Here is a 57,671-nt window from a genome sequence, read left to right on the forward strand (position 1 = left end):
TTATGTGCTCTGAAATAAAACAGTTTTCTTTAATAAAGTAGGGACTAGCAGTCGTATAAGAGTGACAGTTTCTACAAAAATATTTCTGTTTCTTCAGTTTCATCACTGTGGGCATGTGATGGTAGTTTTCCAACCGAATCATAGAAGTTTTAGTCCCATTTTTAACCACCCTATAATTCCCTTCATGGTCGATTTGACTTGAACCACATACTCGGCAAGCTTTAGGAGCAGGTAAATAATCAGCTTCAATAATAAGTATTTGCTTACTTTGATAGCGTTCTTGGGAAACAGCTAAAATATTTAAGGCTGGGTCTACAATTCTTAGTAATTTTTTGATATCATGGGTCATGGCATATAGTTCTCCTTACTTTTTAGGTTTAGACGCTTTAATAGTAACAGAAGAACTATATGTTTTTTTATTTAATACAAGAAAATAGGGCTGATGAACCAATTTTTGATTCATCAGTCCCATAAATTATAGAGCCGAAATAGATATTCTGACCAGATTTTTTTTGTTATTTTATTTTAATAAGGTAATTCATTAAAAAAATTTCCAACCACGTATTTTTAAAGGCTTTAATATGGGCATTTTTGGCGTATATTTTGCCATTAGAGTAAGGTTAACATTAAAATATTGCGGATACCTTCCTCATAATTCAAGAGATTTTGAAGCTTTTTTAGAAAGTTCTCATCCAAATCTTTAGGTAATTCTTGAAGCCGCATAAAAAATTCATGATTCTCTAATCCTCTCTCCGATGGAAAGCATCGGCCAACAGATGAAAGACATCACAGGCTTTATTTAATGGCTCTGAGTAGCCTAATAGTTAATCAATGAGCATGGCGTCGGTCATCAAAGAATAGCGGTGTGTCCCAAACTGCTGCCACCGATTATATTCACTAATATCAACGGTTTGTCTGTTTTTCAATTAGCATGGTAAATGCCCCCATTAATTTTCCGGATTTTTCCTCATGATGACTGACTTTCCAGTGTTTTATTTCTTTTACACGTAAGTGATTGAAAGCATCCTTTAAATGTTTGATTACATGGAAGCAATCGATAATCAGTGTAGCTTTAGGCAACCCCTCTTTAGTGAGTGCGTTCTAAGGGGCGTTCATATTAGTGACTAAAAAAGCCACCTTTTCTCTCACAGCTAAGGGATAACGAGCTAACATCTTGGTTAAGTAATTTTTTCCAACTTGGAAAAATGTCGACAAGCTCTCGAGTTTTGTTGTCACCGAAAATGAAGTTCATGGCTTCTTCCCTTACCGTATGGGAACGGAATTCATACTCCATCAATATTTTTGGTAAATAATTGATGGAACGTTTGATGACATAAGATTTTAAGATTTTAAGGATGCGGATCGCGGTAGTGATGGACACTTGCGTGAGTTTCGCAATGCAGGTCAATGATATTTTTCGTTTGAGTAAATCAATTGTTTTAAACACGACATGTTTGGTGATAGAACATGTCGGTGCAATAAAATAGCTTTTAACTGTATGATGAACTGACAATTACGATAATGATAACGTTGTTTGGCAAATTTTATCACAGTTGGTAATTGTTGATAGGCTTCCAATTCGGGATTTAGTTTGGTATAGATGACCAAGGTATTCTGATGATGAACTTTTTCCTGAGAAAATTACGAAATAATGAAATGAGGGTCTACAATTCTGAGCATTATTTTGATATGATGGGACAAAGCATATCATCCTTTCTTGTGGCTATTTGTCGTGATTTTATCTTACCAGAAAGATAATATGTTTTTGTTTTTTTATTATTCAATGAAAAAAAGACGAGGCTGACCCATAAGTCCTCATTTAAAACAAAAAAGGAATGAAATCTTTTTATGATTTTGTTCCTTTTTTTAGCGATAAAAATAGCACTTCCTTGTATAATTAAAGTACCAACCATAACCAAAAGGGAGTGCTATCTATGTACAAAGATTATAACATGAATCAGGTCACCTTATCATTAGATTTAGAGATTTATTTGGGAAAAGACGACCTTGCTTTTGCGATTAATAATCTTGTGGAAAGCATACCAGAAAAAGCCTTCGCTGCTTTTGAGCACCAGATGGGAGCAACCTCTTATCATCCTAAAATGATGTTGAAGTTGATACTGTGCGGTTACACACAGTCTATTTTTTCTAGCAGAAGAATTGAAGCTCTAGCTAAAGACAGCATTCGTGCTCGATGGCTGACACAATCACATCAACCCAATTTCAGAACGATTGATCGTTTTCGTGTGCATCCTCATGTACAAGTTTTATTAGAAGTGATCCTATGTCAAGATTTAGGACAAGTTAAACTGAGAAAGTTAGATGCTCATCAACGGACGAGCTTCTTAGATAGACAAAAAAATAAGGAAACCCAAATCTTTTTATCGATGTTGGTTTCCTTTTTACTATTTTTGAGACTTATGGGTCAGCCTTGTATATTAAGTGAGCTGCTTGAAGTAATAATAACGTCATAGTCAAATCTTATGTATTGTTGAAGTTCTGACACCAAACAATGAGCATGAATTGACTATGACGCAAAATCAATTTAACATAGGTTAATGTTCTTTTTTTAGATTTTTCCTTCATCTTAAAATACCTTGGTATGGTACTTCTAGTAGTTTCCAGAATGTTGATGTTTTTTTAGATATTTAGTAAGTCTTTTATATTTCAGATTATATTTTAAAAAAACATCTCAGTCTCTAGTCGTTGATTTCTTCAAATAAGCTGTCAACAGCAATTTTGATAAGCGTATCAAATGCCGCAAACTTATCAGATTGAACTTCAGTAGGCATACTTACGGTATATAAGAGTGTATTTAAGGCTGTATAAGCAACATCAACATCCCCTTTAGCTTTTAAGTTCAGTTGAGAGATAATTAAGTTAGTATATTCAATACTGCTTTCCTTCAGTTCTTGAAGTTTCTCTTCAGAAAGTTTTTGATAGAATGAATGGAAGTCAGGGTTTGAAAAATCATATAAGAATTGAGACTTGTCATACTCTCTATATATCCATTTCATCGCTTCAATTAATCCGAATTTATTTGGATTCTTATTAAGTATATTTTGAATTTGTTCTTCCAATCGGGTACGGATTCTGATTAATGTATCAACAAATACGTCCTCCTTTGTCTCATAGAGCAAATAAAATGCACCGGTTGATATTCCTGTCTGTGAAGTCAGGTAGGTGATTGACGTTCTCATATACCCATTTTTTCTCCAGCTTTCTTCGCAAACTTCACACATCTTGGTTCTTAATTTTTCTTTGTCTTTTTCAGAAAATGCATTAGACTTCATTAAATCACTCCTGTTCGGCATAATAATATCATGTTTAGTCAGTAAGTAACAGGATATTTATGATTTTAGACATAAATTGTTACCGAGCAGTAGAATCAACTTCTGATAAGACAAGCCAAAATAATTCCAGTGGGTTAAGTGATGTTCTTACAGTGAAATTAACTATCTTATTAATCTTTATGGGGAAAATTCTATATAATCATGTAAAAAAGAAAAACAAAAAAGCCCTCAAAAATTTAGATTTTTGAGGGATGGTAGATTTAACCAGCTATTTTTTTGTTGATTGTTTTTTTCTTAAAGCAATACTTAAAGCAAGAAGTGTACAACCAGATAGTGTCAATAAACTTGACCAAGCTAATGTTGCCGAGTTAATGCCTGTCTTTGGTAGTGTCTTATTTACTGGCTCTTCTGGCTTCACCGGAGGTTCAGGCTTAACTTCTGGAATAATGATTTTTCCCCATTGTGCTGTGTAAACTACATTTTCAGTCACAGTCTCCGCCACAGCAGGCTCCCAGCCAAGGAAAGTATAGCCTTCTCGTGCAGGTTTGCCCACAAAAGCTGGCGTGTCACTGTCCTCAACCACATCCTCAAAAATTTGATCCTCAAAGATAACCTCATCATCAACGCCATCCGTATAGGTCACGGTGTACTTGTTGACAGGGACCACGATTTCTTCCCATTGTGCTGAGTAAACTGCGTTTTCAGTCACAGTCTCAGCGACAGTAGGCTCCCAGCCAATGAAGGTGTAGCCTTCCCGGGTAGGTGCGCCAACGAATGTTGGTGTCTCGCTGTTTTCCATCACATCCTTAAAGACTAGGTCTTCAAAGATAACTTCATCATCAACGCCGTCCGTATAAGTCACGGTGTACTTGTTGACAGGGACCACGATTTCTTCCCATTGTGCCGTATAGACAGCATCTTGTGTCACCGTGTCTGCCACAGCAGGCTCCCAACCTAAAAATTTATAGCCTTCTCGTACAGGTGTGCCAGCGAATGCTGGTGTCTCACTATTTTCCACCACATCTGTAAAGACTAGGTCTTCAAAGATAACTTCATCATCAACGCCGTCCGTATAAGTCACGGTGTACTTGTTGACAGGTACCACGATTTCTTCCCATTGTGCCGTATAAACTGCATTTTCAGTCACAGTCTCAGCCACAGCAGGCTCCCAACCTAAAAATGTATAGCCTTCTCGTGCAGGTGTGCCAGTGAATGTAGGTGTCTCACTGTTTTCCACCACATCGTCAAACACTTGGTCTTCAAAGATAACTTCATCATCAACACCATCTGTATATGTTACGGTAAATTTATTGACAGGGACTACGATTTCTTCCCATTGCGCCGTATAGAGAGCATCTTGTGTCACCGTTTCTGCCACAGCAGGCTCCCAACCTAAAAATTTATAGCCTTCTCGTGCAGGTGTGCCCGCAAAAGCTGGCGTCTCACTATCCTCAACCACATCCTTAAAGACTTGATCTTCAAAAATAACTTCCTCATCAACGCCGTCAGTATAGGTCACGGTGTACTTGTTGACAGGGACTACGATTTCTTCCCATTGCGCCGTATAGACAGCATCTTGTGTCACCGTTTCAGCGACAGCAGGCTCCCAACCAAGGAAAGTATAGCTTTCTCGTACAGGTGTACCCGCAAAAGCTGGCGTCTCACTATCCTCAATCACATCCTTAAAGACTAGGTCTTCAAAGATAACTTCATCATCAATGCCATCAGTATAAGTCACGGTATACTTGTTGACAGGGACTACGATTTCTTCCCATTGCGCCGTGTAAACTGCGTTTTCAGTCACCGTGTCTGCCACAGCAGGCTCCCAGCCAAGGAAGGTATAGCCTTCTCGGGTAGGGGTGCCCACAAAAGCTGGTGTCTCACTGTCCTCAACCACGTTCTGAAAGACTAGGTCTTCAAAAATAACTTCCTCATCAACGCCATCCGTATAAGTCACGGTGTACTTGTTGATAGGTATCACGATTTCTTCCCATTGTGCCGTATAAACCGCATCTTGTGTCACCGTTTCAGCGACAGCAGGCTCCCAACCAAGGAAAGTATAGCCTTCTCGTGCAGGTTTGCCCACAAAAGCTGGCGTGTCACTGTTTTCCACCACATCCTCAAAAATTTGATCCTCAAAGATAACCTCATCATCAACGCCATCCGTATAGGTCACGGTGTACTTGTTGACAGGGACCACGATTTCTTCCCATTGTGCTGAGTAAACTGCGTTTTCAGTCACAGTCTCAGCGACAGTAGGCTCCCAGCCAATGAAGGTGTAGCCTTCCCGGGTAGGTGCGCCAACGAATGTTGGTGTCTCGCTGTTTTCCATCACATCCTTAAAGACTTGGTCTTCAAAAATAACTTCATCATCAACACCATCCGTATAGGTCACGGTGTACTTGTTGACAGGGACCACGATTTCTTCCCATTGTGCCGTATAGAGAGCATCTTGTGTCACCGTTTCTGCCACAGCAGGCTCCCAACCAAGGAAGGTATAGCCTTCTCGTGCAGGTGTGCCCGCAAAAGCAGGTGTGTCACTGTTTTCCACCACGTCCGCAAAGATTTGGTCTTCAAAGATAACCTCCTCATCAACGCCATCCGTATAAGTCACGGTGTACTTATTGATAATTGGGTTTTTAGAATAAATAATATTAAATTCTCTATCGTTAAAAGTATAAGTTTGGTCTAAAGAATCTACCACAGGGTCCTCAATAGAGTCTCCAACTTCTTCAATTCTTTCGAAGGTATACCCATCGATTGCTTTTGTATCGAGAGTAAATGGTGTTTCGTACTTTCCGCTCAAAGATATATCTTCAGCAATCTGATTTCCAGCTTCGTCAACGTAATGTACTTTAACATTTGATTGATGAGTAAATGTTACGTTCAAATGAAAGCGAATGTCATCAAATGTGTAATTGATAGTTCCATCATAATAGGTGGTACCTGTTCCAAATGAAAAAGCAGCGAGTCCTTCATCATAGTTGGAAGTAAAGTCATGTTTGAGTAATGATTCCAAATCTTCAACATCAGTATCGTCCCATAAGAAGCGATAAGTATCACTAGGCACAAAGATATGTGCAGCTTCGTCTGATTTTTCAGAATCTAAGTGAGAATCCTCTTCATAAATGTAAGCATATTCTTCGTCTAACTCGTTGATGATATAAAATTCGGAGTCAGTTTCTAAAGAATCAACGATTGATATCTTGTCGGTTTTCTTATATTCGAATATGCCAAGAAGCGGGAATTTAATCCCCCAATCTTTTGTTTCAATCTCAATCTTTTTATAATCTGCAACGTCTATTTCTTTATCAATCATAATTGTATTGCCGGCAAATACAATAGAGCCTACTGGATATAAAAGAGAAATGAAATTATTAAAATCAACACCGTTATTGAAGGTACTCTCTGAGATGTAAAGAGCATTCATTTTCTTGATAGCGGTGAGGGGAGTGAAGTCATACTTAATAAGTTTCTCAGTTTGTTTAAGATTTAATCCGGTAATATATAGAGCATCAATATTCATTTGCTCAATACCCTTAAAGTCTTTAACACTAAATAAGTGGAGATTCTCTGAGCTGACAGAAATCGAAGAAATACTATTGAGATCTTCAACGGTAAATTCATCTACAGAGTCATATCCCATCTGCTTAGCAAACAATTTCCGTAAGTTTTCATCAGGCATCACTTCAACAATTGATTGGCCATCATCATTCAATGTCTTTGAACTGTTAGCTGAAATACTCCCCGGGACAATTATCAGCATGGATACAGCAAGAATCATTGCAAAAATAAGTTTTTTAATTTTCATCACATTTCCTCCCTTGATCAAATTACATCATAATATGGTAATTTGAACATCATATAGCCCATTTTAAGGCATTATGAATAAAAGTCAACAGATATTCACGAACTTGTGTTTTAAAATTAATTGAAGTTATAATTTAAAATTATGACTATACTCACTAGATTTCAAAAATATTTTTCATAAATTGTCACTTCACAAGCTGATCGAACGCTCTTATATTTTCATCTTCAGTCATTTACGGGTCTACAACGCAAGTAACATAAAATTGGCTTGCCTCAAGGGTTACTCAGGTAAGAATATAATATTAGAATAAATAAATTGAATTTTGACGTAGGTCAAAGAAATTATGATTAAAACTGGTTAACATATAGTCATAAGGGAGGTCATGATGATGACAAAGAAAATATTTCAAATGGAAACAATTAGTTGTCCAAGTTGTATTGCTAAAATCGAAGGAGCTTTAAAAAGACTGAAAGGAATAAAAAAATATGAAGTCTTATTTAACAGCTCTAGAGTCAAAGTCGAATTTGATGAAACAGTGCTTTCGTCTAAGGAAATCATAGATAAAATTGAAAAAGTCGGTTATACAGTATTGAGTGAGAAATGAGGAGAAAAACATGAAGGAAGATATAAACAAATTAAAAATGCTTATGCCGATTGTTGCTAGAGTACATGGGGATAATCATCCGGAATTTCATCAAGTAAGAAGTATTTTTCAAGAAATCACATAAAAACTTGAACGGGGAGAAAATGTTTCAACTGATTTTAAACGTTTGAACAGTCTCACCGATGATTATAAAATTCCAGATGATGTTTGTGAAAGCTATGCAGAAGTTTACAACACACTTAAATTACTGGACAATCATTATTCTGAATGAAGTAAAGAGGGATAGGTATGCAGAAGATTATATTCAAAAACAAGAATATTATTACCGTTATTAGTGCAACATTGATTAGTTTAAGCTTTATGGGACACTGGATACTTAAAGACAACTTCTATTCTGAATTCATGCTGATTATTGCGTCGGTAATTGGTGTATTGCCCATAGCAATTCAAGCGTATCAGGCATTAAAAGTTAAAGTTGTAAGTATTGATGTTTTAGTGACCATAGCGGTTGTCGCTGCATTTGCCATCAGAAATTTCGAAGAGTCGGCGATTGTGACCTTTCTCTTTCTCTTTGGCAGTTATTTAGAAAAAAGAACGTTGAACAAAACACGAAAAGCTATTAAAGAATTGACGGAAATGGCGCCTGAAACGGCATTGAAATTAACTGAAGACAATAAGTATATCGAAGTAGGCATAGAAGAAGTAACTGTAGGAGATATGATTCTTGTAAAAACTGGTGCAAAAGTTCCAGTGGATGGGATCGTCATAAGTGGTGAAGGAAGTGTTAATGAGGCAAGTATTACTGGGGAGTCGCTGCCAGTTAGTAAAAGTGTGGATTCCAAAGTGTACGCAGGTACCATCTTGGATAATGGCACGATTGCAGTGAATGCTGATAGAGTTGGTGTGGATACTACTTTTGGAAAAATCATTGAACTTGTAGTGGAAGCTCAAGATTCAAAATCAGAAGCAGAAAGATTTATTGACCGATTTTCTAAATATTATACGCCTCTAGTTTTGTTGGTTGCATTTTTTGTCTGGTTGTTCACCAGAAATATTGAATTAGCGATTACCATTCTCGTTTTGGGATGTCCGGGAGCGCTAGTCATTGGAGTACCTGTTTCAAATGTTGCAGGTATTGGCAATGGTGCGAGGCATGGTATTTTATTAAAAGGAAGTGAAGTCATCGGTTATTTCAGTAAAGTGGATACGATTATTTTCGATAAGACGGGGACAGTGACCATTGGAAAACCAGTGGTCTCAGAAACAATCTATTATGGTGAAAAAAAAGAGTCAGATTTGCTTTATCTTGCCAGCATCGAAAGGGAATCTGATCACCCCCTTGCAAATGCAATACTGGAATCAATACCGTTAAAAAATTATATCAAAGTCGATAAGACTGAGGTCATCAAAGGGAAAGGAATCTCAGCGGCAATCAATGATGATCAAATTTTAGTCGGAAATTACTCTTTAATGAAAGAATATGGGATTAACGTCACAGAGGAGATGATTGATGATATTGAAAGACTCGAACTTCAAGGTAATTCTATCGTAATAACAGTTATAAACAATGACATCAAAATTATTGTTGGTGTAAAAGATCAAATCCGTGATAAAGTTAAAGAAGATATTGAGTTACTAAAAAGGTTAAAGGTCAAGAATTTAGTCATGTTGTCGGGGGATAATCAAGGGACCGTTGATTTAGTGAGTAAAGAACTTGATTTAACCGAGTCCCACGGCAATATGTTGCCAGAAGAAAAAGCAGAATTTGTTGAAAATCGCATAGAAAATGATGAAATAGTTGCGTTTGTAGGTGATGGGGTGAATGACAGTCCTTCATTAGCGCTTGCCCATGTTGGTATCGCCATGGGTTCAGGAACGGATGTTGCGATTGAAACGTCAGATGTTGTATTAATGAACTCAAATTTCAGTAAACTGCCTCATGCATTAGCTTTGACAAAAGCAACTGCAAGAAATATGAAGCAAAATATTGTCATTGCTCTTGCGGTTGTGTTTATATTAGTTTTAGGGGTCATGTTTAGCAATATTGTCAGTATGTCAGTAGGAATGTTAGTCCATGAAGCAAGTATCCTTGTGGTCATTCTTAACGGAATGAGATTATTGCGATTTAACATGAAGTAAGTTTATTGTGTGACAAAGGAGGGATGATAATGAGCGACTGTCAGCATGAAATATTCAATTGTGTACAAACTGTTCCGATTTTCAAGCATTTAAATCAAGAAGAAATGAACAATATTTATCAAATTGCTCACACGAAAAAATACAAAAAAGGGGAATTTGTTTATACTTCCGGTGATTTAGGAACAGCTCTTTATGTTGTGTTTAGCGGAAAAATAAAAATATCTAGATTAAATATTAATGGAAAAGAACAAGTTATCAGAATAGTTGCCCACGGTGATTTTTTAGGAGAGCTGACATTATTTAGTGCAACCGAACTAAAAGAAAATGCAGAAGTAGTTGAAGACGCGGTTATGTGTGTCATTTCAGCCAATGATTTTCAACGTATGATTAATAACTATCCCTCGATTACTCTAAAGATTCTGGACGTGATGAGCAGAAGATTGGAGTCCGCCGAAAAGACAATAGAAACGATTAATTTGAATAGTGTGACCCAAAGAGTGTCTACGGCGTTGCTAGAACTGTTTGATGGGAAAAATGTTGTTGATTTGCCAATGAAAAAAGGTGATTTGGCGTCTCAGATAGGCACCAGTCAAGAAAGTCTAAGTCGTACATTATCATCCCTACAAACTCGGGGTATTATCACGTTAAAAGGACAGAAAACAATTATATTAAATGACTGTGAGAAACTGATTGAAACAACGTTTGAAGTATAATAAATAGAAAATATTGAGCAGTCATCAAACGTTACATCAAGTGCTTGGATTATAAAGAGATATAACAGAGCCGATAACATTCGAGAGAATATTATCGGCTCTTTTTAATTTGTGTTTTAGGGATAAGTTTCTGCTTCTACCTGATGCAAATATCGATAATTTCACCAAGGACATCATCTGCCTACGCCGCTTCAATCGGTGAAACATTTTGAAGGGATACTGATAAATAAATCCCGCAGATTTCAGATTTTTTTTTACTTTATTCCTGTTCTCACAGCTACTTTTCAGAAGCTAAAAAACGCGTAATGGTATTTTTCATCTCTTCGATGTTTCCCTGATAAACCTCTTGAGGTGAGACACTAAGACCATTCTTCTTAATTTCGTCAGGAATAAATTTTGAATCAATATCATTGAATACAATCAAGTCAGCAACTGGAACATCATGGCTTTGTGTATCATAACTGATAAACTGAAGCTCGATTTCTGGCAATAGTTCTGATTTAAGTTTCTCTTTAAATTTTTCTGGCCCTCTGCCGGTCATATTAGCGCCATAACCGATAGGGGCTCCACCTCCATCAACATTTATAGAAAATATCCAGACGACTTTTTTCATGATTTCCTCCTTTTTGTATATGACAATATTTAACTTGATTATAGCATGTTGTAAAATAATAGTCTGACAACTTTATTCAGTAAACTAGTTTCTGGAAATATTTTGGTTTTCTAAGAAACAAAATGAATATTACCCAAATTACGGGGATATGTTCTTGAAAATTTTAAGGAAACTCAAGTCTCTTGGAGTCAAAGTTCTTGATTTGTAACTTGCATAGATTTTTATCATTTACACGTGATACCCGACAGATTCGTTAAAGAAAATAAACACCGCTTCTTTCACATTTTGATATGTATATCTTCATTGAATTAGTTTTATCTTTATTTCAACCCAAACAAAACATAAAAATTATGCTATTATTTGAACGAGGCGGTGATACGATGAACAAAAATAATATGGAAACAATCATAACTGACAGTATTAATTCGAAAAGTACTTTTAGGGTATATTTCAACTACGAAGAAAATTACTACTATTACTTTCCTCTACAGCAAAACAAGGAATTTTTCCTTGGAGCAGAGGAAATTGATTTTCAAATAAATGGTTTTAGTATCAGGAGGAAGCAAGATATAAAGTCGATAAGCGATAGAGATGATTTAGTCAACCAAATTTTGAAGAATGAACATATTTTTAACGAACAGCTCAGCCCTGAGATAGATATTTCAAGTTGGGAAAAGATTTTTGGCAGCTTAAAACAGAGAGATAAAAATATAATCATTGAAAATGAATACTCAGATTTTTTTTGGATTGGTAAAATAGTCTCTTTTACCTCTGAGAGTGTCAATCTTCTTGAATTTGATGCGGATGGGATTTGGGAAGAAAGCCCGACTTCCATTTTGTATGCTGACATCACCTCTGTTTCTTTTGAGACAAGATATATTAAATATTTTTCTAAATATGTTTAAAAGAAGAGGTCATTTTTAAAATGAACTCTGAACAGTACCAGAGCCATAATCATTCATACGTCTTTTTAATCTGCTGTGCTTGAAAGTTATCACCATTTCCCTTGATTGAGGCAATAATGGGTCCTATAATGAAAGTGAAAGAATCACATAAAATAGGAGGAAATGAGATGACCACGGTTGCTGTTTTAGGTGGAGGTAATGGTGGACATGCTGCCGCAGCAGATTTAACTTTGCGCGGTTTTGATGTTCGCATGTATGAGGATGAAGCATTTATTGGGAAAATGAAAAAAGTGGCTGAGTCAAAAAACATTCACCTGTCAGGGGCTTGCGGCAATGAAACAGTCAGGATTGGGATGGTTACAAGTGATTTGAAGGAAGCTGTAGCGGACGTCAAGTACATCTTAGTCGTCGTGCCTGCTTTTGCACATGAAATTTATGCGAAGAAGTTATCTGAAGTCGTACAGCCGGGACAAATTATTTTTCTTTTACCAGGTACTTTCGGGAGTTTGATTTTTTGGAAGGAATTAAAAAAAGCAGGAAAAGAAGGGGTTATTCTAGCAGAGACACATACATTGCCATATGCTGCGCGCCTTGTGGATGATGGGGAGATATTGGTGATGAGTCGTTTTAATCCCTTGAAAGTCGGCGTTATGCCCGCATCGAAAACCCGAGAAACTGTAGCAGAGTTGTCTCAATTTTTTGATGGTTTGGAACCTTCTGAAAGCGTGATTGCCTGCGGCCTTTCCAGTCTTAACCCGATTATCCATGTGCCGGGATGTATTTTGAATGCCGGCAGGATAGAATATGCCAAAGGAGATTTTTTCTTCTATACAGAAGGCTTTACAGATAGCGTGGTTCGGACAGTGGAAGCAGTGGATGCAGAGCGGATAGTACTTCTTAAAAGTTTTGAATATCAGTGGGATGTGGTAGCTCACGGTATCGGCAGCGGAACGGAAACGGATGATGTAAAGCAAGCAGTGGCAGAAAATCCCAACTTTGCAAAAATCAAAGGTCCTGCCAATGTAAAAGATCGCTACTATTCTGAAGATATCCCTTTTGGTATTGCGCAGTGGGCAAAATTGGCAAAGCAGGTTGGTGTGCAAACACCAGTGATGGATTCATTGGTAAATCTTGGCAGCCTAATTCTTGAAGAGGATTGTTGGACTGCCGGACACTCGCTGGAAAGTCTAGGCATTCAGGACATGTCATTGGAACGCTTGAAATTATACATGGAAAATGGAGAGTAGTACTGAATTTTTGTCAGCTTTTTTGACAAAATTGTGATCTAAAAGGTTGCAACTGTGTCGCTTCTCATACAATTCTCATCATTTTTTTCAAATATTTTAATGATACTGTTGACAATCGTTTTTGAAAAGCATATACTGTAAATAGTCTTGAAAAACTTTGAAAGGGAGCGAGTAGTAATGAAACATCGTTTACATCATTTGACTTCACAATTGAATCGTTATTACTTTAGCTATTTTAGATAAGTTTGTAGCCATGAGACATGATGGATACAAACTAGCAGAAGCGTTTGTATCTATGATGGCTAAGGATTATTTCGTCTGAAAGGCCCCATAGATAATTGATATCTACGGTGGTCATCGACTAATGATTCTAGAGCATTATGACATGATTATATGACTTTACAAGGCGTTTACCGTAGAAAGCATCTATAGGTAGACGTCTTTTTTGTTGGAGAGGGGGAAAAAATGATCACAGGAGCTACACGATTAGCAGCAGTTTTAGCCAAACCCATCAAGCACAGTTTGTCGCCGTTTATTCATAATTCAGCGTTTAAGCTGACACAGACAGATGGTGTTTATCTGGCATTTGAAATTGAGAAAGAGGATCTCGCTCAAAGTATCGAAACTATCCGCAGATGGGACATGTATGGCGTCAATTTATCCATGCCTTACAAACAAGCAGTGATTCCCTATATGGATGAGCTGGCAACAGAGGTGACATTGATAGGTGCCATGAATACTGTTGTCAATCAGCAAGGAAAACTTGTAGGTTATAATACAGATGGCATTGGGTTTATCAATAGCTTGGCAGATCACCAAGTGACAGCGGCAGGGAAAAAAGTTGTTGTGCTGGGGGCAGGCGGGGCTGCTATGGCAATTATTACACAGCTGGCCTTGGCACAAGCTGAAGAAATTATCATTTTCAAACGATATAACAGTCGTTCTGAAAAAGTTGCCGCACAACTTGAGAAAATCCAACAAGCTGCCGGTACAAAAATTTCATTGATTCCATTGGAGAATCAAAAACATTTAAAAGCAACCTTAGCTTCGGCCGACATATTGGTAAATACTACAAGTGTTGGAATGACACCTGAGGAAGAGATATCATTGATTCCCGCCCCCAGCTGGTTGCCCTCAGATTTATTTGTCGCTGATATTATTTATCAGCCTCAACAGACGCTTTTATTGAAGCAGGCGGAAATCTCCGGATGCCGGTATATGAATGGCATTGGGATGTTGATTCATCAAGCAGCGGAAGCTTTCTATTTGTGGACAGGGGAGAAAATGCCCGTAAAAATAATTACAAAAAAAATTAAGGAAATGTTATAGGAGGAAAAGTATATGATTATTATTATGAAAAATGACGCAACAAAAGAACAGTTGAAGGTAGTTATTGACAGAGTGAAAAGTGAAGGGCTTAATGTTCACTTGAGTGAGGGAAACAACCGGACGATTATTGGATTGGTAGGAGATACCAGCAAAGTTAGAAATGTCGGATTCAATAGCTACGATGGCGTGGACCGTACGTTATCTGTGTCGAGTGCCTACAAGCTGACAAGTCGTGAATTTCATCCCGATGATACCGTGGTTGATGTTGACGGATTGAAAATCGGGGATGGCAGTATGGTGATGATGGCCGGCCCATGTTCCATCGAGGGACTCGATCAAATCATGGAATGCGCACGTATTGCTAAAAAAGGCGGTGCCACAGTTTTACGGGGTGGGGCATTCAAACCGCGGACATCTCCTTACGCTTTCCAAGGGCTAGAAGAAGAAGGACTGAAATACATCCGTCAAGCGGCTGATGCTTATGATATGAAAGTTATCACAGAAGTAATGGATGAAGCTAACCTTGATTTAGTTTGTCAGTATGCAGATATTTTACAGATTGGCGCTCGGAATATGCAGAACTTTAAATTATTGCAAGCAGTTGGAAAAACCGGCAAACCGGTGGCATTGAAACGGGGAATTTCTGGAACAATCGATGAGTGGTTGAATGCGGCGGAATACATTGCTAACGAAGGGAACTTTAATATTATTTTTGTGGAACGGGGCATCCGGACTTATGAAACAGCAACAAGAAACACCTTTGATATCAGTGCGATCCCTGTCATCCAGAAATTAAGTCATTTCCCAATCATTGCAGACCCAAGTCATGGGGTAGGCGTCTGGGATTATGTGCCATCAATGGCTCTTGCCAGTGTGGCAGCAGGTGCAGACGGCATGATCGTGGAAATACATCCTGACCCGGCTAATGCTTGGTCTGATGGACAGCAGTCACTAAACGAAAAAACTTACCTGAATATGATGGAACAAGTTCACGTGGTTGAGGAAGCCATGAAAAAGGTTAATGGCATCAAATTAATTTAAAAGAGAAGAGGGTACTTTCATGAAATTGACAGTAAACCTGCCAAATCGAGCATACGACTTGTGGATTGAACGTGGAAATTTAAAAGATGTGGGGCCGTGGTTGAGTGATTTGTGGGAGCCTCAGAAAGTGGTAATCATTTCTGATAAAACAGTGGCTTCTTTATATGGCAATCTCGTCCATGAAAAATTAACTGAAGCAGGATTTGAAGTCAGCTTACTCGCTGTGGAGCCCGGGGAAGCAAGTAAAAGTTTAGCAAATGCAGAATGGCTCTATGAAGAACTTGCAAAAAAAGGAATGACCCGTTCAGATGGTGTGGTTGTATTAGGCGGGGGCGTCGTAGGTGATTTAGGAGCCTTTGTGGCCTCGACATATATGAGAGGTCTTCACTTCGTCCAAATACCTACCACGCTGCTGGCTCAAGTCGACAGCAGTATTGGCGGAAAAACAGCCGTCAATACCCGTCAGGCTAAAAATCTGGTAGGTACGTTCGCCCAGCCAGATGGCGTTCTTATTGATGTGGAAACATTAAACACGTTAGATGACCGTCGAATCAGCGAAGGAATTGCTGAAATCGTCAAATCCGCAGCCATCGCTGATAAAAAGCTTTGGGATAAGCTGGCTGGATTAAATAACAGTCGTGAACTTTTGGCGGAGGCTGTTGCCGTCATTCATGCCTGTTGTGTCGTGAAAAAAAATGTGGTCGAAGAAGATGAATTGGACCATGGTATCCGGCTTATTCTGAATTTTGGTCATACTATCGGTCATGGCATAGAAAATACTTATGGCTATGGGGTAGTTACCCATGGTGAAGCTGTTTCCCTGGGGATGATCAGAATCAGTCAGGCAGCGGAACAAAAGGGAATGATGCCTAAGGGGACTACAGAACAGCTGACAGATATGTTAAAGAAATTTGATTTACCTGTGACACTGGCGGATTGGCGACCGGAAGCAGTGTTTCAAGCAATTACCCACGATAAAAAAACTAGGGGCAGTCAAATCAAGTTGATTTTATTGGAAGAAATAGGAGAAGCAAAAATAGTGACATTGCCGTTAGTTGAAGTAGAAGATTTTTTGGAATAGACATCCTCAAAGTGTGATGACATGAAGATTATTTAAAAATTTATCACGTTAGAATAAGCAGGGGCGTATCGTCAACTGCAAAAAGATTGTTTTTTGGCCTTGTACAAAAAGTAAGACGATGGTAGAAAGATATTTGTAAAGCCAAACATTTTTTGGACACTTTCAAACAGTAGGAATATCTAATTTCTTTTTACAACTAACTAGGCTACTCTCTGACCGGAGAAGAACAGAGTTTAAATAACAAAAGGGCACTTATATCTTTTGAAAAAAATATAGAATAGGGGAAAATGAATGAGATTTTTTACAGCAGGTGAATCACATGGACCAGAATTGACGGCAATTATTGAAGGATTGCCGGCGGGACTGCCATTAACCGCAGAAGACATCAATCAAGAATTGGAAAGAAGACAAAAAGGATACGGACGAGGGGGTCGGATGCTGATTGAAAAAGATCAGGTACGAATCACATCAGGTGTCCGTCATGGGGAAACTTTGGGTTCGCCAGTCACATTAGTGGTGGAAAACAAGGACTGGAAAAACTGGCAGTCGGTCATGTCGCCAGAACCAGTCTCTGAGAAAGAAAAATTAAAACGACGAGTGTCAAAACCCCGTCCCGGACATGCGGATTTAGTGGGCGGTATAAAATATGGGTTTGATGATTTAAGAAACGTGCTGGAACGCTCCTCAGCTAGAGAAACTACCATGCGTGTGGCAATCGGAGCCGTTGCTAAGAAGTTACTTCAAGAACTGGATATTGACGTTGCAGGACATGTAATTGAAATTGGCGGGATTCGAGGAACATTACCAAGCAAACTGACCGTCAAAGAGATTCATGAGAAAGCGGAAAAATCAGAAGTTCGTTGCTTAGATCCAAAAGTTGAGGAAGAGATGAAACGGGTCATTGATGAAGCTAAATTAAACGGCAATACCGTGGGCGGCATCGTAGAAGTCATCGTTGGCGGTGTTCCGGTCGGTTTAGGAAGCTACACTCAGTGGGATAATAAGCTGGATGGAAAAATCGCACAAGCAGTGGCAAGTATCAATGCTTTCAAAGGCGTAGAGTTTGGCGTAGGGTTTGAAGCTGCCAGATTGCCCGGCAGTGTAGTGATGGATGAGATTATTTGGAGCGAGGAGCTGGGCTACACTCGAACTCAAAACAATCTTGGCGGTTTTGAAGGAGGCATGACCAACGGAATGCCAATCGTCGTCCGCGGAGTCATGAAACCTATTCCGACATTGTATAAACCGTTGATGAGTGTGGATATCGATACGAAAAAAGAATACAAAGCCAGTATCGAGCGTTCGGACAGTTGTGCTGTTCCGGCGGCTTGCGTGGTGGCCGAGGGTGTGGTGGCAACTGAAGTAGCCAAAGAGCTTCTCAATAAATTTGATGGGGATTCATTTGAGCGACTCAAGGCTGATGTGGCTGATTACCGCAATTATGCACGTATGTTCTGATAGTTGATAGAAGGAAGGAATATCTAGTCATGAAAAGAGAAAAAGTATTGATCGTCGGTATGGGGCTGATTGGAGGATCGATCGCGTTAGCTATCCGTCAGGCACATCCCGAGGTAAAAATCATTGGTATGGATACTAATGAGGATTCTTTGACTCTGGCATTGCAAAAAAAAGCAATTGATGAAAAAAAAGATGACTTTTCTGAAGCGGTCATTCAGTCAGACGTTGTGTTTTTATGTACACCAGTTAGGGCAACGATTGAATTCTTGAATAAAATCAGCTCTTTGAATTTGAAAAAACCGCTGATAATTACCGATGTGGGAAGTACTAAGCTAGAAATTTCTGCCCATGCGGAAAAAGTCTTACCAGAAAATGCCGTTTATCTTGGAGGACATCCCATGGCTGGTTCTCATAAATCTGGTTTCATTGCAGCAGATCCGGATTTATTTGAAAATGCTTATTATATTTTCACTCGCAGTAAATCTTCTTCTGACGAACAGTTGGCTTTTCTGAAAGACCTGTTGAAAGGGACAAGAGCCAAATTTGTTGAGATGGATGCAGGAACACATGATGAGATTACTGGCATGGTTAGTCATCTTCCCCACATCATCTCATCTGCCCTTGTCCATCAAAATGAGGTTTTTTCGGAAAAATTCCCGGAAACCAATCAGTTGGCGGCAGGGGGATTTCGTGATATGACGAGAATCGCTGCATCCGACCCAACCATGTGGACAGATATCATTCTCTCTAATCGAAGGATTTTATTACATCGTTTAGAAGAGTGGCAAGAAGAAGTGGCACAAGTGGCTGAATGGTTGAAAGATTCAGATCAAGAGGCAATCTTTGATTTTTTTGCTAAAGGAAGGGAAATCCGCAATCGGCTGCCTGTATTTAAGGAAGGGGCTATCCCTGCTTTCCATGATTTGTTTGTCACGGTGCCCGATCACCCGGGCTCAATTGCCGATGTCACAAATATTTTAGCAAAAGAAAATATTTCACTGATCAATCTTAAAATTATCGAAAACCGCGAAGGAATCATGGGGACACTTCAATTGACGTTAAAAAGTAAAAAAGATTTGGCATTGGCAAAACAAATGCTGGAAAATACTCGTCAATATGAGTGTTACACAATGTGAGGAGTTTAGTATGAGATTAACAACAAATATAAAGGGATTAACTGGTGAAGTCATGGTACCGGGAGATAAATCAATCTCCCACCGCAGTATCATGTTTGGTGCCATTGCCCAAGGAGAGACACGTATCAAACATTTTCTAAAATCAGAAGATTGTTTGGGGACATTGAAAATGTTTCAAAAATTAGGTGTTGCTATTGAAGAAGAGGGAGAGGAAATCGTTGTTCACGGGAGAGGATTTGAGGCGCTTCAATCCGCTGAGGAACCAATTGATATCGGTAATTCCGGAACGACTATTCGATTGTGTACAGGTCTTTTGGCCGGTACGGATTTCACCACTGTTTTGACTGGTGATGAATCTATTTCACGTCGTCCGATGAATCGGGTGATGCTGCCTTTGCGAGAAATGGGAGCCAAAATCACTGGACACGAGGGCAGTGAATTTCCTCCTTTGACGATTGTGGGGCAACCAAATTTAAGAGGAATGACGTATAAAATGCCTGTAGCCAGTGCCCAAGTCAAATCTGCCATTTTACTGGCTGGTTTACAAGCCAAAGGAACCACAACGGTAATCGAAAAAGAAAAAACTCGAGACCACACAGAAGACATGATCGAAGCATTCGGCGGAAAAATTCTCACTGAAGGCAAAACCATTACTCTTGAAGGCCCTCAAAAATTAAAAGGGCAGCAAGTGAATGTTCCGGGCGATATTTCTTCGGCGGCTTTTTTCATGGTTGCTGGATTGATTGTCCCCAACAGTCGCATCGTATTAAAAAATGTGGGATTGAGCGAAAGCCGCACAGGGATTATCGATGTGATTCGGCAGATGAATGGTAAAATTATCATTACAGACGAAGACACTGTCAACAAAAGCGGTACGGTCATCGTGGAAACCAGTGAGTTGAGAGGTACGGAAATCGGTGGGGATTTGATTCCTAGATTGATTGACGAACTGCCGGTCATTGCATTACTGGCTACCCAAGCTAAAGGCAAGACGATAATTAAAGATGCGGAAGAATTAAAAGTCAAAGAAACTAACCGTATTGATGCTACGGCAAGCGAACTGCAAAAGATGGGCGCAAAGGTTCTTGCGACCGAAGATGGGTTGATTATCGAGGGAGAACAAACATTGACAGCCAGTGAAGTAACGAGTTACGGCGACCATCGAATGGGTATGATGCTGGCGATTGCCGCACTGATAGTTCGTGAAGGAAATGTTGATTTGACCGAGGCAGAAGCGGTAGCTGTGTCTTATCCTAATTTTTTTGAAGATTTGCATGAGTTAATACAGAAGTAAGGTGGAGAAAATGAAAAGTATCGTATTGATAGGCTTTATGGGAAGCGGCAAGACAACAGTCGGCCAAAGACTAGCCTCTGAACTAAAGGTGCCTTTTATTGATTGTGATGATTTCTTTGTCTCCAAGGAGAAAATGAGTATCGCAGATTTTTTTGATCGGTATGGAGAAACAGCTTTTCGTAAAAAAGAGTCAGAACATCTGGCTGACCTTCTCCATCAGAACGCAGTGATTGCCACAGGCGGAGGAATCGTGATGAATGAAGCGAACAGACAGCAACTGGCGGCCCATCCTTGCGTCTGCTGGTTGACAGGTGATTTTGAAACCATCTATCAGCGTATAAACTCGGACAAAGCAAATGTCCGCCCCCTTGCAGAGGAAAAAACGCCTGAGGAACTTTATCAGCTATATAACATGCGTCAAAAGCTTTATCGTGAAGCAGCAGATATCATTGTGGATACAGAAGCATTGAGTATGTCAGAAATTATAGAAAAAATTATCACTGCTAGAGAAAGGAGCCTGAATTGATGAAGGTTGGGTACTTAGGACCAGAGGGATCGTTTAGCTATGGTGTAGCCGCAGCTAATTTTAGACAAAAAGATCTTCAGGCATTTCATACAATTTTTGATTGTTTGGAAGCAGTGGAGAGCGGACAGTTGACAAAAGCAGTGGTTCCCATAGAAAATTCTTATGAGGGAACGGTTCATGACACATTGGATTTTTTATATCATCAGGGAAGTTTGTACGTGGAAAAAGAAATGGTGATGCCAATCCATCATTGCTTAGCCGTCCATCCGGAGATGGCCGCGCAAAGCACGCATTTGACTGGCATTTATTCTCATCCTCAAGCACTTTCCCAAACGAAACGTTATTTACACGAACACCATAAAAAAATCCCCCAAACAGTCGTTGAATCCACTGCTAAATCAGCACAATATGTTGCTTTACACGGACAGAAAGAAGCTGTTGCAGCGATTTGTTCGGAACAGGCAGCAGAACTTTTTGGGTTAAGTATTATTGCCCGAGAGATCGAGGACAGCCCGGATAATCAAACACGCTTTTGGGTCGTATCAAAGAAAAAAAATCTCACCAGCCAGAAGGATCTAAAAAAAATGAGTGTGTGTCTGACACTGACTTCCGATCATCCCGGCACACTCCATCAGTCGTTGGCGGCATTTAGCTGGCGCAATATCAATTTATCCAAGATTGAGTCCAGACCGTTGAAAACTCAGCTGGGATTTTACTTTTTCTTGTTGGATATCGTCATTGACTGTCCTATTTCTTTGATCGAGTTGGCTTTTGAAGAGATTCATCTGCTAAATGGGCGAATCAAAGAGCTGGGAGCTTACCCGATAAAAATCATTAAGTGAACTTAAAAAAACATTAAAGACTATGTGATAGACTGTTCTTTTCTGATAGTATAAGATATGCTAGAAGTAAATTTTCAATGATGAGGTGACAAAATGTCAAGAATGGAACGCTATCACGGGAGTCAAGAAAAGCAACCGGAAAAATATATCAAAGAAAAAAAAGTGAAGAAAAGTCCTCCGAGTCCCCCAAAGGCTCCGAAAAAAAGAAACGGCAGTATCGTCCAAACACTGGCAAAATTCTTATTGCTTTTAGTGATTTGTGCGGCTGCTTTTACTTTGTATGAATATCGTAAAGGCTATCGTGAAGCAAAGGATGACACATCAGTCCATCAGCAGGAAATCGATGGCTTTCAAGGTGAAAAAAGTCAGGATGGCGGATTGAATGTCTTGATTCTTGGAAGCGACTCTCGCGGTGAGGATATGGGTCGGGCAGATTCGATCATGGTTGCTCACTATAGCAAGCGTTCAAAAACACCGCAGATCATCTCTTTTATGCGTGACAGTTTTGTAGAAATTCCCGGTGTCGGCTGGAATAAAATCAATGCTGCTTATGCTTATGGAGGACCTGAACTGGTCAGACAAACTATTCAAAATAATTTTGGCCTGTCTATCGAATATTATGCGGTTATTAGTTTTGACTCTTTTCCAAAAATAATCGATACCCTAAGTCCTTCAGGAATTGAAATGAATGTGGAAAAAGATTTGGAATTAGATGGGGTGACACTGGCAGCTGGTCCGCAAAAGTTGAACGGTGCCGAGACACTGATTTATGCACGTTTTAGAAAAGATGAAGAAGGGGACTTTGGCCGGGTACGTCGTCAACAGCAGGTGATGAATGAACTGGTTTCACAAGGATTGTCCTTTAAGAATTTACTGAATTTGCCTAAAACTGTGGGAAAAGTCCAAGGCTATACATCGACGAATATTCCTGCCAGGATTTATCCGGGGATTTTGAAAGATTTTGCTTTTAAGCGTACACAGCCTCTAGAAAAAATGTCAATTCCTATTGCAGACTCATGGTCTTTTGGGAATTACGCAGAAGCTGGAAGTGTGCTGGAAATTGACCTTTCAATGAATCAGCAAGCCATTGCAGGATTCTTAAAATAAATTTTTTCAAAGGTTTAAGAGATTCCTAAATTATGATATAGTTTATTGGAGATACTTCTGAAGGGAGGTTAATTATGAAAACAGCAGTTGTCACCGACAGCACAGCGTTTATCTCTGATAATTTGAGAAACCATCCAGACTTGTTCATGATTTCGATACCTGTCATTTTAGATGGGAAGATATACAGTGAAGGGGTGGATGTGGAAGACGAAGCAGAATTTTATCAGCTGCTTAAAAAAAGCAAGGAATTACCTACGACTTCTCAGCCATCTATTGGCGAGGTGTTAGAATTATATAAAAATCTTGCCGAAAAAGGTTACGAAAGAGTTATCTGTATTCACTTGTCTTCAGGGATTTCCGGATTTGTTACCAATTTGATCTCCATGGCACCTGGAATTGAAGAAATCGAAGTGGTTGCTTTTGATTCAAAAATCACAAGTATGCCGATGGGTCACATGGTTGCTACAACATTGAACATGTTGGATCAGAAGGCTGACATTGATGAAATTTTAACGAAGCTGGAATTGATTCGGGAACATACCCGTGCCTATCTGATTGTTGATGATTTAAATCATTTAGTGCGGGGGGGCCGACTAAAAAATGGTGCTGCAGTGATTGGAAGCTTGTTGAAAATCAAGCCGATCTTGAAATTTGATGACGGAGCCATTGTACTTTCTGAAAAAATACGTTCTTCAAAGAAAGCTTATGCTCGTTCAGAAGACATGGTAGTCAAACATCATAAAAAAAGTAAAATGGATTTCAAATATTTTATTATTCATGCGAACAACGCTCCAATAGCAGAGTTAGAAAAATTAAAGCTGGAAGAAAAAATTCCGGGTATCAAGGTGGAAGTCGGCACGTTGGGACCAGTCGTTGGAACCCACGTGGGAGAAAAGACTGTCGCATTTGCTTGGAGCCCGCAATAAAAGCTATTATCATCAATTTGTTGATTGATTTGAGCAAGGAGGACAATTATTTCCTCTTTGTTTTTTATTTTGGCAGAAATTATGAAATTTGACGAACGCCGATTTAAATAAAAAGGTCCCAAAATGATTTTTTTCTGGGGGGAAGGATAGATAAATTATTTTTCGCGTCATTAGTTCAATAAAATATAGAGTTGTAAATTTTAGCAGTGAAAAACAAAAAAGCCGGATGAATCAGATGTGTTCCAATAACCATCTCTTTCACCCGGCTTTTGTTGATAATCATGTGTTCAGTTGATTGGCGGCTGCTTAAACTTCTTTTTTCTTGTTAGGCGGTGCTATTTTCCCTATGATGAAAACGACCACTGCCAGCACTAATGAGCCGATAAAAGCAGTCAGCGGACTATAACCAGTATGACTCAAAGCGGCTCCAAGATAAGCAACCATTTGTCCCATCAATAACGACCAGAACAAAACAACAAGATATTTCATGAACAGCACCTCTTTCTCCCTACATATTCTAGCACAAGAAAACCAAATTTAAAAGATATGGGTCATGATGGAAATAAGTTTTTTCAAAGAGATTCGGTTTTGGAATTCTCCTGAGGATTCATGTTATACTGTTAATAGTAAAAATGATGTTGAAAGATTACATAAGAGAGAGGATGACTATAGTGGCAGCGGCTAGTCAACTACAACTGATCACAGCCTATTCTTTATTAAAGAGTACCAACCGGATACCTGAATTAGTCAGTCAAGCTAAACAAACAGGGTATACTGCTTTGGGGATTGCTGATATCAATGTCATGTATGGCGTTGTGGAATTTTATAAAGAATGTCAGCGTCAAGAGATTCATCCTTTAATCGGTTTGACGATTGAATATACAGTACCAGACATTGACCAAAAAGTTTTTAGTTTGGTTCTCCATGCTAAAAATGATATTGGCTACCGAAATTTGTTGAAAATTTCGACAGCTAAAATGGAAAACTCTGATAAAAATAATTTTACACTGGAAGATTTTTCCCCGTGGCTGTCTGATATTCTCGTGAGTATTCCCGGAGAGTCCTCACAGATAAACTATTATTTAACCCGCTCTCAAGAAGAAGCGGCTATCCAGTGGCTTGAGAAGATGAAAGAAATTACAGATGAGGGGTGTCTGTACGGCGGAGTATCCACCCAGCAAGCCCCCGAAATACGAGGGGCTCTTGTAGACCTTTATGCGTCTGCAGAAGTGCCGGTAACTGTTTTAAATCATGTCCGTTATCTTCATCCCAGTGATCATTTTTCCATTGAGGTTTTGGCTCATATCGAAGAAGGAACAAAACTGGAGAATCTGGAGGACCAGAAGACAGGTTCTTTTTATTTGCCTGAAGCTGACAGATACCGTGAACTTTGCCATCAGCTTGGCTTGGATGAGGCATTTGAAAACAGCAACCATATGGCAGACTTGTGCCAGTTTGAAATGAACTTTTCCCAAACCTTGTTGCCCCATTATGATACGCCGGAAGGGCAGACTTCTGCAACGTATTTAAGAAAACTGTGTTTCGACTTCTTGCCTGAACGGGTTAAAAACTTAGATGAACGGTATAACGAGCGTTTAGAAAAGGAATTGTCCGTAATTCATCAAATGGGATTTGACGATTATTTTTTGATTATTTGGGACGTGATGCGTTTTACTGCTGAACAAAACATTGTGACCGGTGCAGGACGTGGCTCTGCAGCAGGCTCCCTTGTTTCATACGTGTTATCTATCACAGATGTAGACCCGATAAAATATAATTTATTATTTGAACGGTTTTTAAATATCGAACGCAATTCCATGCCCGATATTGATTTGGATATCCCTGATAATCGGCGTGACGAAGTCTTGCACTATGTCTTTGAAAAATATGGGCATCATCACATGGCGCAAATCGCGACCTTTGGGACGATGGCGGCGAAGATGGTTCTTAGAGACGTTTGCCGAGTCTTCGGGCTTTCCCAAAGTGAAGCGAATTTGTGGTCTAATGCTATACCTAACGTGCTGAAAATAACTTTATCTGAAGCTTATGAGCAATCCAAAAAATTGCAGCATCTGGTGGGTCAATCTGAACGTAACCAGTTGATTTTTGATTTGGCTTTAAAGCTGGAAGGTCTGCCTAGACATGTGTCCACTCATGCCGCAGGGGTCGTCATCAGTGATCATATACTGACAGATGTGGTGCCTTTGCAGGAGGGAACGAATAATATTCCTCTGACTCAGTTTGCCATGGGAGATGTGGAAGCTGTTGGCTTATTAAAGATGGACTTTTTAGGCTTGCGGAATTTATCAATCATTGATGATACGTTGCGTAAAATTCGTCAGTTGACTGGGAAAAAATTAAGCCATCGGGATATTCCGATGGATGATTCTGAAACATTAGATTTATTTAAAAGAGGACAAACGATAGGGGTATTTCAGTTTGAGTCAAACGGCATTCGAAACGTTTTGCGTCGGGTGGCACCTGAGTCGATTGAAGATATTGCGGCGGTCAATGCGTTGTATCGCCCGGGACCGATGCAAAATATCGATTTGTTTGTCAAGCGGAAGAACAAAGAAGTCCCTATCGACTATCCCCATGAAAGTTTGAAAGATATTCTGGACGTTACTTATGGAATTATCGTTTATCAGGAACAAATCATGCAAGTAGCAGCAAAGATGGCTGGTTTTACGTTGGGACAGGCAGATATTTTACAGCGGGCAATCAGTAAGAAAGTAAAATCGACTATTGATGAGCAGAAACAAAACTTTATTGAAGGGTCGGTGGCTCAAGGGTATAGTCACCAAGTGGCAGAGGAAGTGTACCAATACATTGAACGCTTCGCGAATTATGGTTTCAATCGTTCTCATGCCATGGCCTATTCTTTTGTGGGCTATCAGATGGCCTATTTGAAGGTTCACTATCCTGCCCCGTTTTTTGCTTCCTTACTCCATTCTGTCAGACATAACTTGAAAAAAATCAAAGAATATATCAGCGATGCCAAAAAGTATGGTTTGACAATCAAAGGGCCGGATATCAACAAAAGCGGATACAGTTTCACTCTAAAAAAGGACGAATTGCTATTCGGATTTAGTTCACTCAAGGGAATTCGTCGTGACTTTATCCGCAATTTAATTGATGAACGGGAGTTGAATGGTCCATACAGAAGTTTAGATAATTTTCTGATTCGGATTGATAATCGCTGGTTGAAAGAGGATATGATTGCTCCTTTGATTAAAATCGGAGCCTTCGACCAGCTGGAACCTAATCGCCGGCAGTTAGCGACAGACCTTGACGGCAATATAAAAAATATTGTGTATAGTGGCGGAAGCATGGATTTGTTGGAAATTTTAAGCTTGAAAAAAGATGCAATCGCCGATTATACAATGGAAGAAAAGCTTGCGTATGAGGAAGAATTACTGGGAACTTATTTTTCCGGCCATCCAGTGGATCATTATGAAACATTGAAGATAGTCAGAGGGGTCAAACCGATCAATTTAGGAGAATTAGGGAAAAAAATCACCAGTTTAGTCTACGTCAAAGAAGTTCGTCAAATCCGAACTAAAAGAGGAGAACAGATGGCTTTTCTTCGAGGCAGTGATGAAACCAGCGACATATCTATTACTGTATTTCCAGAGTTGTTTCGCGAGGTTTTCAGAAAACTAGGAGAAAACCAAGTCTTTTTGGTCGCTGGAAAATTTGTGCAAAGCAATTACAATCAGGAGCTGCAGATTTTGGCAGAAGAACTTCGTCCCGCAAAAGAGTTTGAAGAAGAAATAGGAAGAAGAATTTGTTATTTAAAAATCCCTAAAGACCAAGAGACGGAACTAAAACTAAAGGAAATAAAAGAAAAAGTCAGAAAATATCCGGGGATTACCCCTGTGATTATATTCGTTGAAGAAACTTCCAAAAAAATCTTTTTAGGCAAGAATTTTTGGGTCCAAGACAGTAGTGCTACTCAGGAAACTATTAGCCAGATTTTGGGAGAAGAGAATGTTGTTTTTCAATAAAAGGATGAAAAAGACCACTTTTTTCATTAATTTTCATTATTTCTTTGATTTTGTAAGACTTTTATTAAAAAAAATGGTAAAATAACTTAGGAAATGGAATTTTGGTAATTAATACATTAAATTGTTGAATAAATATTTGAGGTGAATATTAGTAATGAAACGTATTGGAATTTTAACCAGTGGGGGAGATGCCCCAGGAATGAATGCGGCTATCCGAGCTGTGACCCGCAAAGCAATTTTTGAAGGGATGGAAGTGTACGGCATTAATTATGGTTATGCTGGTTTGGTGGCTGGTGATATTAGACGGCTAGATATTTCTGATGTTGGCGATAAAATCCAGCGGGGGGGAACTTTCCTGTATTCTGCCAGATATCCGGAATTTGCTACAGAAGAAGGGCAGCTTAAAGGAATTGAGCAGTTAAAGAAATTTGGAATCGAAGGATTAGTAGTCATTGGCGGCGATGGTTCTTATCATGGCGCTTTAGCTCTAACGAAGCATGGTTTCCCTGCTATCGGCTTGCCGGGAACGATTGATAATGATATCCCGGGAACTGATTTTACGATAGGTTTTGATACAGCTACTAATACCGTTTTAGAAGCAGTAGACAGAATTCGTGACACTGCAACGTCTCATGTGCGTACCTTTATCATTGAAGTAATGGGACGAGATGCTGGCGACATTGCTTTATGGGCAGGTGTTGCAGGCGGAGCAGATGACATCATTATTCCTGAGCATAATTTTGATATGAAAGTTGTTGCCGGAAAAATACAAGAAGGTCGCGACCGCGGCAAAAAACATTGCTTGATCATCTTAGCTGAGGGTGTCATGGGTGGTAATGAGTTCGCTGAAAAACTTAGAGAATATGGAAATTACCATGCGCGAGTCACTGTGTTAGGCCATGTGGTTCGAGGCGGTTCTCCGACTGCACGTGACCGAGTGTTGGCAAGTAAATTTGGCTGGCGAGCTGTGGAATTATTAAAAGAAGGCAAGGGCGGTTTGTGTATCGGCATCTTGGATAATAAAATCGTCGCAGCTGATATCGTGGATACATTGGAGAATAAAAAACATCGGCCAGATTTAGAGTTGTATCGCTTGAATAATGAAATTTCACTGTAGATAAAACTTAGTTTGCTTAAGGATGATTTTCTCTTTCTGTTGGATGGAATAAATTTAATTAACCGTCTAGTCGTGCTTGGTTCGATTACTTGAGTGTGAGATTTCCTAGCAGGACTTATGAATAAAATATTAGGAGCGCGTAAATAATGAAGAAGACAAAAATTGTATGTACGATCGGACCTGTCAGTGAATCAGTGGAAACTCTTGTAGAATTAATGAATGCTGGGATGAATGTTTGCCGTCTAAATTTCTCTCACGGAGACTTTGAAGAACACGGCAACAGAATCAAAAATATTCGTGAAGCTTCAAAAATTTCTGGTCATCGTGTTGCCATCTTACTGGATACCAAAGGACCGGAAATACGTACCCATGACATGGAAAACGGTGCAGTAGAGTTGCACACTGGACAAGTGATCCACATTTCAATGAAACAAGTATTAGGAAATAGCGAACGTTTTTCTATCAGCTATCCTGATTTAATCAATGATGTTGAAGTTGGCGGCCATATCTTGCTGGATGACGGATTGGTCGATTTGGAAATAATTGAATTGGACCAAGCCAACCAAGAAATTATCACAAAAGTTTTAAATGAAGGTGTCCTGAAAAATAAAAAAGGTGTCAACGTTCCCGGTGCAGCAGTTAATTTGCCAGGAATCACTGAAAAAGATGCAGCAGATATCCGTTTTGGTATTGAACAAGATGTAGACTTTATCGCAGCAAGTTTTGTTCGACGTCCAAGCGATGTGTTAGAAATTGCTGAAATTCTAGAAAATAATAAAGCTACCCATATTCAAATCATTTCCAAAATCGAAAATCAAGAGGGTGTTGACAATATCGACAGCATCTTGAAAGTGTCAGCTGGATTGATGGTAGCTCGGGGAGACCTTGGTGTAGAAATCCCGACAGAAGATGTACCAGTTGTTCAAAAAGAACTAATCAAGAAATGTAACGACTTAGGAAAACCTGTTATCACTGCCACTCAGATGCTGGATTCTATGCAGCAAAATCCGCGTCCGACACGTGCAGAAGCAAGTGACGTCGCCAATGCTATTTTTGACGGTACTGACGCAATCATGTTGTCTGGAGAAACTGCTGCCGGTGACTATCCGATAGAAGCTGTTCAAACAATGTCACGGATTGCTGTCCGGACTGAGGATGCTCTTGTGGATCAAGACGCCTTTGCTTTGAAACGTTACAGCAAAACTGATACTACAGAGGCTATTGGTCAGTCAGTAGGACACACCGCCCGTAATTTGAATATCAAAACAATCGTTGCGGCGACAGGTTCTGGTTACACGGCAAAAATGATTGCCAAATACCGTCCTAAATCTCATATTATTGCGATGACATTTAGTGAACAGAAAGCTCGCAGCTTGGCATTGTCTTGGGGAGTTTTCCCGGCAGTCAGCGAAAAACCGGACTCAACAGATGCGATGTTCGCTCGCTCGGCAGAGTTAGCTAAAGAATTAGGCTTTGCTAAAGAAGGAGAATTGATACTGATTACCGCAGGTGTCCCAGTGGGAGAAAGCGGAACAACCAACTTGATGAAGATTCAACTGATTGGTTCAAGATTGCTGTCAGGTCAAGGCATCGGAAATAAATCAGTGGTCAGCCATGCAGTGGTGGCAAAATCAGCAGCAGAAGCTGTGGAAAAAGCGGTTGAAGGCAGTATCTTAGTTGTGAAAACAACTGATAAGGACTACATGCCTGCCATTGACTTAGCCAGTGCTTTAATCGTTGAAGAAGGCGGATTGACGTCACATGCGGCAGTTGTTGCAATCGCTAAAGGCATCCCGGTAATCGTGGGAGCTGAAGATGCTACCTCAGTCGTTGAAGATGGCTCATTGATTACCCTTGATCCAAAAACAGGGATGGTTTATCGCGGGGAAACTTCTGTTTCAGCTTAAGTCAACAACAAAGAATAGAAGCTCTAGGCTTCTATTCTTTTTTTCTTTCAGATGACGTGTTAAACTATGTTTTATGAGATTGATTAGAAAGAATGTGATAGATTGAAGAATGATAAAAAATTTTCCTATAGCCAACTTATGACAGGGATTATCGTCAGTGTACTATTGGCAGTCGCAGGAACTTATTTGGTTTTAAAAGAAACTCAAGGCCTATCATCGAGAACTGCTCAGGAAAGTCAGGCAACTCTGGATGGGAATCTTTCTTCTGTCGAAGAAGTATTTAACTTGATTCTGGCTAATTATTTGGGTGATGTAGATGAAGAAGAGTTGGTTAAGGGAGCAATCGCCGGGATGACCGCAGCCATCGGAGATCCCTACTCAGGCTTCTACACAGGGCTTGACAAAGAGGAATTAGATGAGGTTATTACCGGTTCCTTTGAAGGTATCGGAGCTACAATGTCCCTTAAAAATGAACTGCCGACGATTTCAGAACCGCCGATTCCCGGGACACCTGCTGAAAGAGCAAGGCTGCAGGAAAACGATGTGATTTTGAAAGTCGATGGCGTGGAAACTGCTGGCAAAGCATTGACAGACGTAGTCAAGAAAATTAGGGGTGAAAAAGGCACCGAGGTCACGTTGACGATTGAACGGGGCGGAGACGTTTTTGATGTGACGCTAGTTCGTGATACTGTTCCTGTCCACTCAGTTTCAGTTGATATTTCCCCAGAAAATAAATCAGTTGGCATAGTGAACGTCTCAACGTTTAGTCAAAACACAGGGAAAGAATTCAATAAGGGCATTGAAGAATTGAGAAGTTCCGGAGCAACCTCTTTTATCATTGATTTGAGAGGAAATCCTGGCGGTTCTCTAGACCAAGTTCTTATGATGGCAAGCAGATTTTTGAAAGATGACCAAGTGATATTGCAAGTTCAGGATGGTGAAGGAAAGACAGAGAAAATCACTGCAGGAGAAGATCTTGATGAGGGCAATAAAATAACGGAAAAAACAATTGTTTTAGTCGACCGTAATAGTGCCAGTGCTTCAGAGATATTTGCTGCTGCGTTGAAAGAAAATAATCGTGCAGAAATCATAGGTGAACAAACTTTTGGCAAGGGCACGATGCAAGTGGTGAAATCACTCAGTGAAGACACAGAGTTAAAACTAACAACGAACAAGTGGCTGACACCAGACGGAAACTGGCTCAATGAAGAAGGTTTGCCGCCAAGTATTGAGGTTGCCTATCCTGATTACTATGAGGTCAGGGCAATCGATACAGCCAATTCCTTTCAGCTTGGCGCTTCCGGTCAAAGTGTGGAATCAATCAATCAAATGTTAGCCGCTTTAGGTTACAGTTCTTCAGAAACCCAAGATCAGTTTACAGACGAGACCGTCGCAGGTGTCAAAGCTTTCCAAGAGAAAGAAAAATTGTCTGTGACAGGAGTCGTGGATAAACAAACAGCTAACCAACTAGGTATAAGACTGGTAGAGCATTTGAAAGCCAATGATGCACAAATGAGACGTGCATTAACGGAAATTGCGAAGTAAATGACTGTTTCTGATGGGATATATTTGGTAGAATAGTAGTAGAATGTGAAGGTAAGGGTGTGGATGTTGCTGTGAATGAAAAACATATCGAAACATTAGCCTATTGGTTAAAAATAATGGTAGTGGCTGGTATTTTTGTGTTTATCTTGCGCGGCTTTATCTTTATTCCCATGAGTGTAGAAGGAAACTCTATGGAAAAAACCCTTCATCCTGATGACCATATCGTCTACGAGAAATTTTCTTCTATCCACCGCTTTGATATTATTATTTTTCAAACAACGGATGGGTTGATTTATGTTAAACGAGTCATAGGTTTGCCCGGGGATCATATCCAGTATAAGGATGATGAACTTTATATCAATGGAGAAAAAACAGAAGAAGATTTTTTAGGACAAGCAAAAATAAAACGTGACAGTAATCAGTACACCACGAATTTCGATACAGAAGAATTGCTTGGCAAAAAAGAAATTTCTGAGGATCACTTTTTTGTTCTAGGAGATAACCGGCGGATCAGTAAGGATAGCCGATCTTTTGGTGAGGTTTCTTCTGACCAGATTATCGGGAAAGCCCGGTTGGTTTATTTTCCTCTCCGTCATTTTAAAATCTTTTAAGAATGTGATTTATCAAATTAAAAAGTAACTGTTAAAGAAGACTTTAGATAAGTCTTCTTTTTTGGCTGCTATTATTTCTGATGATACCCTTTTATTTTGATCTATAAAATAACGCTGTCGCATACGATTTTGGTCAAAAAATGGTATGAAATTTGGAAACCCAACCTGTCATTAAGTGTTTTAATCAGAGTTGTAAAACTCTGAAGGTGAGTTTTTTTATTTTGTTAAAAAAACATTGTATAATACCGTTAATAGTGAAGAGAAATCTGTGTGTCCACAATAAGCGAAAATTTCCAAGAAATAATAGGAAAGACAGTCTTATAAGTAGAAGTATCAAGGGTACTAGGATAATAGTTAAGCAAGGTCGATTTAAGGAGGGAAAGTTATGGAGAAAGTCAACTATTGCCTTCGAGAGGGGGAGCCTTTCGATATAGGAAGGTCTATTGGTGAAAAGTTGTGTAAGAATGAATTAAAAATGACGTCTTTTTTTGATAATTTGGAAATGGCAATCGATTCAGATAGTCTTACAAAGACGATGGATTTATTCACAAAGTATTGTCCCCATGTGCTGGAAGAAATCAATGGTTTCAGTAATGTACTTGAAATAGAATCAAGAAAAAACTTTTATCTTTCTTACAGTTTTATCTCTCCTTCATGCAGTCAACTGGCAATCAAAAATTCAACTAATTATCCAGACTCTTCAGTCCTTGTGCGGAATTATGATTTTGATTTAAGCACGGAAGATTTCGTGATTGTCAACTATAAAAGTAAAGATAACTATCATTTTATTGGAACGAGTATGCTGACTTTTGGTGTGGACAGCGGCGTTAACGAGCATGGATTAGCTGTGAGTATGTCCGCTTGTGGTCCCCCAGTCGGGATTTTTCAAAAAGCTAAAGTATCAGGCTTACGTTTCTGGGTAGTTATCCGCTTACTGCTTGAGACCTGTAAAACTGTGGGTCAGGCAAAAGAGCTCCTAAGTGAACTGCCTTTAGGGGATAATGTGAGTTATGTTTGTATCGACTCTACAGATAATATGCTATTGTATCAAACAGTCAACGGTGTGAGAGACTATTCGATTGTTGAAAATTCTTCTGAAAACTATTCTATCCATGTTACCAATCATCCCACATTTCCTAAAACAGTTTGTGAATTTCCTTATGCAGCACAAAATTCACTTATCAGGTATCATCTGCTTGAAAATTACCTGAAAGTCTCGGGAAGGAAATCATTAAGTGATCTCAAAAAGATTTTTACTACTTTATTTCCCCGAGGTCTATATTGCAACTATTATGATGAGTTTTTCGGTACAACCAAAACAGTGGTTTTGTATCCCAAGGAAAGAAAACTTGAGATTTGCTGGTGCGGTCTTGAAAAAAATGGTTGGAAAACTTATGAGCTTAATGATTCCAAAGAAGAAGAAACATACGTTGCAACCTATGAAAAAGGGATTGCCCCTGAAGATATGTTTAACATGATTAGGCTGAAAGAATGATTATCTTAAAGAGGGCAGGAGCATTCTAAAAAGCAAAGCATCGTTTGGGCAAGGACTTTTATTTCCTTGAAACAAGGCTGTTATCGCAGATCGCAGAAAATATGCTATACTATTCAAAGTAGAAATAAACAGTGTACATCCCTATTTATTAGATGATTTGTGAGTAACTATTGTTACCTTTATTTATCTGAGATGTACTGTGGTTTTAGGGGAAGGAAGAGTCATATATGACCATTCAATGGTTTCCAGGGCACATGGCGAAAGCCCGTCGTGAAGTCACAGAAAAATTAAAATTTGTTGATATCGTATTTGAGTTAATTGATGCTAGGTTGCCTATTTCTAGCCGCAATCCAATGTTGGATGAAATCATCCAGCATAAACCACGCTTGATATTGTTAAATAAAGCGGATTTGGCTGACCCGGTCCAAACTAGAAAGTGGCAGACATTTTTTTCAACACAAGGGTACACGGCATTGAGTTTGAATTCTCAAAAAGGTACAGGAATCAAACAAATCATCCCGGCTTCTCAAGAAATACTGAAAGAAAAGCGGGAGCGGCAAAAGGCCCGAGGCATGAAGGAGCAGCCTATTCGTGCGATGATTATAGGGATTCCCAATGTGGGGAAATCTACCCTGATGAATCGGTTAGTTAAAAAGAATGTTGCGCAAACAGGTAATCGTCCGGGAATAACCAAAGGACAGCAATGGCTCAAGGTGGGAAATCAGCTGGAGTTGCTGGACACACCCGGCATCCTATGGCCTAAATTTGAGGATGAATTAATTGGTAAAAAGTTGGCCTTAACAGGGGCGATTAAAGATACATTGCTTCATTTAGATGACATTGCCTTGTTTGCGATTGATTTTTTTAATACTTATTATCAGCAGCAATATGGCAAAAGATATCAGCTGTCAGCAGAAGAATTACAATTAGATAAAGTAGAACAGCTGATGCTGATCACTAAAAAAAGAGGTTTCCGTGAGGATTATGAACGTGCCAGTGAGATGTTGGTACAAGAAATCAGAAATGGACTGGTGGGGCCTTTTACTTTGGACCGTGCGGAAGAGTGGGAGGCAGAAAAATTTGGGACAGACAATTAAAGAAATTCGTGAGAAACTTCATCAGTCAGTTGTTACCGAGCAAGAGCTGAAAGAGTTGGCAGCCGATGAGCGCAAAGGCGTACAACACTTGCTTCAGCAGTACTATCGGCGTCAGGAAAAGCTGGCAGCCGAAAAGGCACGTTACCAACGCATGTGGCATTATGAAAATGAGTTGAGAGAAAAAGGTTATAAATTAATCGCCGGAATCGATGAAGTGGGCCGGGGGCCTTTAGCGGGTCCTGTGGTGGCTGCGGCGGTCATATTGCCAGAAAATGTCGCATTAGATGGTTTAAATGACTCGAAACAACTATCTTTAGCTAAAAGAGAAAGTTTATTTTTAGAGATACAAGAGACAGCACTTGCCATCGGTATTGGTGTTGTTTCACCGGAAACAATCGACCGGCTGAATATTTATCAGGCGACCTTGCTGGCGATGGAGCAAGCTTTACAGAAGTTGACTCCTCAGCCTGACTTTGTCTTGATCGATGCTATGACTGTAAAAAATAGTTCATTGCCTCAAAAAAGTCTCATCAAAGGCGACGCTAAAAGTGTTTCAATTGCGGCTGCCAGTGTGATGGCAAAAGTCACAAGAGACCGGATGATGGCGGATTACGATCAAACATTTCCCGGCTACGGTTTCGCTAAAAATGCCGGTTATGGCACGGCGGAACATTTGGCAGGGTTAGCAGACAATGGCGTGACAGCCATTCATCGCAAGAGTTTTTCGCCTGTGAAAGAGATGCTGCAACAAAGTCAATAAACCTGAAGACATCGAGTCTTTAAAACAATATTTTAATGAAACCTCTTCTTTCTCGCAAATATAATGGTGAGAAAGGGGAGGTTTTATGATGACAAATTTAACGCTGCAAGCTTTTTTATTGAAACACTTGAAAGGGATAGGTAATATCGGATTATTAAAAATTTTTCAAAAACTTTACGACGTAGACTTTTTTTCTTTGACGTCAGCTGAATTAGCTTATATTGGAAACGTACGCCGGCAACATATGGTATCTTTTGAGAAAAGTCACAAAGAAATACTTGAACATATCGACCAATTGTATGAAGTGTTTCATCAAGAAGGATTCATCTCAATAGCAGATGAGAGCTATCCAAAATTACTTTTGGAAACATATAATCCGCCCTTGGGACTGTTTTTTAAAGGGGATATTTCTTTACTTAAAACTCACTGTGTTGCTATAGTGGGAGCTAGAGATTTTTCCAGCTATGGCATAGAGGCGACACAAAAAATAGTTGCAGGTTTAGTTGATGACAAGTATACTATCGTAAGTGGTCTAGCCAAGGGCATCGACACTTTCGCCCATAAAAGTGCTATCCAGTATTACGGTAAAACTATCGCTATCATCGGCAGCGGTCTAGATATATTTTATCCGAAAGAAAATCGAGAACTGCAAAATTTTCTCGGAAAAAATCATCTGGTTTTATCGGAATTTCTTCATGGAACACCTCCAAGAAACTATCATTTTCCCATGCGCAACCGGATTATTGCCGGTATTAGCCAAGGAACATGCGTGATAGAGGCAAAGAAACGCAGCGGATCGTTGATTACAGCTCAACTTGCTTTGGAAAACGGCAGAGAAGTGTTTGCAGTTCCCGGAAACATTTTTTCGAAGAATTCGACAGGCTGCCATGAGCTAATTGAGCAGGGAGCAAAGTGTGTCTGGAATGGAAAACATATAATAGAAGAGATCGAACATTTTAAAGAGAAAACAATGGAAGTTGACAAAATGAAAAGTTAAGCATAAGATAATTAACGATTCAATCAATGAATGATTTTACATAGAGAAGGTGGTAAATATACATGGCATACAAGTATCTGGTGATCGTAGAATCACCTGCAAAAGCCAAAACAATAGAAAAATATCTTGGACGAAATTACAAAGTAGTTGCAAGTGTGGGACATTTACGGGACTTGCCTAAAAGCAGGATGGCAATAGACTTCGAAAATAATTATCAGCCTGAGTATATTTCGATTCGCGGCAAGGGCCCGATTATCAAGGACTTAAAAAAGCATGCTAAAAAAGCTCAAAAGGTTTATTTGGCAAGTGACCCGGACCGTGAAGGGGAAGCAATCGCTTGGCATCTGGCACACTTACTAGATTTGGACTTAGATGATGAGAATCGTGTGGTCTTTAATGAAATTACCAAAGATGCAGTCAAAGCTGCATTTAAAGAGCCTAGAAAAATTAATTTGGATTTAGTTGATGCCCAGCAAGCACGACGGATTTTGGATCGGATTGTTGGTTATTCCATCAGTCCTCTTCTTTGGAAAAAGGTTAAAAAAGGATTGAGTGCAGGACGGGTACAATCTGTGACGTTGAAAATGATTCTTGACCGGGAAAAAGAAATCGAAAAATTCAAACCGGAAGAATACTGGTCAATTACGGGTAATTTCCAAAAAGGGCGTAAAAAATTCAAAGCTGCATTTTACGGTTTGAATCAGAAAAAGATGAAGTTAAAGACAGCAGATGATGTAAAAGAAGTGACAGATCGTTTGACTTCAAGAGATTACACTGTAGGCAATATCACTAAAAAAGAACGAAAACGAAACCCTGCCAAACCTTTTACAACTAGTAGTTTACAACAAGAAGCTGCTCGGAAAATAAATTTCAGAACACGTAAAACGATGATGGTCGCTCAACAATTGTATGAAGGGATCTCTATCGGAAAAGAAGGTACCGTGGGTTTGATTACCTATATGCGTACCGATTCCACGAGACTCTCTGATACCGTCAAAGAAGAAGCAGCCAGATATATCACTGAAACTTATGGCAAAGAATACTCTGCTGGAATGAAAAAAAATGCCAAAGCTGCCTCAGGGGCACAGGATGCCCACGAAGCCATCCGTCCTTCCAGTATTTACAGGACGCCGGATTCTTTAGCAAAACATTTGGATAAAGATCAGATGAAATTATATAGTTTGATTTGGGCTAGAACAGTTGCCAGTCTGATGATGCCAGCGGTGATGGATACCATGCGAGTGACTTTAGAACAAAATGATGTAACCTTTGTAGCCAACGGTTCGAAAATCAAATTTCACGGCTTTATGAAAGTATATATTGAAGGAAAAGACGATGGAAAAGAAGAAAAAGAAAATATTTTACCTGATTTGGCTGTAGGAGATGTGGTTAAGGCTGCAGATATCGAGCCAAAACAGCATTTTACTCAACCACCGGCACGCTATACTGAAGCTACCCTGATTAAAACATTGGAAGAAAATGGCGTCGGTCGTCCTTCCACGTATGCGCCCACATTGGAAACCATTCAACGTCGTTATTATGTAAAATTAGTGCAAAAAAGATTTGAGCCCACAGAATTAGGGGAAATCGTCAATGGTTTGACCGTAGAATTTTTCCCTCAAATCGTAGATATTCAGTTTACTGCTGAGATGGAAAAAGAACTGGACGGCATTGCGGAAGCCAAGGAAGAATGGGTGGAAGTTATTGATCGTTTTTATCAGCCTTTTGAAAAAGAGTTAGCCAAGGCAGAAGTGGAAATGGAAAAGGTTCAGATCAAAGACGAACCTGCAGGGTTTGATTGTGAGCTTTGCGGCAATCCCATGGTCATCAAGCTTGGACGCTATGGAAAATTTTATGCTTGCAGCAATTTCCCAGAATGTCGCAATACAAAAGCGATTGTCAAAGAAATCGGCATGAAATGTCCTACGTGTCATGAAGGGGAAGTCATCGAGAGAAAAACCAAGAAAAACCGGATTTTTTATGGGTGCAGTCGTTACCCAGAATGTGAGTTCACCTCTTGGGATAAACCGATTCCTCGGAATTGTCCAAAATGTGACCATTATTTAGTTGAGAAAAAAGTTAAAGGCGGCAAGCAAGTTCGCTGCAGTAACTGTGATTATCAAGAAGATGTGCAAAAATAAAAACGTGTAAGGCAAACAACTCAAACTGGCGAAAAGAGGGGAAGCAATGGCAGAAGAAGTTACAATTATTGGCGCTGGTTTAGCGGGAAGCGAAGCGGCTTGGCAGGCGGCACAAGCAGGTGTACGGGTCATGTTGTTTGAAATGCGGAAAAACAAAAAAACACCGGCCCATGTCACAGAAAATTTTGCTGAATTGGTTTGTTCTAATTCCTTTAGAGGCAGAAGTATCACGAATGCTGTAGGGTTGTTAAAAGAAGAAATGCGTCATTTTGATTCTTTGATCATGGCAGCAGCAGATGCAGCGGAAGTCCCGGCTGGCGGAGCTCTTGCCGTAGATAGAACTGTTTTTTCTGAATATGTGACAGAAAAATTGCGTTCTCATCCCAACATCACTGTATTTGATGAAGAGGTTGACCGCTTGCCTGAAGGATTGACCATCGTTGCCACAGGTCCTTTGACCTCAGATAAATTGGCCGAAGATATTGCAAGATTCACACAATCTGAAAGTTTATATTTTTACGATGCCGCAGCACCAATTATTGAAAAGTCTTCTATCGACATGGATAAAGTTTATTTGAAATCCAGATATGACAAAGGTGAAGCAGCTTATCTGAATTGTCCTATGACCAAAGAAGAGTTTTATGCTTTTCGCGAGGCTCTAATCGAAGCTGAAGTGGCCCCATTAAATAGTTTTGAAGATGTCAAAGTGTTTGAAGGGTGTATGCCGATTGAGGTGATGGCCTCACGGGGGGAAAAAACAATGTTGTTTGGTCCTATGAAACCTGTTGGATTGGAAGATCCCAAAACAAACAAACGTCCTTATGCTGTGGTTCAGTTGCGACAAGATAATGCCGCCGGATCATTGTTTAATATTGTAGGTTTTCAAACACATTTAAAATGGGGAGAACAAAAACGAGTGATTCGCATGATTCCCGGATTAGAGAACGCAGAAATCGTCCGTTACGGCGTCATGCATCGCAATACTTTTTTAAAGTCGCCGGAAATTTTGTTGCCCACCTATCAGACTAAAAAAAGAGCTGATTTATTTTTTGCGGGACAGATGACAGGAGTAGAAGGGTATGTGGAAAGTGCCGCCAGCGGGCTGCTGGCAGGGATAAATGCCGCGAAGTTGGCAAAAAGCACATCACCGATTACTTTACCTCCAGAAACAGCGATGGGTGCATTGGCTCATTATATCACTCAAGCAGAAGGCAAACATTTTCAACCGATGAATGTCAATTTTGGCATTATCCCGCCTCTTGAGGAACGCATCCGTGATAAGAAAGAACGGTACACGAAAGTGGCAGAGCGGGCGTTGGAGTTAATCAATACTTTGGAAATGTAAAAAGAATAAATATATATCGACCCCCAAAAGTTAGATTAAAAATCTAGTTTTTGGGAGGTCGTTTTTTTTTGACTGATTAATTAAAAATGATCGTGGGCATAAGGCTTTTCGAGTGGGATAAGGCTGTCTAGAATATCGATGCTCTGTTTGTTTCCTCTGATTTTTTCATGAAATAAAAGATCTTTGCCTGAAACTATCCGTAAAAATAATTGAGTAAAAGACTCAATGGTTCCTGCAATGTCCACGTTATCAGCAGAAGAAATCTTTGTCAGCTTTCCTGTGCCATTGATAATGGTCAGACGCCACAAGTGATTGTTCCAAGGGCAATGTGTATCTGTCACATCTAAAATAAGAGAGTATTTATCTGACGTTAGTCTAAAGGGAAACTGCTTGATGAACTCCTCTAAAAGTATGATTCGTACCATCAGACTAGCAGAAAGACTCTTTTCCAAAAAAGCGGGTTCGTCTAAAAAGGTTGTCCATTGATTGTGGGGAGAAGACTTGATAATGAAAGTGTCATAGCTTCCCGTATGATTTTTCATGTAAGTCAGTAGTTTGCTGAATGAAAAATATGTTTGAAAGGCTAATTCCCTTACTGAAAATGTGGAATCAGAACCATTCAGCTCATACATCATATATCCTTCCGGGGAGCCCTCATCATTGTAAGACAAAACCGTAAAACGTTTAGGATAATGGGCTCTGATATAATCCCACCACCAGTCAGACCGTACCAAAGCGCCGTGTTCTTTTTCGAGAGTGCTCCGATACACACTTTTTAAATCTTGCAAGTCTTTGGGTGACTGCCAGTCCACTAACTTAAATGTTCCTTTTTTTTCAGAAGTTAATTTATTAATTTCGTACTTGGATAAAGTAACAAACTGATCTTCAAAAGCTGTGGCATAACCAAAATTACGATAAAATCTGTGGGAGAAAGGGGCTAAATATGAGATCAAAGTTTTCGTTTTGCGGTAATCTTCAAAGAGTTTTTCAAAAAGCAGTCGATTTTTTCCTTCTCCCCGTTTTTCCGGAATCGACACCACATCAGCAATTCCCCCCATAGACATGGTGATACCGAAAATATTGGCCTGAAAAGGATGACTGATCAATTGATTTGTTAATTTTTCGTCTTCATAGATACCATAGTTATCCGTGAAGCGACATTTATCATAAAATACTTGCCGGTCTGCTGGAGATTCGATATTCCCCGATAAAAAAGCATAAGAGCTGATCAAATAACTCTCTTCAAATTGTTTCTGAGTTGTTAATTTTTGAATCATGAAAGCGCCTCCCTTAATTTTATAGCTTTATTTTAGCAGATAAGCGAGGACTTAAAAACTGATTGCATGAATTTTTAAGCTGCGGATGGCTGAAAATAAGAAAATTATTGAAGAAATTGTGTCTAAATTTCCAAAAATTTGGTAAATTCTGACAATTTAATTGTATCTAAAAAATGATTATGATACATTAGGCTTACAGAAATTGGAAGGAGCTTCTCATGGATAACATTTGGGTAGAAAGTTTTTTAGAGTATTTGATTGTTGAAAGAAATTACTCAGACAAGACAAAAATTGCTTATCAAGAGGATATTTCTAATTTTTTGACTTTTTTAAAAGACTCTGGGGATGAAGATTTTTTGGCGATTGATCACCAAGATGTCCGCATCTACCTTTCTTACTTATACGATAAAAACTACAGCCGCAATACAATCGGAAGAAAGGTTTCCAGTTTAAGATCCTTTTATCACTTTTTATTACAACAGCAGCAAATCGAAGAAAATCCTTTTTCTTATGTTCAAATGAAAAAGGGTCAGTTGCGCTTGCCACGTTTTTTTTATGAAAAAGAAATGGATGCGCTATTTGAAGCCGCAAAGGGAGATTCTCCGCTGGCTATTCGTAATATTGCTTTACTAGAATTATTGTATGGGACAGGGATGCGGGTCAGTGAGTGTGCGAATTTAAAAATAGAAAATATCGATTTTCAAATGGAAATTTTACTGGTTCACGGGAAAGGGGACAAGGAGCGTTACATCCCTTTTGGTTCCTACGCAGCCGATGCTTTGAGAGATTATCTGGAAAACAGCCGTAAACCGCTTATGAATAAGTATGGGAAGGCACATGGATTTGTCTTTGTTAACCATCGGGGAGATCAGATTACACCCCGGGGAATCGAATATGTGCTAAAGGAAATAATCAAAAAAAGCAGTCTTACGACAGACATTCACCCCCATATGCTGAGGCATACATTTGCAACCCATTTATTAAATAATGGGGCTGATATGCGGACGGTACAGGAATTGCTGGGACATGCCAGCTTATCCTCCACACAAATTTATACTCATGTTACGAAAGAAAATCTGCAAAAAAGTTATCGAGCGTTTCACCCTCGAGCATAAAAGAAAGAAGGAATGACAGTTATGAGTTATACAACATTTCACAGCACCACCATTTGTGCAGTAGAGAAGGACGGAAAATTTGCGATGGCCGGTGACGGACAGGTGACCATGGGCGAGTCTGTGATCATGAAAGGGACAGCAAAAAAAGTCCGCAGAATTTACAACAATCAAGTAGTTGTCGGTTTTGCAGGCAGTGTGGCAGATGCTTTTAATTTGGAGAATAAGTTTGAGGGAAAACTAAACGAATACAAAGGCAACTTGATGCGGGCGGCAGTAGAATTAGCCATGGAATGGCGCAGTGACAAAGTCATGCAGAAACTGGAAGCGATGCTGATTGTGATGAATGATAAAGAAATGCTGATTGTTTCAGGGACAGGCGAAGTGATTGCCCCTGATGATGGCATATTGGCGATCGGCTCAGGAGGAAATTATGCTTTGGCAGCGGCTAGAGCATTGAAGCGTAATGGCCGAGAAGATTTAACAGCAGCGGAAATTGCCAAAGAGGCATTGACCGTCGCTGGAGATATATGTGTTTTCACAAATCATAATATTTCTGTAGAAGAATTATAAAAGAGGTGTCCATAAAATGAATCAAATGAAAAAAACGCCAAGAGAAATTGTTAAAGACTTAGATCAATATATTATCGGACAGGAGCAGGCAAAAAAATCTGTGGCTGTTGCTTTGAGGAATCGCTATCGCCGGATGCAGCTGGATGAAGACATGCGAAAAGAAGTGACTCCTAAAAATATGCTGATGATCGGACCCACAGGGGTAGGGAAAACAGAAATCGCTCGTCGGTTAGCCCATATCGTTAACGCACCGTTTGTTAAAGTTGAGGCGACTAAATTTACCGAAGTGGGCTACGTGGGACGTGATGTGGAATCCATGGTCCGTGATTTAGTCGAGTTCAGTATTAGAATCGTCGAAGAACAGCAATATAGCCGAGTGTATTCTCAGGCAAGAAAAATCGCCGATGACCGTCTAGTGAAGTTATTAGTTCCGGGAATCAAAAAGGAACAAAAGAAAAACCGTGGACAAATGGATATGATGATGCAAATGATGAATGCTTTGCAAAATCCGCAAACTGAAGAAGAGCAGGAAGAGGTCACTGACACAGTCAAGGCAAATCGCCAGACAGTGAAGGATCAGTTGGAAAAAGGGTTACTGGAAAATCGGGAAGTGACGATTGAAATCGAAGAACCTAAAATCCAAATGCCGACTAATCAAGGGTTGGAGCAAATGGGGATTGATTTAGGGGACACGTTGAGTGCTTTGACACCGAAGAAAAAAATCAAACGGACGGCGACCGTAGCTGAGGCTAGAGAAATATTGATACGTGAAGAATCGGAAAAAATTGTCAATAAAGCAGATATTAACAGCGAAGCCGTCAAATTGGCGGAAAATAGCGGGATAATTTTTATTGATGAGTTTGATAAGATTACGTCGAAATCGGAACACTCCGGTGAAGTCTCGCGCGAAGGGGTCCAGCGGGATATCTTGCCGATCGTCGAAGGGTCTCAGATTCATACCAAATACGGCACGGTCAATACAGATTACATTTTGTTTATTGCCTCAGGGGCGTTTCATTTAACTAAACCGAGTGATTTGATTCCAGAACTGCAAGGACGTTTCCCGATTCGCGTGGAGTTGGATGATTTGACCAAAGATGACTTTGTCAGAATTTTAACTGAGCCGGAAAATGCATTGATAAAGCAGTATATTGCGTTGCTGGCAACAGAAAATATCGATGTCACATTTACGAAAGAAGCTGTTGAAAAAATTGCGGAAATCGCTTATCAAGTCAACTCAGATACGGACAATATCGGTGCCCGCCGCCTGCACACTATTTTGGAAAAATTATTAGAAGATTTACTGTTTGAATCTGCTGATATGCAAATGGGCGACATCATGATTACAGAAAGTTATGTGATGGAAAAACTCGGGTCAATCGTGGAAGATCAGGACTTGACACGTTTTATATTGTAAATCTTTAAAAGGGCTCTGATGTTTGACAGATTATCATTTGAAATGTGTGAAACAAAGGATATCAAAATAGAGGGAGTGCCATCCATGAAAGATTTGTTAGGAAAAACTCGAGAAATCAATCAATTGCTGCAACAGAAAAATACGTTTAAACATGGCCGTAAATTACCTTATGAGGAAATGGCCCATGTGTTAGGAAACATCCTCAACAGCAATGCTTATATCATTGATAGCGAAGGCCGGGTGATTGGGTTTCATGTTCAGCATGACATCAACAATGCCAGAGTGAAAAAAATGTTTGAGGATTTAAAATTTCCCGAAGAGTACACTAATGACATCAAATTAATCAAACAAACAGAAGTGAATTTGCCTATCTCTGATCGCCGGACTGCTTTTCCAGTGGAACTTGGCGCAGAGTATCCCACAGCATTGACGACGATTGTCCCTCTTTTCGGGGCAGGGGAACGCTTGGGAACGATTGTTTTAGGCCGGATCCATAAAAATTTTACTGAGGAAGATTTGATTTTAGCAGAATATAGTGCCACAGTTGTTGGTATGCAGATTTTGTATCAAATTTTTAAAGACATCGAAGAGGATATCCGCAGTTCCACTGCCGTTCAAATGGCTATTGGGACCTTGTCTTACAGCGAATTAGTAGCAGTGAAAGCTATTTTTGATGAGCTGGAAGGGGATGAGGGAAGGCTGACAGCTTCCAACATAGCCGATAAAATCGGCATTACTCGCTCGGTGATTGTCAATGCTCTGAGAAAATTAGAGTCAGCCGGAGTCATTGAATCCCGTTCTCTTGGCATGAAAGGCACCTATATTAAAATTTTGAATCATCAGTTAAAAGAAACGCTGGACAAAAAAACAGTTTAGAACTTGGAGGAGTTGTACAATGACATTAACGATAGGTAATGATTTGTTGGAAGCAACGTTTAAAACCGCGGGTGCAGAATTGACCAGTTTAAAAAGTCGTGAATCAGCTGTCGAATTTTTGTGGCAGGGTGATGAAGAATTTTGGGGACGTCAGGCTCCCGTTCTGTTTCCTTTTGTCGGCCGTTTGAAAAATGACCGGTATTTCGTGGACGGAAAAGAGTTTCCCATGGGGCAGCACGGATTTGCTCGAGATAAAGAATTCACCGTTCTGACTCATACGGATGAGATGATTGTTTTTTCGCTAAAGAGTGATGCTGAAACAAAAGAAGTTTATCCTTATGATTTTGAATTGCAGCTTCAGTACAGTGTGGAAGGTAACGGATTATTAACTCGCTATCTGGTGAAAAACACCGGTCAAGAAACGATGTGGTATTCTGTCGGAGGACATCCGGCATTTAATGTGCCCATCAATGGGGAAGGGGAGTTTGAGGATTATTATCTGAAGTTCTCGCCGTCCAAGTCGAGGATTTTACTGCCGTTGTCCGGTCCCTACGTCGACAGTGAAAATATAACTTTAGGTCAAACAAATACGAGTATCGCCTTTTCAAGAGAATTATTCGCCAATGATGCCTTGATTTATGAAACACCGGAAAAAAATTCTTTTGCCATCCAGTCGGAAAAAAGCAGTCATAAAGTCGTTGTTTCTTACGATAATATGCCTTTTGTCGGCATTTGGAGTCCCTATCCGAAAGAAGCACCTTTTGTTTGTATTGAGCCTTGGCAAGGGATTGCAGATACTCTTGATGCCACTGGGGAATTACATGAGAAAACCGGTGTCTTATCATTGAAACAAGAAGAAATCAGATCCCATGAGTTTCTGATTGAGGTGGAATAACGGAAATTAAAAGGCCCCAAATGTTGAAGATTGAGCAACATTTGGGGTCTTCTTCTTATTTTTCTGATTTTTTCTTATCGTCTTTACGCAAGCCAAATGGCACACGATTTTCTGTCCCATCCTTTATCCGTTTGATATTGTCTTTGTGGCGGTAAAAAATAAATGCAGTGATGCAAATTGCCAGCACAGACAGTAGCCAATCGAATTCAGGTAAAATCATTGGGGCAATAAAGGGCAAGATAAAGGTGGATAAAGTAATCAGGACGGCACTGATCATGCTGCTCAAACTAACGGTGCTGGTGATGAGCAGAAATATTGCAAAAATAGCCGCTGAGTAAACAAAAAATAATGGCGAATAGCCTAGCAGCATCCCGGCACTGGTAGCCACTGCTTTTCCTCCTTTAAAATTAGCAAAAATCGGGAACGTATGCCCTAAAATCGCGGCGAGTCCCACCCATAATTTTGGAAGATCTGAATGTAAAAGCAAAGGCAGGGAAGTTGCTAACGTCCCTTTTAAAATATCCATAATCAGGACTGACACACCCGCTGTTTTTCCTAAAACACGAAAAGTATTAGTGGTGCCGGAATTGCCGCTGCCATACTTTCGGATATCTTTTTGAAAAAATAAGCGGCCTATCCATACGCCCGAAGGAATGGAGCCAAGCAGGTAGCCTAGCAATAGAATAATGATCATTTTTATCATGGCAAGCCTCTTTCTAGAGTTTCTGAATTTATTTTATCATGAAACTTGACGGCAAACAATTAGAGTCGGTAGACTTTTACTAGTTGATGAGCTACTTTGAGATTGCGGAAGCCATAGGTGGTATCGCTTTTTTATAAATTTTATGATACTATAAATCTGCAAAAAAAGATTCTCCTCTGTCCTTTGAAGTGCAGCAGAGGTGCGTTCTTTCACATGTTTTGTGTCAGTTATGCCAGTGTTTGACTGAGCTTTTGACTATAAGATTTCAGAGTGATTTTTTCTTTCGGCATAGGACATCATAATCAATGGAATTCCCGTTGTTCATTAAGAGAGGGGCAGATAGCGACTCATATCAGCAACAGAAAATTTAGATAGGGGATGAGAAAATGACATCAGTACAGCAAATAATTGCTTTGGCAGCAGTCTTACTTGGACTGATTATAAGTTTTATTTCTTTTATAAAAGTCAAGAAAATAACCGATGAGATGGAAGTTTTGTCGATAAAGTTTCAACAGTTGGAAAATCTTGTCTCAAGTGCTAATAAAAAGGAAAATAAAAAGTAATTGATTCAAAGAAGTGGGTTAATTGCTGGGGCAAGCTTTTATTTAGTTTTCTTTTTTTATTTATCCACGGCAACTTGACCCAAAACGTCCTGAGTCATGAGCAGGCGTCTTGGATTTATTCGAAATGAGGGATGTTTATGAATACGAGCTGGAATCGTTCGTCTACAATTTTTGTAGATAGTGAAGCAATAAAATATAATATAAAAAAAATCCTAGAAGATAGGCAGCCGGAAGATCAAGTGTTTGCAGTTGTGAAGGCCGATGGTTATGGTCACGGAGCGATTGAAGTCGCACGTGCTGCACTAGAAGGAGGAGCACAGGGGATTTGTGTTGCTACCATTGATGAAGCTTTGGACGTGCGAAAAGCAGGTTTCACTGTTCCAGTCTTAGTCATGGGATTGATTGAAGAAGAGAGTGCGCAATTGGCACAAGAGCATGATATCTCTGTCACAGCTGGGGATAATATTTGGCTGAAAAACCTTTTACAGGGGAACACTCTTAACGGCAAATTGGCTCCTTTAAAAATACATTTAAAAGTCGATACCGGCATGGGAAGAATCGGTTACCAAACAGTGGCAGATTTCTTAGAAGGCCTGAAAATAATCTCCGCCAGTCCGGCTCTGTATCTGGAAGGTATTTTCACGCACTTTGCCACAGCGGACGAAGCAGATACGACTATTTTTGAACAGCAGCAGGAGAAGCTGAAAGAATTTTTAGCTGTCGTAGCTGAGAAGCCAACCTATGTCCACTGTGCCAATAGTGCCACAGCTATCTGGCACTCGGAGTGTCCCTCTGACATCATTCGCTTGGGACTTGCCATGTATGGTGTCAATCCATCGGGCGATACGCTGGCGCTTCCCTACAAATTAAAGCCGGCGCTGTCTTTAAAAAGCAAATTAATTTTTGTAAAGCAAGTTTTTCCGGGAGATACTATAAGCTACGGTGCCACCTATACTGCTAGAGAAGAAGAATGGATTGGAACTTTGCCTATCGGTTATGCTGATGGCTGGCATCGCAGACTGCAAGGGTTTCATGTGTTGGTTGATGGACAGCCATGCGAAATCGTGGGACGGGTTTGCATGGATCAATGCATGATTCGTTTGCCAAAAGAATATGATGTAGGAACAGAAGTAGTGTTAGTCGGCACATCTGGAACTCAGGAGATTTCAGTCGTCGATATTGCAAACTATATTGGAACGATTCCTTATGAAGTGCTTTGCCAATTCAGCGGAAGATTAAGACGGGAGTACAACTGATTTTTTCAAATGGCACAAGCCGTCTGCAAGAATTCTGTCAAATGATATAAGATTTAGATGAATGTCTTCATTGGTAAGCATACTTGTTGAGTTTTATGTCAAATATCTAGTATAATTAAAGATGTAAATAAGACAGAGGGAAGTGATCGACATGAACAGTTTACAGTGGATAATTAGTCTTAGCGTAACAACTCTCAGCGGAGTTGCCTTCTACCACATAATACATCAGTTCTTGAACAGCAGGGTCCCAGTCAGAGTAAGAAGACAAGAAGATAGCAATAGAAAATGACGATAAAATATTAAAGTCAGACGGGAATTGTCTGACTTTTTATTTGCCTTAAAACGCAGTTTGCTTTAAAATGAGTCTATGTTTTTTAGCAATAAAAGACATTTTTTATCAGGTTGATAGTTAATTCAGGGGAGGAACACAATGAAAAAAGTAGATAATATTTTAGAGTTGATAGGCAATACACCTTTAGTTAAATTAAATCATTTTACAGGACCGGAAGATGCCGCGGTTTATTTGAAATTAGAATTTTTTAATCCGGGAGGCAGCGTCAAAGACCGGATAGCTCTTGGTATGATTGAACAAGCTGAAAAAGATGGCTTACTCCATCCGGGAGATACGATTGTAGAGCCTACAAGTGGAAATACAGGTATTGGTATTGCGATGGTCGCAGCAGCGAAGGGCTATAAGGCAGTAATCATTATGCCTGACACGATGAGTGTGGAACGTCAAAAGTTGATGAAAGCTTATGGAGCAGAATTGATTTTGACACCGGGAGCTGAAGGGATGAAAGCTTCTATTGCTAAAGCACAAGAGCTAGCAGAACAAGATGGTTTCTTTTTACCGCTGCAATTTGATAACCCGGCGAACCCTGCCAAGCATGAAGAGACCACTGGGGAAGAAATCCTCGCCGCGTTTGAAGGAGAAAAAATCGATGCCTTCGTAGCAGGTGTAGGAACAGGTGGAACGATTACAGGTGTCCATCGTGTGTTGCACCAACATGACCCTGAAACTAAATTTTATGCAGTAGAACCTGCGGAATCGGAAATTTTAAGAGGAGGCGTCCATGCTCCTCATAAAATTCAAGGAATTGGTGCCGGATTTATTCCTAAGACGTTGGACAAATCTGCTTATGATGAAATAATCCCAGTGACAAGCGACGAGGCAATCACTACTGCACGTGTCGCAGCACAAAAAGAAGGAATTCTTGTTGGGATTTCTGGCGGAGCAGCAGTCAAAGCGGCTGTAGATGTGGCCAAAAAACTTGGGGCAGGACATACTGTCGTTGCAGTGATTCCAGACAACGGAGAGCGTTACCTATCCACAACACTATATGATTTTGACTAAGAGAGAATGCCTTGATGAATAATCGAGGCGTTCTTTTTGCTATTTTCATGTATAATAGGACAGTAGAAATTTTTAAGGAGTTGTCTTATGAAAATAGAACAGGGAATTTTGCACATGTTGGACTTTGAAACAGGGTCGTTGACTATCTCTCAAAGAGAATTAGACTTGAAAGAACAAATTATCCACCAATATGCAGATAAATTATTGAATAAATTTTTAGACGGAGATATAAAGGTGGGAGAGTTGGACCGGACGAATGACTTTGTCAAGCAATTGATGGACAAGGAAATGTCTTTTCTTGAGAAGAGTCATACGATCGCTCAAGTCTTTTTTGACTGCTTAAAACAAGCTGAGGATGTCCCTAACGGTGATTTGTTAGTTGTTCAAGGCATAGCTGAGGACGAGCAGCCTTTTTTAGGGATATTTAAATTAAATTATAAACCCGCACTGACGCATTTTGTCGATTATGTGGACGATCAAATGGTAAATAATATCATCGTGAATAAGACGATCCTGCCGAACATGGGGCAAAGAGTGGACGAAGGGATTTTGATTTATTTAGAAACCCTTGAATTTCACGCCATTGAAAAAAATATAAAATAGAAGGCAAGAAGGTCAGTTACCTGACGGAACGAATTTTTGAAGTTCAGTCTTCTCCTTCAGCAGCGGAAAATATAAAAATTGTTAAAAAAGCTGTTCAGAAAGTGGCAGACAAGTACAATGAAGAAAAATACGAAAGTTTTGCCAATGTCCAGCAGGCAATTTATGAGAGTATCGAAGAAGAAGGCAAGATTGTTAATGACAGAATTGCCGAGGCGGTTTTTGAGAACAATCACAGTGCCAAGCAAGAGTATCTAGACTATGTGGAAAGAACGAATTTCACAGAGGACGTACCTACCAACGTCACAAAATTTGAAAAGAAATACAGCAAGCAAAAGCTGAAACTGGCTAATGGGATTGAGATTACTGTACCTATTGAACTGTACTGGGACAAGGAAATTATTGAATTTATCAATAACCCGGATGGAACGATTTCAGTGATGATTAAAAATGTCGAGGAAATTATGAATAAATTCTAGAAAAGTATTGATCCATCATGTAGTGGAAAGCAAGCGGCGGATATAGCCGCTTTTTTATCGAAAAAATTAATCGATAGAGATGACTATTCTTAGAGGGTTAGTTTAAAACCAAAGTTGACAAAGCGAGAACGGTTTTGACATGGAACTTATTCTTAGAGGAATTTAGGTATATCAAGTAGAATAGAAGTAGTAGCAAAGCATTTTACATTAAAGGAGGGAAAAGAAAATGAGTGAACATACGTTGGAATTAATCCAAGGGGATGAAGGGTTAGAATTACCCGTAGACTCAGGAAATTGGGTAATGCTGCGAGACTTTGGCTACTCTCCAGTCCAAAGTTTGGTGGCAGCGGTGGGTGCTTGCGGAGCTTATGTTTATCAGTCTATTTTGTTTAATTCAAAAGTACCTTATACCTTTGAAAAAGTCATCATTGACTACACTCGTGACACAGAGCGGCCGAGCAAGCCTGTCGATAAAATCGAGATGACTTTTTATTTGTCAGTTGCGCCGGAATTTCAGGATAAGGCCACCCGCAGTCTTAGATTGATCGGAAGAAACTGTCCCGTCATCCAATCCCTTGATCCAAAAATCCATGTGACTGAAACAGTCAGCTTTGTTTAGCTGATTCTTTGGGCCTTTCTGGAGTGAAGAAGTCCTAAATTTCAGTGTATCCACAGGTCTTTCTGACACTATCAGTAATAAAAAAATGGTATAATTAAGTTGAAATAAAGAAGTGTCTTGTCATGATTTTTGGTGAACCTGCGATGTCCTTAACTAAGAAAGGAGAGCGCTATGGCTTTGAATGATAAACGCTGGTCTATCGGGAAAGATGATATCGATAGAGACAACAGGTTGATTAGCCGGGATCCGTTTAATGATAGCCACTTGCCCTCAGATGATAATGGAAAAAGTGATTTCTCACGGAAAAATATTTTTCAGAAAATTTTGTCTCTCGTTTTTGCATTGCTTTTGTTTGCAGTTTTGTTTTACGTTGGGACTAAACTGCCAGAAAACATATCTCATAGTCCTTGGTTTTTAGTTTTTTCATTGGTGTTCAGTTTTCTTGGTTATTTTTTAGCAACTATCGTGTTGTCAAAAATAACTAAGTATCGAGGAAACAAAATGAATTAAGAAGTTAACTAAGCAAAGTATCAGGAAAACTAGTGAAACATAGGAGTCAGCTGTTTGGCTCGGGAAAAAGAGACCCGTCAACACTTTGGAACAGAATAAAAAAGCCGTCTTAGAAGTTGCGAGACGGCTTTTACTTGGTTTGGAAAGTCCCAACGGATATCTCTAGGGACTTTCAATAAGTTATTCGATAGTTAAAAAATTGAGCTGAGGATAGTTGTTGATTCTTAATGGGAAACGGCTATTCGCCAACCCTCGGCTAACAATCAGCTTTGCCTGCTGAGTTTGTTCAGAATCATAAATACCGTCAGTAATTTTGGGGAATAACCCCTGATTTGGCGACAAAAGCCCGCCAATCCCCGGAATAATAATTTGTCCTCCATGAGCATGACCGCTGAAAATATAAGTGTCAAATGTCTCATTCTTCGGAAGCAACTCAATGATGCTTTCAAATATCTCCGGATGATGGGATAAGAGTAAAAACTGTTGCTTATCTTTTAGTTTGTCCAACTGCTCTTGCGGAAAAGCGATTTGATATTCGCAAAGTCCCCCCACAGCAATCTGATATCCATTGATTTCAAGCTCTTGGATTTCATTTTCCAGTAATATGGCATCAGACGCATCAATCATTTGCCGCCATTCATCATATTGTCCGCTAGTTGTTTCATGATTACCTGCAACGATAAATACTGGCGCAATCGCTGTGAGTTTCGGTAATAATGTTTTTAATTTTGTTTGTTTTACTGATTCTGTCCGATCAATCGTGTCACCTGTCAAAAAAATCAAGTCGGGCTGGCCCTTCTTTAATTCTTCAATGAGTGTGTCTTCATTGATTCTCAACCTGGGGTACTGCAAATCTGATAATTGGGCAATTTTGAGAGATGATTGTTTCACAGAGGTTATTTTATGTTCTGCCACAGAGAGAACACGATTCTCCCTGACTCCTTCTAAGATAATCACGACAAGAAAAATCAAAGTAATGGGAATAAAATTACTCATGGTCATAACTGCTTCCTTTCCATGCTTAATGACCTCATCATAGCAAGTGAAAGGACAGGAACCAATAGTTTTTCAGAAGATTTAGGAAAAATTAACCAATTAAAAATAAGCTGACGAAGGGTCAAATGGCGTTAAAAAGCAACGAGAAAGGATTTGTTGAAAGCTGCATGAAAATGTGTTATAATTTTTTTAGATTGATACCGGAGGAAAGAGTGAGCGTGCGGAACGCTCACTCTTTTTGATGGATAGACAGATTCCCATGAAGGAGGCGAAATTAATTGAGTAGTGTTGTGGAAACTGTTAGTGAAGTTGTGACCCCTATTCTAGATCAATTAAAGTTTGAACTTGTAGACATTGAGTTTGTAAAGGAAGGTAGAAACTGGTTCCTGCGCGTTTATATTGATAAGCCAAATGGTATTGATATCGAAGAATGTGCCATCGTTAGCGAACAGTTAAGTGAAAAAATGGATACACTAGATCCAGATCCTATTCCACAAGCGTATTTTTTAGAAGTCTCCTCTCCTGGTGTCGAAAGGCCATTGAAAAAAGAAGAAGACTTTCAAAAAGCTTTGGATGAGTACATCCATATTTCTCTTTATGCTGCAGTTGAAGGTGAAAAGCAATTTGAAGGGTTTTTAACGAAATTAACTGCTGATGAATTAACATTGTTAGTAAAAATCAAAACGATGAAGAAAGAATTTACATTCCAAAGAAGCAATATTGCCAAGGCGAGACTGGCGATTCAATTTTAAGAAAACGTAATGGAGGATAGTAAAACTCATGAGTAAAGAAATGTTAAATGCTCTTGAAGCGTTGGAAGTAGAAAAAGGCATTTCAAAAGAAATCGTGATCGATGCTCTTGAAGCGGCGTTAGTTTCTGCTTATAAAAGACATTATGGTCAGGCACAAAATGTACAGGTAGAATTTGATGAGAAAAAAGGAAATATCCACGTGTTTGCTGTCAAAGAAGTGACAGATGTGGTGATGGATTCTCAATTGGAAGTATCTTTAGAGGAAGCTATGAAGATAAATCCGGCTTATGAACTCGGGGACAAAATCAACTTTGAAGTAACACCGAAGGATTTTGGGCGAATTGCTGCACAAACAGCAAAACAAGTTATTTTACAAAGGGTACGTGAAGCAGAACGTTTAATTATTTATGAAGAATTCAGTGCGTATGAAAATGAAATCATGCAAGGGATTGTGGAACGTCAGGATCACCGCTATATTTATGTCAATCTTGGGAAAATCGAAGCGGTTTTATCCCGGCAAGACCAAATTCCAAATGAGGTCTATCAACCTCATGACCGCATTAAGGTTTATGTTTCCAAAGTGGAAAACACATCTAAAGGCCCGCAGGTTTTTGTCAGCCGCAGTCATCCGGATTTGTTAAAACGATTGTTTGAACAAGAAGTACCGGAAGTCTATGACGGTGTGGTGGAAATTGTCAATGTGGCACGTGAAGCAGGAGACCGTTCAAAGGTTTCTGTGCGTTCAGAAGATCCAAATGTGGACCCGGTGGGGACTTGTGTAGGTCCAAGAGGGCAACGGGTGCAGGCTATCGTCAATGAATTGAGAGGCGAAAATATGGACATCGTCGAGTGGGACGATGATCCGGCAGTGTATATTGCCAACGCTTTGAATCCGGCACAGGTTTTGGAAGTTAATTTTTCTGATGACAATAATAGTCGTTCTTGTACAGTGGTCGTCCCTGATTATCAGTTATCATTAGCTATTGGCAAGCGTGGACAAAATGCACGACTGGCTGCAAAGTTAACTAATTTCAAAATTGACATCAAATCTGAATCTGATATGGAAGCTTTACGGGAACAATGGGCGGCTGAAGATGCAGCCAAAGCAGAAGAATTTGAAGAAGATATGGATGATTTTACGGATACTGAAACTGAAGAAGGCATGGAAACAGAAGAAAACTTTCAAGCATCTGACGATGAAGCAGCAGAAGATGTGACTGAAGAAAATGAAATTGTTGATGAGAGCTTTTCTGAGGAAGAGTGAGAACGGAGGCAAAAAATAGATGAAACAGCGTAAAGTTCCTTTAAGAAAATGTGTGGTTTCTGGAGAAATGAAAAACAAAAAAGAGATGATACGCATTGTCCGCTCTAAAGAAGGAGAGGTATCGATCGATCCTTCAGGAAAAATGCCGGGCCGTGGTGCTTACGTTTCTATTGAGCCGGAAGTGGCAAAGAAGGCACAGACAGAAGATATTCTTTCTCGGGTACTAAATGTAAAAATTTCTGATGAATTTTATCAAGAGCTGATAGATTATGTTACCCATCAAAAAGCAAGACAGGAATTGTTTGGAAAATGAATAATCGCGAAAAAGCGTTAAACTTATTAGGGATGGCCACGAGAGCAGGGAAAATCGTTTCCGGTGAAGGGCTTGTTTTGCAAGATATCCGGGCTCGAAAAGTCCAGCTCGTACTATTAGCAGAAGATGCCAGTGCCAATACCCGAAAAAAACTCACAGATAAATGTTCTCATTATCAAATTCCTTGTTATTCACTGTTCACTCAAACTGAAATCAGTCAAGCAATTGGCAAAACACGAATGGTTTGTGGGGTGAAAGACAAAGGATTTGCTGAGAAACTAAGGGAGTTAATATCAAGTTAGGAAGGTGATTGCATGGGAAAAAAAAGAATTTATGAATTAGCCAAAGAAATCAATCAATCAAGTAAGGCGGTTATCGATAAAGCTAAAACACTTGGGATTGAAGTGAAAAATCATATGGCGACCGTTGACAGCTCTCAAGCTGAAAAGATTAGTCATGCGTTTAGAGCAAAAGCAGCTAGTCAAAAACAACAACCAGCGCAGTCCAAACAACCCTCAACACAGAAAAATCAGCAACAACAGCAAGACAATCAAGCAAGAGGGAGCCAAAAGCATCAGCAAAACCGCTCCCAGCAAATGAACAAGAAACCGACGCACCAAGCTAGTCGTTCGCAAACGGGTCATAAGCCGGCGACAGGCCAGAGACACCCACAATCTGGCAACGAGGCTCGGACCAATCAAAACAGACAAAATAATCCGCAACAAACTACTAGCGGCAAGAAAGAGCAAACGACTTATATGAATAAAAACCAATCAAAAAGTAGTACACAAAATAAAAATCAACAACGTCCGGCACAGAAAACTCAACATTCTAAACAAGGGGGACAACAGCAGAGCAACAGACCGCAAGGAAAAAATGTTCAGCAAGGGAACAAACCCCAAGGTCAAAATGTTCAGCAAGGGAATAAACCCCAAGGACAGAATGTCCAACGAGGAAACAAACCCCAAGGTCAAAATGTGCAACAAGGGAATAAACCCCAAGGACAAAACAAAACTAATCAGCAG

The 57,671-nt window shown here is 39.7% G+C and carries 53 protein-coding genes (1 of these 53 running past the window's edge); 44 read left to right on the plus strand and 9 right to left on the minus strand.

Annotated features, from left to right (window positions below; genetic code table 11):
• Positions 1–349: transposase family protein (locus tag CBF29_RS08460; RefSeq protein WP_148112411.1), on the minus strand; the 349-nt coding region annotated here is incomplete at its 3' end.
• Positions 350–903: 554 nt separating this feature from the next.
• Positions 904–1,080, minus strand: a complete 177-nt coding sequence (locus tag CBF29_RS14265; protein WP_126809312.1) for a transposase — start codon at positions 1,078–1,080, stop codon at positions 904–906.
• An 854-nt stretch (positions 1,081–1,934) separates the two neighbouring features.
• Between CBF29_RS14265 and CBF29_RS08470 the strand changes: the two genes are divergently transcribed.
• On the plus strand, positions 1,935–2,474 hold the full coding sequence (locus CBF29_RS08470) for a transposase (RefSeq protein WP_126809313.1): 540 nt from the start codon (positions 1,935–1,937) through the stop codon (positions 2,472–2,474).
• A gap of 225 nt (positions 2,475–2,699) precedes the next feature.
• Here CBF29_RS08470 and CBF29_RS08475 read toward each other — a convergent pair whose 3' ends face one another.
• Both CBF29_RS08475 and CBF29_RS08480 read right to left on the minus strand, forming a co-directional pair.
• A complete protein-coding gene (locus CBF29_RS08475; protein WP_126809314.1) occupies positions 2,700–3,293 on the minus strand; it encodes a TetR/AcrR family transcriptional regulator in 594 nt (197 codons plus the stop codon).
• A gap of 268 nt (positions 3,294–3,561) precedes the next feature.
• Positions 3,562–7,104: a MucBP domain-containing protein gene (locus CBF29_RS08480; protein WP_126809315.1), complete on the minus strand. Its 3,543-nt coding sequence runs from the start codon at positions 7,102–7,104 to the stop codon at positions 3,562–3,564.
• Between the two features lie 388 nt (positions 7,105–7,492).
• On the opposite strand from CBF29_RS08480, the gene CBF29_RS08485 reads away from it, so the two are divergent.
• From CBF29_RS08485 to CBF29_RS08500, 3 genes are all read left to right on the plus strand, one after another.
• Positions 7,493–7,708, plus strand: a complete 216-nt coding sequence (locus CBF29_RS08485; protein ID WP_126809316.1) for a heavy-metal-associated domain-containing protein — start codon at positions 7,493–7,495, stop codon at positions 7,706–7,708.
• A gap of 288 nt (positions 7,709–7,996) precedes the next feature.
• On the plus strand, positions 7,997–9,847 hold the full coding sequence (locus CBF29_RS08495; protein ID WP_126809317.1) for a heavy metal translocating P-type ATPase: 1,851 nt from the start codon (positions 7,997–7,999) through the stop codon (positions 9,845–9,847).
• A gap of 29 nt (positions 9,848–9,876) precedes the next feature.
• Complete coding sequence (locus CBF29_RS08500) at positions 9,877–10,560, plus strand: Crp/Fnr family transcriptional regulator (RefSeq protein WP_211334268.1); 684 nt, start codon at positions 9,877–9,879, stop codon at positions 10,558–10,560.
• Positions 10,561–10,837: 277 nt separating this feature from the next.
• On the opposite strand, the gene CBF29_RS08505 is transcribed toward CBF29_RS08500, so the two are convergent.
• On the minus strand, positions 10,838–11,173 hold the full coding sequence (locus CBF29_RS08505) for a hypothetical protein (protein WP_126809319.1): 336 nt from the start codon (positions 11,171–11,173) through the stop codon (positions 10,838–10,840).
• Positions 11,174–11,553: 380 nt separating this feature from the next.
• Between CBF29_RS08505 and CBF29_RS08510 the strand changes: the two genes are divergently transcribed.
• The 12 genes from CBF29_RS08510 (at position 11,554) to CBF29_RS08565 (ending at position 24,065) form a co-directional block, all read left to right on the plus strand.
• Positions 11,554–12,078 (plus strand): hypothetical protein, encoded by a 525-nt coding sequence (locus CBF29_RS08510; RefSeq protein ID WP_126809320.1) that lies wholly within the window; start codon positions 11,554–11,556, stop codon positions 12,076–12,078.
• Positions 12,079–12,245: 167 nt separating this feature from the next.
• Complete coding sequence (locus tag CBF29_RS08515) at positions 12,246–13,325, plus strand: NAD/NADP-dependent octopine/nopaline dehydrogenase family protein (RefSeq protein ID WP_126809321.1); 1,080 nt, start codon at positions 12,246–12,248, stop codon at positions 13,323–13,325.
• A 465-nt stretch (positions 13,326–13,790) separates the two neighbouring features.
• Positions 13,791–14,654 (plus strand): shikimate dehydrogenase, encoded by an 864-nt coding sequence (locus CBF29_RS08520; RefSeq protein WP_126809322.1) that lies wholly within the window; start codon positions 13,791–13,793, stop codon positions 14,652–14,654.
• 12 nt (positions 14,655–14,666) lie between these two features.
• Positions 14,667–15,695, plus strand: coding sequence for a 3-deoxy-7-phosphoheptulonate synthase (gene aroF, locus CBF29_RS08525; RefSeq protein WP_126809323.1), 1,029 nt, complete (start codon positions 14,667–14,669; stop codon positions 15,693–15,695).
• A gap of 19 nt (positions 15,696–15,714) precedes the next feature.
• Positions 15,715–16,776: a 3-dehydroquinate synthase gene (gene aroB, locus CBF29_RS08530; RefSeq protein ID WP_126809324.1), complete on the plus strand. Its 1,062-nt coding sequence runs from the start codon at positions 15,715–15,717 to the stop codon at positions 16,774–16,776.
• Between the two features lie 291 nt (positions 16,777–17,067).
• On the plus strand, positions 17,068–18,234 hold the full coding sequence (aroC, locus tag CBF29_RS08535; RefSeq protein WP_126809325.1) for a chorismate synthase: 1,167 nt from the start codon (positions 17,068–17,070) through the stop codon (positions 18,232–18,234).
• Positions 18,235–18,263: 29 nt separating this feature from the next.
• On the plus strand, positions 18,264–19,370 hold the full coding sequence (locus tag CBF29_RS08540) for a prephenate dehydrogenase (protein WP_126809326.1): 1,107 nt from the start codon (positions 18,264–18,266) through the stop codon (positions 19,368–19,370).
• Positions 19,371–19,380: 10 nt separating this feature from the next.
• The gene (aroA, locus tag CBF29_RS08545) at positions 19,381–20,664 is read left to right on the plus strand and encodes a 3-phosphoshikimate 1-carboxyvinyltransferase (RefSeq protein WP_126809327.1); all 1,284 of its coding nucleotides are present in this window, start codon (positions 19,381–19,383) and stop codon (positions 20,662–20,664) included.
• Positions 20,665–20,674: 10 nt separating this feature from the next.
• Positions 20,675–21,190: a shikimate kinase gene (locus CBF29_RS08550; RefSeq protein ID WP_126809328.1), complete on the plus strand. Its 516-nt coding sequence runs from the start codon at positions 20,675–20,677 to the stop codon at positions 21,188–21,190.
• Positions 21,190–22,032 (plus strand): prephenate dehydratase, encoded by an 843-nt coding sequence (gene pheA / locus CBF29_RS08555; protein WP_126809329.1) that lies wholly within the window; start codon positions 21,190–21,192, stop codon positions 22,030–22,032. Before CBF29_RS08550 ends, pheA begins: the two co-directional genes overlap by 1 nt.
• 93 nt (positions 22,033–22,125) lie before the next feature.
• The gene (locus CBF29_RS08560; protein ID WP_126809330.1) at positions 22,126–23,139 is read left to right on the plus strand and encodes an LCP family protein; all 1,014 of its coding nucleotides are present in this window, start codon (positions 22,126–22,128) and stop codon (positions 23,137–23,139) included.
• 74 nt (positions 23,140–23,213) lie between these two features.
• Entirely contained in the window at positions 23,214–24,065 is an 852-nt protein-coding gene (locus CBF29_RS08565; RefSeq protein ID WP_126809331.1) for a DegV family protein, read from the plus strand.
• Positions 24,066–24,371: 306 nt separating this feature from the next.
• On the opposite strand, the gene CBF29_RS08570 is transcribed toward CBF29_RS08565, so the two are convergent.
• Positions 24,372–24,554 (minus strand): YjzD family protein, encoded by a 183-nt coding sequence (locus CBF29_RS08570; protein WP_126809332.1) that lies wholly within the window; start codon positions 24,552–24,554, stop codon positions 24,372–24,374.
• A gap of 173 nt (positions 24,555–24,727) precedes the next feature.
• Here CBF29_RS08570 and dnaE point away from each other — a divergent pair, with 173 nt between their 5' ends.
• The 11 genes from dnaE to trmFO all read left to right on the plus strand — a co-directional run bounded on the left by dnaE (position 24,728) and on the right by trmFO (position 41,087).
• Positions 24,728–28,072 carry a DNA polymerase III subunit alpha gene (gene dnaE / locus CBF29_RS08575; RefSeq protein WP_126809333.1) on the plus strand — a complete coding sequence of 1,115 codons (3,345 nt, stop codon included), beginning with the start codon at positions 24,728–24,730 and terminating at the stop codon, positions 28,070–28,072.
• Positions 28,073–28,226: 154 nt separating this feature from the next.
• Positions 28,227–29,189, plus strand: coding sequence for a 6-phosphofructokinase (pfkA, locus tag CBF29_RS08580; protein ID WP_126809334.1), 963 nt, complete (start codon positions 28,227–28,229; stop codon positions 29,187–29,189).
• Between the two features lie 146 nt (positions 29,190–29,335).
• On the plus strand, positions 29,336–31,096 hold the full coding sequence (gene pyk, locus CBF29_RS08585) for a pyruvate kinase (protein ID WP_126809335.1): 1,761 nt from the start codon (positions 29,336–29,338) through the stop codon (positions 31,094–31,096).
• A 102-nt stretch (positions 31,097–31,198) separates the two neighbouring features.
• The gene (locus CBF29_RS08590) at positions 31,199–32,641 is read left to right on the plus strand and encodes a S41 family peptidase (RefSeq protein WP_126809336.1); all 1,443 of its coding nucleotides are present in this window, start codon (positions 31,199–31,201) and stop codon (positions 32,639–32,641) included.
• Between the two features lie 59 nt (positions 32,642–32,700).
• On the plus strand, positions 32,701–33,252 hold the full coding sequence (gene lepB / locus CBF29_RS08595; protein ID WP_281272914.1) for a signal peptidase I: 552 nt from the start codon (positions 32,701–32,703) through the stop codon (positions 33,250–33,252).
• A 385-nt stretch (positions 33,253–33,637) separates the two neighbouring features.
• Positions 33,638–34,747, plus strand: a complete 1,110-nt coding sequence (locus tag CBF29_RS08600) for a C45 family autoproteolytic acyltransferase/hydrolase (protein WP_126809337.1) — start codon at positions 33,638–33,640, stop codon at positions 34,745–34,747.
• Positions 34,748–34,974: 227 nt separating this feature from the next.
• Complete coding sequence (gene ylqF / locus CBF29_RS08605; protein ID WP_126809338.1) at positions 34,975–35,844, plus strand: ribosome biogenesis GTPase YlqF; 870 nt, start codon at positions 34,975–34,977, stop codon at positions 35,842–35,844.
• Positions 35,828–36,604, plus strand: a complete 777-nt coding sequence (locus CBF29_RS08610; RefSeq protein ID WP_245987327.1) for a ribonuclease HII — start codon at positions 35,828–35,830, stop codon at positions 36,602–36,604. Before ylqF ends, CBF29_RS08610 begins: the two co-directional genes overlap by 17 nt.
• An 88-nt stretch (positions 36,605–36,692) precedes the next feature.
• Positions 36,693–37,601 (plus strand): DNA-processing protein DprA, encoded by a 909-nt coding sequence (dprA, locus tag CBF29_RS08615; RefSeq protein ID WP_245987328.1) that lies wholly within the window; start codon positions 36,693–36,695, stop codon positions 37,599–37,601.
• A gap of 62 nt (positions 37,602–37,663) precedes the next feature.
• Positions 37,664–39,742, plus strand: coding sequence for a type I DNA topoisomerase (gene topA / locus CBF29_RS08620; RefSeq protein ID WP_126809340.1), 2,079 nt, complete (start codon positions 37,664–37,666; stop codon positions 39,740–39,742).
• A 46-nt stretch (positions 39,743–39,788) separates the two neighbouring features.
• Entirely contained in the window at positions 39,789–41,087 is a 1,299-nt protein-coding gene (trmFO, locus tag CBF29_RS08625; protein ID WP_126809341.1) for a methylenetetrahydrofolate--tRNA-(uracil(54)-C(5))-methyltransferase (FADH(2)-oxidizing) TrmFO, read from the plus strand.
• An 80-nt stretch (positions 41,088–41,167) separates the two neighbouring features.
• Here the strand turns inward: trmFO and CBF29_RS08630 are convergent, their stop codons facing one another.
• Positions 41,168–42,364 (minus strand): GNAT family N-acetyltransferase, encoded by a 1,197-nt coding sequence (locus tag CBF29_RS08630; RefSeq protein WP_126809342.1) that lies wholly within the window; start codon positions 42,362–42,364, stop codon positions 41,168–41,170.
• 218 nt (positions 42,365–42,582) lie between these two features.
• Here CBF29_RS08630 and xerC point away from each other — a divergent pair, with 218 nt between their 5' ends.
• The 5 genes from xerC (at position 42,583) to CBF29_RS08655 (ending at position 47,237) form a co-directional block, all read left to right on the plus strand.
• A complete protein-coding gene (gene xerC, locus CBF29_RS08635) occupies positions 42,583–43,479 on the plus strand; it encodes a tyrosine recombinase XerC (protein WP_126809343.1) in 897 nt (298 codons plus the stop codon).
• A gap of 21 nt (positions 43,480–43,500) precedes the next feature.
• On the plus strand, positions 43,501–44,049 hold the full coding sequence (gene hslV / locus CBF29_RS08640) for an ATP-dependent protease subunit HslV (RefSeq protein WP_126809344.1): 549 nt from the start codon (positions 43,501–43,503) through the stop codon (positions 44,047–44,049).
• Positions 44,050–44,065: 16 nt separating this feature from the next.
• On the plus strand, positions 44,066–45,466 hold the full coding sequence (gene hslU, locus CBF29_RS08645) for an ATP-dependent protease ATPase subunit HslU (protein ID WP_126809345.1): 1,401 nt from the start codon (positions 44,066–44,068) through the stop codon (positions 45,464–45,466).
• An 84-nt stretch (positions 45,467–45,550) separates the two neighbouring features.
• Positions 45,551–46,342, plus strand: a complete 792-nt coding sequence (codY, locus tag CBF29_RS08650; protein WP_126809346.1) for a GTP-sensing pleiotropic transcriptional regulator CodY — start codon at positions 45,551–45,553, stop codon at positions 46,340–46,342.
• A 19-nt stretch (positions 46,343–46,361) separates the two neighbouring features.
• Positions 46,362–47,237: an aldose 1-epimerase family protein gene (locus tag CBF29_RS08655; RefSeq protein ID WP_126809347.1), complete on the plus strand. Its 876-nt coding sequence runs from the start codon at positions 46,362–46,364 to the stop codon at positions 47,235–47,237.
• A gap of 55 nt (positions 47,238–47,292) precedes the next feature.
• On the opposite strand, the gene plsY is transcribed toward CBF29_RS08655, so the two are convergent.
• The gene (plsY, locus tag CBF29_RS08660) at positions 47,293–47,937 is read right to left on the minus strand and encodes a glycerol-3-phosphate 1-O-acyltransferase PlsY (RefSeq protein WP_126809385.1); all 645 of its coding nucleotides are present in this window, start codon (positions 47,935–47,937) and stop codon (positions 47,293–47,295) included.
• Between the two features lie 389 nt (positions 47,938–48,326).
• Between plsY and CBF29_RS13780 the strand changes: the two genes are divergently transcribed.
• The 7 genes from CBF29_RS13780 to CBF29_RS08690 all read left to right on the plus strand — a co-directional run bounded on the left by CBF29_RS13780 (position 48,327) and on the right by CBF29_RS08690 (position 53,321).
• Positions 48,327–48,503, plus strand: coding sequence for a hypothetical protein (locus CBF29_RS13780; RefSeq protein ID WP_170170033.1), 177 nt, complete (start codon positions 48,327–48,329; stop codon positions 48,501–48,503).
• A gap of 137 nt (positions 48,504–48,640) precedes the next feature.
• A complete protein-coding gene (gene alr / locus CBF29_RS08665) occupies positions 48,641–49,759 on the plus strand; it encodes an alanine racemase (protein WP_126809348.1) in 1,119 nt (372 codons plus the stop codon).
• Between the two features lie 430 nt (positions 49,760–50,189).
• Positions 50,190–51,113: a cysteine synthase A gene (cysK, locus tag CBF29_RS08670; protein WP_126809349.1), complete on the plus strand. Its 924-nt coding sequence runs from the start codon at positions 50,190–50,192 to the stop codon at positions 51,111–51,113.
• A gap of 87 nt (positions 51,114–51,200) precedes the next feature.
• Positions 51,201–51,716, plus strand: coding sequence for a nucleoid-associated protein (locus CBF29_RS14125; RefSeq protein ID WP_126809350.1), 516 nt, complete (start codon positions 51,201–51,203; stop codon positions 51,714–51,716).
• On the plus strand, positions 51,713–52,192 hold the full coding sequence (locus CBF29_RS14130) for a nucleoid-associated protein (RefSeq protein WP_126809351.1): 480 nt from the start codon (positions 51,713–51,715) through the stop codon (positions 52,190–52,192). Before CBF29_RS14125 ends, CBF29_RS14130 begins: the two co-directional genes overlap by 4 nt.
• Positions 52,193–52,418: 226 nt before the next feature.
• Positions 52,419–52,811: an OsmC family protein gene (locus CBF29_RS08685; RefSeq protein ID WP_126809352.1), complete on the plus strand. Its 393-nt coding sequence runs from the start codon at positions 52,419–52,421 to the stop codon at positions 52,809–52,811.
• A gap of 171 nt (positions 52,812–52,982) precedes the next feature.
• The gene (locus tag CBF29_RS08690; RefSeq protein ID WP_126809353.1) at positions 52,983–53,321 is read left to right on the plus strand and encodes a hypothetical protein; all 339 of its coding nucleotides are present in this window, start codon (positions 52,983–52,985) and stop codon (positions 53,319–53,321) included.
• A 180-nt stretch (positions 53,322–53,501) separates the two neighbouring features.
• Here CBF29_RS08690 and CBF29_RS08695 read toward each other — a convergent pair whose 3' ends face one another.
• A complete protein-coding gene (locus CBF29_RS08695; protein WP_170170034.1) occupies positions 53,502–54,317 on the minus strand; it encodes a metallophosphoesterase in 816 nt (271 codons plus the stop codon).
• 278 nt (positions 54,318–54,595) lie between these two features.
• On the opposite strand from CBF29_RS08695, the gene rimP reads away from it, so the two are divergent.
• The 5 genes in view from rimP to infB are tightly spaced (at most 28 nt apart) and all read left to right on the plus strand, a layout consistent with a single transcriptional unit that may run on beyond the window.
• Positions 54,596–55,069 (plus strand): ribosome maturation factor RimP, encoded by a 474-nt coding sequence (gene rimP / locus CBF29_RS08700; protein ID WP_126809355.1) that lies wholly within the window; start codon positions 54,596–54,598, stop codon positions 55,067–55,069.
• A gap of 28 nt (positions 55,070–55,097) precedes the next feature.
• Complete coding sequence (gene nusA / locus CBF29_RS08705; protein WP_126809356.1) at positions 55,098–56,333, plus strand: transcription termination factor NusA; 1,236 nt, start codon at positions 55,098–55,100, stop codon at positions 56,331–56,333.
• 19 nt (positions 56,334–56,352) lie between these two features.
• Entirely contained in the window at positions 56,353–56,646 is a 294-nt protein-coding gene (rnpM, locus tag CBF29_RS08710; protein ID WP_126809357.1) for an RNase P modulator RnpM, read from the plus strand.
• On the plus strand, positions 56,643–56,948 hold the full coding sequence (locus CBF29_RS08715) for a YlxQ-related RNA-binding protein (RefSeq protein ID WP_126809358.1): 306 nt from the start codon (positions 56,643–56,645) through the stop codon (positions 56,946–56,948). Before rnpM ends, CBF29_RS08715 begins: the two co-directional genes overlap by 4 nt.
• A 12-nt stretch (positions 56,949–56,960) precedes the next feature.
• A protein-coding gene (gene infB, locus CBF29_RS08720; protein ID WP_126809359.1) for a translation initiation factor IF-2 crosses the window boundary here: on the plus strand, positions 56,961–57,671 show its beginning. 1,983 nt of this gene lie beyond the right edge of the window; only the first 711 of its 2,694 coding nucleotides appear in the window; it begins with the start codon at positions 56,961–56,963; the stop codon falls past the right edge of the window.

Source organism: Vagococcus elongatus (assembly GCF_003987645.1).
In the GTDB taxonomy this organism is placed as follows: Bacteria; Bacillota; Bacilli; order Lactobacillales; family Vagococcaceae; genus Vagococcus_A; species Vagococcus_A elongatus.

Coding starts and splice junctions, on each gene's coding strand:
- cysK (WP_126809349.1), top strand. CDS start 50,190: ATGAAAAAAGTAGATAATATTTTAGAGTTGATAGGCAATACACCTTTA.
- CBF29_RS08685 (WP_126809352.1), top strand. CDS start 52,419: ATGAGTGAACATACGTTGGAATTAATCCAAGGGGATGAAGGGTTAGAA.
- xerC (WP_126809343.1), top strand. CDS start 42,583: ATGGATAACATTTGGGTAGAAAGTTTTTTAGAGTATTTGATTGTTGAA.
- alr (WP_126809348.1), top strand. CDS start 48,641: ATGAATACGAGCTGGAATCGTTCGTCTACAATTTTTGTAGATAGTGAA.
- aroC (WP_126809325.1), top strand. CDS start 17,068: ATGAGATTTTTTACAGCAGGTGAATCACATGGACCAGAATTGACGGCA.
- CBF29_RS08505 (WP_126809319.1), bottom strand. CDS start 11,173: ATGAAAAAAGTCGTCTGGATATTTTCTATAAATGTTGATGGAGGTGGA.
- topA (WP_126809340.1), top strand. CDS start 37,664: ATGGCATACAAGTATCTGGTGATCGTAGAATCACCTGCAAAAGCCAAA.
- CBF29_RS08485 (WP_126809316.1), top strand. CDS start 7,493: ATGACAAAGAAAATATTTCAAATGGAAACAATTAGTTGTCCAAGTTGT.
- pyk (WP_126809335.1), top strand. CDS start 29,336: ATGAAGAAGACAAAAATTGTATGTACGATCGGACCTGTCAGTGAATCA.
- pheA (WP_126809329.1), top strand. CDS start 21,190: ATGAAGGTTGGGTACTTAGGACCAGAGGGATCGTTTAGCTATGGTGTA.
- ylqF (WP_126809338.1), top strand. CDS start 34,975: ATGACCATTCAATGGTTTCCAGGGCACATGGCGAAAGCCCGTCGTGAA.
- CBF29_RS08600 (WP_126809337.1), top strand. CDS start 33,638: ATGGAGAAAGTCAACTATTGCCTTCGAGAGGGGGAGCCTTTCGATATA.
- CBF29_RS08570 (WP_126809332.1), bottom strand. CDS start 24,554: ATGAAATATCTTGTTGTTTTGTTCTGGTCGTTATTGATGGGACAAATG.
- trmFO (WP_126809341.1), top strand. CDS start 39,789: ATGGCAGAAGAAGTTACAATTATTGGCGCTGGTTTAGCGGGAAGCGAA.
- nusA (WP_126809356.1), top strand. CDS start 55,098: ATGAGTAAAGAAATGTTAAATGCTCTTGAAGCGTTGGAAGTAGAAAAA.
- hslU (WP_126809345.1), top strand. CDS start 44,066: ATGAATCAAATGAAAAAAACGCCAAGAGAAATTGTTAAAGACTTAGAT.
- CBF29_RS08565 (WP_126809331.1), top strand. CDS start 23,214: ATGAAAACAGCAGTTGTCACCGACAGCACAGCGTTTATCTCTGATAAT.
- CBF29_RS14125 (WP_126809350.1), top strand. CDS start 51,201: ATGAAAATAGAACAGGGAATTTTGCACATGTTGGACTTTGAAACAGGG.
- CBF29_RS08510 (WP_126809320.1), top strand. CDS start 11,554: ATGAACAAAAATAATATGGAAACAATCATAACTGACAGTATTAATTCG.
- CBF29_RS08630 (WP_126809342.1), bottom strand. CDS start 42,364: ATGATTCAAAAATTAACAACTCAGAAACAATTTGAAGAGAGTTATTTG.
- CBF29_RS08560 (WP_126809330.1), top strand. CDS start 22,126: ATGTCAAGAATGGAACGCTATCACGGGAGTCAAGAAAAGCAACCGGAA.
- CBF29_RS08515 (WP_126809321.1), top strand. CDS start 12,246: ATGACCACGGTTGCTGTTTTAGGTGGAGGTAATGGTGGACATGCTGCC.
- dprA (WP_245987328.1), top strand. CDS start 36,693: ATGACAAATTTAACGCTGCAAGCTTTTTTATTGAAACACTTGAAAGGG.
- rnpM (WP_126809357.1), top strand. CDS start 56,353: ATGAAACAGCGTAAAGTTCCTTTAAGAAAATGTGTGGTTTCTGGAGAA.
- aroA (WP_126809327.1), top strand. CDS start 19,381: ATGAGATTAACAACAAATATAAAGGGATTAACTGGTGAAGTCATGGTA.
- CBF29_RS08655 (WP_126809347.1), top strand. CDS start 46,362: ATGACATTAACGATAGGTAATGATTTGTTGGAAGCAACGTTTAAAACC.
- codY (WP_126809346.1), top strand. CDS start 45,551: ATGAAAGATTTGTTAGGAAAAACTCGAGAAATCAATCAATTGCTGCAA.
- CBF29_RS08470 (WP_126809313.1), top strand. CDS start 1,935: ATGTACAAAGATTATAACATGAATCAGGTCACCTTATCATTAGATTTA.
- hslV (WP_126809344.1), top strand. CDS start 43,501: ATGAGTTATACAACATTTCACAGCACCACCATTTGTGCAGTAGAGAAG.
- CBF29_RS08520 (WP_126809322.1), top strand. CDS start 13,791: ATGATCACAGGAGCTACACGATTAGCAGCAGTTTTAGCCAAACCCATC.
- CBF29_RS08500 (WP_211334268.1), top strand. CDS start 9,877: ATGAGCGACTGTCAGCATGAAATATTCAATTGTGTACAAACTGTTCCG.
- pfkA (WP_126809334.1), top strand. CDS start 28,227: ATGAAACGTATTGGAATTTTAACCAGTGGGGGAGATGCCCCAGGAATG.
- CBF29_RS08540 (WP_126809326.1), top strand. CDS start 18,264: ATGAAAAGAGAAAAAGTATTGATCGTCGGTATGGGGCTGATTGGAGGA.
- dnaE (WP_126809333.1), top strand. CDS start 24,728: ATGACTATAGTGGCAGCGGCTAGTCAACTACAACTGATCACAGCCTAT.
- CBF29_RS08695 (WP_170170034.1), bottom strand. CDS start 54,317: ATGAGTAATTTTATTCCCATTACTTTGATTTTTCTTGTCGTGATTATC.
- CBF29_RS08495 (WP_126809317.1), top strand. CDS start 7,997: ATGCAGAAGATTATATTCAAAAACAAGAATATTATTACCGTTATTAGT.
- CBF29_RS13780 (WP_170170033.1), top strand. CDS start 48,327: ATGACATCAGTACAGCAAATAATTGCTTTGGCAGCAGTCTTACTTGGA.
- aroF (WP_126809323.1), top strand. CDS start 14,667: ATGATTATTATTATGAAAAATGACGCAACAAAAGAACAGTTGAAGGTA.
- CBF29_RS08715 (WP_126809358.1), top strand. CDS start 56,643: ATGAATAATCGCGAAAAAGCGTTAAACTTATTAGGGATGGCCACGAGA.
- CBF29_RS08690 (WP_126809353.1), top strand. CDS start 52,983: ATGGCTTTGAATGATAAACGCTGGTCTATCGGGAAAGATGATATCGAT.
- aroB (WP_126809324.1), top strand. CDS start 15,715: ATGAAATTGACAGTAAACCTGCCAAATCGAGCATACGACTTGTGGATT.
- CBF29_RS08550 (WP_126809328.1), top strand. CDS start 20,675: ATGAAAAGTATCGTATTGATAGGCTTTATGGGAAGCGGCAAGACAACA.
- CBF29_RS08480 (WP_126809315.1), bottom strand. CDS start 7,104: ATGAAAATTAAAAAACTTATTTTTGCAATGATTCTTGCTGTATCCATG.
- CBF29_RS08475 (WP_126809314.1), bottom strand. CDS start 3,293: ATGAAGTCTAATGCATTTTCTGAAAAAGACAAAGAAAAATTAAGAACC.